The sequence below is a fragment of the Pasteurella atlantica genome (assembly GCF_963693435.1).
GTDB lineage: Bacteria > Pseudomonadota > Gammaproteobacteria > Enterobacterales > Pasteurellaceae > Phocoenobacter > Phocoenobacter atlanticus.
Genome location: NZ_OY856306.1, coordinates 1,613,895 through 1,671,565, shown reverse-complemented (window position 1 = coordinate 1,671,565; position 57,671 = coordinate 1,613,895). Strand labels below are relative to the sequence as shown.

Below are 57,671 nucleotides of genomic sequence, written 5' to 3'. Positions count from 1 at the left end.
AGTGACAGTAAATAGAATAGAAGATGTTATCAATAATACACCTTTTATTTTGTTAACGAGTAATGACCCAAATAATTGGAAACAGTATGATATTAAACAAAATTCAGATACATTTGTATTAAAGCCGAAATCTAAAAAGAGTACGATCCAGCAGTTTGATATCAGAATTGATCCTTATGGATTATTAAAAGGATTTAGTACTATTGAAAAAAATGGTCAAAGCAATCTTTATATGTTAAAAAATATTTCGACCAATAATATTAAAGTGGATCAATTTAAATTTAAAGTGCCAAAGGGCGTGGAAGTTGATGATCAACGCACAAAATAGGAAGTATTTTTTAGCGGTAAGATGTTGTAAATTTTTTGCAAAATCTTACCGCTATCAATAATGATAGGTAATAGTATGAAATCGCTTCAAAATCCACGAGATAAAAAGGAATGGCAACAATTTATTTCACTATTAGAACAAGCTGCTTTAGAAAATAAAGCAGAAGAATTACTCTCAATGTTACTTACTGCAGATGAGCGAAGTTCGTTAGGATTACGCGTACAAATAGTACGCCTTTTGCTCGATCAAGATAGATCTCAACGTGAAATACAACAAATATTAAATACAAGCATTGCAACAGTCACTAGAGGATCAAATATGTTAAAAACAATTGAGCCAGAAATGTTAGAATGGATAAATAAAAAACTTAATGATAGTCGGTAAAATTGAAAAAATATTGTGTGCATTATTGCGTTTTTTTCTTCCGAACAACGTTCGTTCAATAAAAAGTGCGTTATGGTTTTTGATTAGCCGATTTAGCGTATTCTTTCTTACATTAATAATATTTTTTTCCATTGTTCCAGTGCCTTATTCTGCTTATATGATTGAGAAAAAAGTAACTTCGTTATGGGATAATAAAACATATAATATTCAGTATCAGTGGGTCAATCTTGAGAATATTGCTTGGCAAATGCAAATGGCTGCCATTGCTTCAGAAGATCAGCGGTTTAAAGAACATTATGGTATTGATTTTAATGCTATTCAATCAGCATTAAATCATAATCAACAATCTCAAAAAATACGAGGAGCTTCAACAATATCCCAACAAATGGTTAAAAATTTATTTCTGTGGTCTGATCGTTCTTGGATTAGAAAAGCGATGGAAATCCCTTTAACTTTTGGGGTTGAAGCAATATGGGATAAAAGACGAATTTTAGAAGTGTATTTAAATATTGCAGAGTTTGGTAACGGTATTTTTGGCGTAGAAGCTGCATCATTACGTTTTTTTAAGAAGCACGCTAATCAATTAAATATAAAGGAAGCAACATTACTTGCCGCATCATTACCCAATCCGCATATATTTAAAGTAAACAAACCAGGGAAAATAATGCGTAAAAAACAACGCTGGATTATACAACAAATTCGTAATTTAGGTGCAACAGAGTATTTAAATCAGTTAAAATAACTATATGATATTAAATATAAAGGTTATAATACTTTCGGAAATGTATTAAGAGAAAAAAGATGATAAAGAAAATATTACAAGCAATAGGATTTGGTCTCTTTTGTGCCACTTTAATTGTATTTGTAGCACCTTACGTTAATAATCAATTGGCTTTAAATAAAGCTTCCTCTATTGTGAGTTATCACAATGCCGTCAAGATAGCCGCACCAGCAGTGGTGAATGTGTATAATCAATCTTTTGATCTTGCTTCTGGAAATAATGGATTACAAATAAGTAATTTAGGATCTGGTGTAATAATGACTGCATCAGGATATATTTTAACCAATAAGCATGTTATAGAAGATGCCGATCAAATTTTAGTAGCATTACAATCTCGCGAAGTATTTAGTGCCCAATTAGTAGGTTCTGATGCTTTAACGGATCTTGCTGTACTTAAGATTGAAGCGAAAAATCTCCCATTTATTCCTCAAAATGCTAAACGACCTATTCGTGTTGGTGATGTTGTTTTAGCGATTGGTAATCCTTTTAATTTGGGACAGAGTATTACTCAAGGTATTGTGAGTGGTATTGAGCGAAATGCGTTATCAGAAGGACGAAGACAGAATTTTATTCAAATTGATGCGTCAATTAATAAAGGAAATTCAGGAGGAGCATTAATTAATACAGCAGGAGAGTTGATAGGTATTAATACACTAAGTTTAGGTAAAAATACTATTGATATAGCAGAAGGATTAAATTTTGCTATTCCTATTACTTTAGCCAACAAAATAATGACAAAAATTATTCGTGATGGACGTGTAATTCGAGGCTATTTTGGTGTAGGGACAGAATTATTTTACTCCGCAAAACAACTTGGTGTTGCAGAACGGGGTGTTGTTGTAACATCGGTATTTGAAAATGGTCCCGCCGCAAGAGGTGGGGTTGAGCCAAATGATATAATTTTACGTATTGGTCACATTGAAGCAGAATTTCCCCGTCAAATGATGGAAGAAATTGCTGAAATAAAACCAGGAACCAAAGTTGATGTATTAGTATTAAGACAAGGAAAAGAAAAATTATTACAGGTCACTATTGGTGAGTTTCCAGAATCTTAATAGCGGTTACATTTCGATAAAAATTTACAAAATTAGGATAAATGATGAAAAATATAGTAATTACTGTTGATGGACCAAGTGGAGCAGGTAAAGGTACGCTTTGTTATGCACTGGCTAATCAATTAAAGTTTGATTTATTAGATTCTGGTGCAGTGTATCGTATATTAGCGTTGGCTGCAGTGAAAAAAAATATTATGTTTGATAATGAAGATATACTGGCTGAATTAGCTACGGGATTAGATATTCAATTTATACCTCGCAATGGAGAAGTTGTTGTTATTTTAAATGGAGAAGATGTGGGTGATCAAATTCGTAGTGCAGAAGCGGGTCAAAATGCGTCAAAAGTAGCTGCATACCCAAAAGTTCGCCAAGCATTATTACAACGTCAGCGTGATTTTAGTACTGAAAAAGGCTTAATTGCCGATGGACGAGATATGGGAACAGTCGTTTTTCCCAATGCACAAGTGAAGCTATTTTTAGATGCGAGTGCCGAAGAACGAGCAAAAAGACGTGTTAATCAGTTGCAAAGTAAAGGATTTAATGCTAATTTTGACAAAATTTTAGCTGAAATTAAAGAACGGGATGATCGTGATCGCAATAGAGCGGTTGCTCCTCTTGTTCCTGCTACTGATGCCTTATTATTAGACTCTACAAATTTATCTATTGAAGAAGTTATTAAACAAGCATTGGATTATATTCAAAAAGCAGTTAAAATATAATGTCTTTTCTATAAAATATATAGATTTGATTTAAACTTTATTCGTTTGACAATGGATTGTCGAACTTTTGTTATTAACCCCATTAAGCAGGATGCAAAATGGATGTTTTATTTAAGAAGATTTTATTATGACTCAATCTTTCGCTCAATTATTTGAAGAATCACTACAAGCTGGAACAGAACCTAAATTAGGTGATGTGGTAAAAGGAACAGTTGTTGCTATCCAAAAAGGCTTTATTTTAGTAGATGCTGGTTTAAAATCAGAATCTGCCGTCCCTGCTGAAGAATTTATTAACGCTCAAGGTGAATTAGAAGTTCAAGTTGGTGATGAAGTTGATGTAGTACTTAAAGCGGTAGAAGATGGCAACGGTGAAACTATCGTTTCTCGTGGCGATGCTAAACGCAATGAAGCATGGACTGCATTAGAAAAAGCTTTTGAAGCACAAGAATCTGTGACTGGCTTAGTTAACGGTAAAGTTAAAGGTGGTTTCACTGTTGAGCTAGACGGTGTTCGTGCATTCTTACCGGGTTCATTAGTTGATGTTCGTCCAGTACGTGACATTAACCTTGAAGGTCAAGAATTAGAATTAAAAGTAATTAAACTCGATCAAAAACGTAATAACGTTGTTGTATCTCGTCGTGCTGTACTTGAATCTGTAAGCAGTGCTGACCGTGAAGCGGTATTAGCAAGCTTAGAAGAAGGTGCTGAAGTTAAAGGTACTATCAAAAACTTAACTGATTACGGTGCATTCGTTGACTTAGGTGGCGTTGATGGTTTATTACATATCACAGATATGGCATGGAAACGTGTTAAACATCCAAGTGAAGTAGTAAACGTTGGTGATGAAGTTACTGTTAAAGTATTAAAATTTGAGAAAGAGCGTACTCGTGTATCTTTAGGCTTAAAACAATTAGGTCAAGATCCTTGGGTTGCTATTGCTGAAAATCACCCAGTAAACAGCAGATTAACAGGTAAAGTAACTAACTTAACTGATTATGGCTGTTTCGTTGAAATTTTAGATGGTGTTGAAGGTTTAGTTCACGTTTCAGAAATGGATTGGACAAACAAAAACATCCACCCTTCTAAAGTCGTAAGCGTTGGCGATACTGTTGAAGTAATGGTACTTGAAGTTGATGAAGAACGTCGTCGTATTTCATTAGGTTTAAAACAATGTAAAGCTAATCCTTGGGATCATTTTGCTGAAACTCACGCTAAAAATGATAAAGTTTCAGGAAAAATCAAATCTATCACAGATTTCGGTATCTTTATCGGTCTTGAAGGTGGTATTGATGGACTTGTTCATTTATCTGATATTTCTTGGAATGTTTCAGGTGAAGAAGCGGTTCGTAACTACAAGAAAGGTGATGAAGTTGAAGCCGTTGTATTACAAGTAGATGCAATTAAAGAACGTATCTCTTTAGGTATTAAACAGCTAGAATCTGATCCGTTTACAAACTTCCTTGATACTAACAAGCGTGGTGCTATCGTTAAAGGTACTGTGGTTGAGGTTGATGTAAAAGGTGTTAAAGTTGAATTAGCAGGTGGTGTTGAAGCCTATATTCGTGCAGCAGAAGCAACAAATGAAAAAGTGGAAGACATTACAACAGTAATTAGTGTTGGTGATGAACTTGAAGCTAAATTTACAGGTGTTGATCGTAAAGCTCGTATTATTAATCTTTCTGTTCGTGCTAAAAATGAAGCTGAAGAATCAGCAGCATTAGCAAAAGTAAACAAACAAGAAACTGTTGAAGTTCCTAATGCGTTTGCAGAAGCATTTGCCGCGGCAAAAAGTGAATAATTAATTCATATAAACGGATACATAATTGTATGTATCCGTTATTCCTTGTGAGGAGATAAATTATGACTAAATCAGAGCTTATTGAAATATTAAGCTATAAATTACCTCAACTTCAAGTGAAGTGTGTGGAGCAAAGTGTTAAATTAATTCTAGAGCAGATGAGTGAATCTTTGGAACAAAGACAGCGTGTTGAAGTAAGAGGATTTGGCAGTTTTTCTTTACATTATCGTCAACCACGAGTAGGTAGAAATCCTAAAACTGGAGAATCTGTAAAGTTAAATGCAAAATATGTGCCACATTTTAAAGCAGGAAAAGATCTTAAAGAACGCGTTGATTTTAGTTAATAAGATTGCCATAACACTTAAATAAAATAAGTAGGAGAAAAAAATGAAATACATTATAGGCTTAGTTATTGTTTTTGCCATTGTGTTAGTCGCCGTTACTATTGGTGCAAATAATGATCAAATTATCTCATTTAATTATATTTTGGCAAAAAATGAGTTACGTTTATCTAGCTTAGTTGCCATTCTGTTTGGTTTTGGTTTAATTTTAGGTTGGCTAATCACTGGGTTATTTTATCTTAAATTAAGAGTAAAAAATATTGCCTTAAATCACAGAGTAAAACGTCAAGCTAAACAAATTGATGAATTGACTTTATCGAAAGGTTAAGTAAATAATGCTTGAATTATTGTTCCTATTGTTACCAATTGCAGCATTATATGGTTGGTATATGGGACAACGAAGTGTGAAAAAAACACTAGATTTACAGAATAATAAATTTTCTCGTGATTATATGACAGGATTGAATTTTCTGTTATCAAATCAACAGGAAAAAGCGGTTGACCTTTTCCTATCTATGCTGGAAGAACAGAGTGATGAACAAATTAATTCTGAATCTCAATTTGAAGCAGAGTTAACCTTGGGAAATTTATTTCGTTCTAGAGGGGAAGTTGATCGAGCATTAATTACACACCAGAAACTTGATAATAATTTAAATTATTCAGTAGAACAAAAGCTTTTAGTTAAACAGCAACTTGCCAAAGATTTTATGAAAGCAGGTTTTTATGATAGAGCTGAAAATCATTATATCAAATTAATCGATGAACCAGAGTTTGCAATCCATTCGTTAACCCAATTAATGAATATTTATCAACGTACTCAGGAATGGGAAAAGGGGATTAATGTTGGTAAAAAATTAATCAAACTCAACCCTAAAGCAGATCGAGTTCCACTTTCACATTATTATTGTGAATATGCCCACATTCTTCAAAAACAAGAGAAACCATTTGTCAATGGTTTAAATAAAGCGTTAGAAATTAATCAAAACTGTACTAGAGCTTCCATTTTGTTGGGGGATTATTATGTTTCAAGACAAAATTATGAAAAGGCGTTACAATATTTTGAGTACATATTAATACAAGATGCAGATTATATTAGTGAAGTATTAACTAAAATAAAACACTGCTATTTATCTTTAAATATGCCAGAAAAGTTTGAACGATTTTTACTCAAAGCAAATCAACAAAAACATAATAGTGCAATTGATATTGCACTTACTGAATGTATAGAAAAGAAAGATGGGAAAGAGTCTGCGAAAGCTAAATTGCACGAGCAAATTAAACTCTACCCAAATATGGTGACCTTTCATCGTTTTATTAAATATCAAATTGATGAGGCAGAAGGAAGTGGTCGAGAGAGCTTAATATTATTATATAAAATGGTTGGAGATAGCATTCAGCAACGACATAAGTATCTTTGTATAAACTGTGGTTATCAAGGCGCATTATTACATTGGCTTTGCCCTTCCTGCCGTAATTGGGAAACAATGAAGCCAGTACAAAGTTTAGATAATATCATTTAATAATGATTTCAAATATAAGTAAATAACGGCACTAGGATAAAGCAAATTTGATCGCTTTTTTTGCTAATTCAAGGGTTGCATCAATAATATAATGTTCACCTTTTAAATTAGGAATAAATAAAGGAATTTCAGTACAAGCAGCAACATAAGCATCTGCCTCTATATTATCAATAAGCTTCTGAAAATCGTTCTGATAGTTTTCAACCTTACCAGCTTTTGCTCCTAAATAGATACAATCCATTAATGTATCTTGTTGTGGTTGACTAATATTGATTACCTCAAACCCACTCAATTCCAATTTTGTCTGATATAGCTTACTTTTTATCGTACCATTTGTTGCTAATATAGCTATCTTCTTCAGTTCTTGTTCTGCTGTAGTATTATGATCTTTTAGTTTTTCGACAACAGCATCAATAATACTGATAATTGGAATGTCAATTTTTTGTTGAATTGGTTCGGCAAAATAATGAGCGGTATTACAAGCGATTAAAAGAGCCTCAGCCCCCGCCTTTTCAAGGCGAGTAGCTGATTCGATCATTTTATCTAAAGGACTTTCATTTTGAGTTAAAATGTAAGCTGTACGATCTTCGATTTGAGGGAAACTGTCAATTACAATTGGAATATGCTCTTGATCACAATTGGCAGGGGTCAATGCCGTAATTTTACTATATAAATCTACAGTTGCCATTGGCCCCATTCCACCCATAATACCTAATCTTTTAGGTGTAGTTAGTCTTCCCATTTAGACATATCCATTTCATTTTCACTTTTAGCCACAACTGTTGTGCCAAGCATATCACCTACAACATTCATTGATGTACGTCCCATATCTAGCAGTGCGTCAATACCAAAAATCATTGCATAAGCAGCTGCTACAGCAGAGCCTTCTTCTATTTTTAAACCAACGCTTTCTAAAACCATAATAAGCATAATTGCACCAGCTCCTGGAACACCAGCTGTTCCTATAGAGGCTAGAACTGCAGTTACAATAATAGTTGCTTGAGCGGTGAAATCTAGAGGGATTCCAACTGCATTAGCGATAAACATCGCACAAACACCTAAATAAATAGTTGTTCCGTCCATATTGATGGTTGCTCCAATAGGAAGAGTGAAGCCATAAACATTACGATGAATACCCATTTGATGTTCAGCGGTTTCCATTGAAACGGCAAGTGTTCCACCAGAACTACGTGTTACAAACGCAGTAACCATTGGCTGAATAACACGTTTAAAGAATTTGAAAGGATTAAGTTTAAATAATATAGCTAATACACCATAAACAACAAGACCTTGAGTAATTAGGGCAGCATAAACGGTACCTGTCACATCTAATAGAGGACCAAATGCAGCACTGCCATTTTTTGCGAATACAGTAAATATTAGAGCAAAAACACCAATTGGAGCATACTGCATAATCCAAGCAACCACTTTAAAGATGATTTCATTTACACCTTCAAAAAAGTTATAAACAACTTCTGCAGATTTTTTAATATTTTGTTGTTCGCTTTCACGACAATGTGCTAAAGATAAACCAAAGAATAGACAGAAAATAATGGTCGGTAATACTTTACCATTTGAAATCGCACCAAATGGATTTTTAGGGATCATATTAGTAAAAACTTCCACTAGGGTTGGAGCCGTAGTTGTTTTTGCGACAGCATCTGCAGAACCAACAAGATTTAACCCTTCTCCCGGTGAAAAAATCTGCCCAAAAAAGAGTCCTACGATAATAGCAAAAAATGACGTTAAAATATAAAAAGCTAAAATTTTAATCCCAATTTTACCTAATCGAGATGGTTCAATACTGGCTGCACCTACTACTAAGCTTGCAACAATAACAGGAAGTACAATCATCTTTAATAGACGAATAAATACATCACCAAAAGGAGAAATGTAAGGGATAATATCTTTATTATCACTAAATAAAATCCCAACAATTCCACCAAGAATTAAACCACATAGTATTCTAATAAGTAGATTACTATTAAAGTACCACGAAAATATTGATTTTTTTTGCATTTAGATTTACTCCTGTTGCTTATTAAGAATAGATAAATTAATTTTATTTCATAAATTAATAATTATAATGGTTGAATTATAAGGGGTATTTATCTTGATCACAAGGTAATTTTCTTATGATAATCATAAGCTTCTTGTTTGAAGACTATTCTTGCTTTAGAATACAGGGGTTTGTAGTTCTTATAAATACGTTTTGTAATTAAACATTATTTCATTAGGAATGGTAGATGACATTAGTATATTCGACAGAATTAGGGCGAATTAAACCTCAAAAAGAACAGGTGCAATCCCCGAAGGGTGACGGTATTGTTCGTATTCAGCGACAAACCTCAGGACGAAAAGGGAAAGGTGTTTGTGTAATTAGTGGTTTAGATCTTGAAGATAAAGTCTTAACGCATTTAGCAAAAGAGTTAAAAAAACGTTGTGGTTCTGGTGGTTCTATAAAAAATGGGACAATTGAAATTCAGGGTGATAAAAGAGACATTATCAAACAGTTTTTAGAGCAAAAAAATTTTAAAGTAAAACTTTCAGGTGGTTAATAAATGAAAAAATATCATATTGAGACGTTGTTATCAACATCACAAATAGATAATAGAATTAGAGATTTAGCACAACAAATCAATGAATATTATCAAAAAAATCAATGTAATAAATTAGTGGTTATTGGATTATTACGTGGTTCTTTTATGTTTATGTCAGATTTAGTTCGTTTATTAGATTTGCCTGTTGAGGTCGATTTTATGACAGCATCAAGTTATGGTTCTAGTATGGAGTCTAATCGAGATGTGAAAATTTTAAAAGATCTTGATGGTGAAATAAATAGTAAAGATGTATTGATTGTAGAAGATATTATTGATACAGGCTTTACTCTTGATAAAATAAAAAAAATGTTATTGCTACGTTCACCGCATTCCGTAAAAATTTGTACATTATTGGATAAACCTTCTCGTCGAGAAGTAAATGTTGACGTTGATTGGGTTGGATTTGAAATACCCGATGAATTTGTGGTTGGCTATGGTATTGATTATGCTCAACAGCATCGCCATTTAGATTATATTGGTAAAGTAGTAATGGATAAATAGAGTATTTTGCAAAAAAGTACTAAAAAGAGACCGCTTGTTATGATAATAAGCGGTTTGTTAGTTGTATAATGTTTTAACCTTGAAAATAAAGTGATTTACTGATGCAGGAAATTGAAGTGATTGAGAATGTGAAAGGAAAAGATAGATTAATCCAATTTTTATTAATTGTGGTTGGAGGATTGGGGCTTTATCTTATGGTTGCTCTGTTAAGCTATAGCCCATTAGATAATAGCTGGTCAGTTTCAACTAATATCACTACAGAAGTCTTAAATAAAGCAGGTGTTATTGGGGCTTGGAGTATTGATTTATTGTTTTCAAGTTTTGGACAGGTTTCCATTATTGTTTTATTTACTTTAGTTTTAGCACCATTATATTGGCTTCTATTTGGCGTAGAATCTAAATTTGGCTGGTTGTATTTATTTTTAAAATTGATGAGCTTTATATTATTTATTGTAGGTTTATCAGGTCTATTGAATATATTATTTGTTCATTTTGGTTATTATATCTCTGGTGGATTTATCGGTGGTATATTTAAGCAAACTATTTCATCACAAATTGGTGAGGTTGGTGCTTTACTTATTGCTACTTTATTTCTTATAGTTGGTTTCTATTTCTGTTTAGGAAAAGCACTTACATCATTAGTAATCCATTTTTATCGTTGGTTAACTGTTGCTGAAGACGAAGACGAAATACAAGCGGTTACTTTAGATCAAGAATTTGCAAAAAATTCAGAAAAATCACTAAAAACTGAAGATGTGATAATAGATGATAATATGGTTGAAAAAGAGAATGAGAAAGACGAATTTATTACAAATCAATTAACGGATGTCACACAATTTGCACGCCCAACACCTAATATTATAGGGTTAAATAAAGCAGATTATGAAGAGCAAGTAGAACAGGTAGAAAAAGTCATACAACAAGAAGATGATGACTATTTTGATTTTAAGTCGACAACTACTCCTGTTAATCTAAAAGTAGATGATATTCCTAAAGTAAATATAAAACAACAAATTATAGATAATGCTATTGCAGATAGAGTACTTCAACAGAATGATCCAAAGGTTGGATTTGAAGAAGAAGTTATTAAAGATATTTTGCCACAAGTACATCTTGATATTGAAAATACAGAAACAGAAGCTACATTAGAAATACAAAATGATGATATAGAAGATCCAATAAAAAATACGCTATCTATTGAAAAACAGCAAGTCGCTGTAGAAGAAAAAATGGTTAAGGTAAAAGAAAATAAACCACAATACCCAAAAGGATATGGTAATACTTTAGTTCATCCGTTATTACAGCAACATACTAAAATACCAAAACCTACCACCCCCTTACCTACTATCCGTTTAATGGATAAACCGCCTGTTGAAAAGCAAAAAATAACTGAGCAAGAGATTTATGAAATTTCTACTAGAATTGAAAAAGCATTGGCGGATTTTGGAATAAAAGCGACCGTTGAAGATGTTTTAATTGGTCCTGTTGTCACTCGTTATGAAATTCAATTAGCACCAGGAGTGAAATCCTCAAAAGTAATTAATATAGGTAGCGATTTGGCTAGAGCATTAATGTTTAAAGCTATTCGGATTACAGATGTTGTGCCAGGTAAACCTTATATGGGTATTGAAACACCAAATTCATATCGTGAAACAGTTTGGTTAAGAGATATTTTTGAAAGTCCTCAATTTTGTCAATCTGATGCGAAATTACCAATGGCTCTTGGTAAAGATATTAGCGGTCAAGCTGTTGTGGTGGATATGGCGAAAATGCCACACTTATTGGTTGCAGGACAAACAGGCGGAGGTAAATCGGTTGGGGTAAATACAATGATTTTGAGCTTACTTTATAAACTGACACCTGAACAAGTTCGTTTTATTATGATTGATCCAAAAGTGGTCGAATTGAGTATTTATGACAACATTCCTCATCTATTGACACCTGTAGTCACAGATATGAAAAAAGCAGTAAACTCATTGCGTTGGGTAGTCGATGAAATGGAGCGACGTTACCTACTGTTAAAACATCTTAGTGTCCGTAATATAGAAGGATATAATGATAAGATAGAACAAGCGGAAGCAATGAAATTTCCTATACCTGATCCAACGTGGAAGCCTGGTGATTCTATGGATCAACTTCCTCCCGCTTTAGAAAAATTAAGTTATATTGTTGTTATTATAGATGAATTCTCAGATCTTATTATGACACAAGGAAAGCAAGTTGAAGAATATATCATCCGTATTGGACAAAAAGCACGAGCAGCTGGAATACATCTAATTTTAGCGACACAACGCCCTTCTGCAGATGTTATTACAGGATTAATAAAATCCAATGTACCAAGTAGAATAGCCTTTACAGTCGCAAGCCAAATCGACTCAAGAACTATCTTAGATAAAGGCGGTGCAGAGAGCTTATTAGGACGTGGTGATATGCTTTATTCAGCGGCAGGAACCCCTGATATTATACGTGTTCATGGTGCATTTATGACAGATAAAGATGTCGAAAGAATCACCGATGATTGGCGAGCAAGAGGAACGCCTAACTATATTAATGCTATTGTTGAATCAACCAGTAGCGATGAGCAATCAGGAAATTCTGGAGAGGGGGGCGAGTTGGATCCACTATTTGATGAGGTCGTTGCTTTTGTCATTGATTCAGGTGTGACTTCTGCTAGTGGCGTTCAGCGTAGATTTTCAATCGGATTTCCAAGAGCGGCAAGAATATTAGATCAATTGCAAGAGCAGGGTATTCTTTCTACGCCAGATAATAGAGGAAAAAGAGAGGTATTAGCTCAGTAAGTATTTTATTCAACTGGTATTATTTTAAACAGGGCAACTGTAAATTTTATTTGTTTATTTTTAAAAATTAATGATAATTATTATGTAAACATTGTAGAGAATAGTTTATATTACTTTGTCCCTACGTGAGGAATTAAATTTGTAAATTCTTTATGTGATCTACCCGCTATATTTATATCTAATAATGTTTGTAAGAATTCTTATTAAATTTTAAATACTATCCTGTTCTAATTAAAGAATGGTCTTGCTCTGCCATTTTACAAAAAATTGTTTTTATTAAGACATATATCCTTCAGTATTGTGCTTGATTTTTTAAGTTTTTAAGAGGTATACTACCTATTGTCACTTAATTATTGTACAGGATAGATCAAATGTATAGCATTTCTTTAACACAACATCATACCTCCACCATTTTTAAATATTCAGCATTATTTAGCCTCCCAGGGCAAGATCATTTTAAATTGAACTAAATACTATTTTTACGATCAGATCAGTAACAAATGTAAAAAAGGTTTACTGATATGACAAATAATTTTATTACTCACTTTTCAATTATCAAAGATCCTAGAATTGAACGATGTAAAAAGCATGCACTTATAGATATTTTATTTCTATCTATCTGTGCAGTCCTATCTGGTGCAGAAGGTTGGGAAGATATAGAAGACTTCGGTCACGTAAAACTAGACTGGTTGAGACGTTATTTACCTTTTCATAATGGAATTCCTAAACATGATACTATAGCAAGGGTAATGAGTCGCTTAGAACCTGAAGCTATTCAAACTTGTTTTATCAATTGGGTTAAAGAACTCATAACAGAAGTAGATGGAGAAATTATTGCCATTGATGGAAAAAGTGCAAGAGGCAGTTTTTCTACAAAAAATAGAAAAGATAGTCTACATATGGTTAGTGCTTGGAGTTGTGAAAATGGCTTAGTGTTAGGACAACAAAAAGTAGAGGGTAAATCAAATGAAATTACAGCAATCCCTAAACTATTAGATTTACTTGATGTAAAAGGAGCCACTATTACACTTGATGCAATGGGATGTCAGCATGCTATTATCAATAAGATTCATTCTAAAGGTGCGGATTATGTGGTGTCATTAAAAGGTAATCAAGGACAGTTAAATAAAGAAGTTAAGGCTTGGTTTCACAAATGTCATAGAGAACAGTTTGCAAATGTTGGTCATTCTATTTATGAGCATATTACTAGTGGTCATGGACGAATAGAAGAGCGAAGATGTATTCAATTAGAAATTGATAAAAATTGGCTTACAGAACATAAAAAATGGGCGAATATCCAAACCGTAATTTGTATAGAAGCTAAATGCCATATTGGTGAAAAAGTGACAATAGAAAACCGTTATTATATAAGTTCTCTTAGCCTTAATGCAGAAAGATTAAATAGTATTATTCGTAATCATTGGGCGATAGAAAATAGCTTACACTGGACTTTAGATATGACTTTCCATGAAGATAATTCAAGGATTAGGCGAGGGAATGCAGCTGAGGTAATGAATGCTTTTAGAAAACTAGCATTAAATATTGTTAAAACTGATACAACTCGTAAAGCAAGTATGAAACGTAAGCTAAAAATGGCTGCATTGGATGATAATTTTAGAGCTCAATTACTTCTAAATATAAATTAAAATGCTCTTGCCCTGTTTAGCCTCCTTTTTTTATCACAATATAGTTATGCAGATACAGTAATATGTGATACACAAAATGGCAGTAATCTAAATGGTTGCACAACTAGAACGATAGGTGTAGACAAAGCTACTTTTACAAAGGTGGTAACTGGGGAAATGATTGGACGCTTTAGCAAAAGTCCGAAAAATAATTCCGTCGAAGTTATTGATACTAAGGGGGTAAGTATAAACAATGTTATTGGTTCATTTCCTATTTCCTATCCTTTTTCTTTACCTTTTATATCTAATAATGATACAACATATAATACAGTAACAATAAAAGGTGGACATATAGGACAGCATACCATTACATCATCTTCAGGATTTTCAGGTTCTTCTGTTTATGGTGGGATTTCTGCATTTAAAAACTCTAATAATAATAAAGTTATAGTAAATGATGGCATTATAGATGGAGATATTTATGGAGGAACAAGTAAATCAGGCAATGCCGAGAATAACATTATAGAAATTAATGGTGGTACTGTAGGTTATGATGTGTCTGGTGGTGATGGAGATTTAACAGGAGGTTATTCATTAGAAGGCAATGCAAATAATAATACAGTAAAAATTACTGGTGGAAAAATGGCAGAAGATGTCTATGGTGGTTATGCTGGAGCACCTGGATATAGTCATACAGGAAATGCTAATAGTAATTCTATTATGATTACTGGTGGACAAGTTGATCAACAAGTCGTAGGTGGAAAATCTATTTTAGGTAATGCTATTAATAATACTCTCACTATTAAGGGTGGGCAGTTCGGAAAAGAAACAATCTTTTATGGTGGTTATACAGGAGTTGGAAAAGGTGATGTAAGAACAGGGAATAAGCTGAATTTACATAAATCAGGGTTTAATATTAAGAATATTGCAAATTTTGAAGATATTAATTTTTACGTTCAAAGTGATACTAAGAAAGATGAAACATTTTTAACATTATCAGATACAAATGGTACAGATATTAGTGATACTAGAGTAGGGGTAGCTGTTGAAGGAAGTAGCTTGCTAAATAAAGGTGATGAGGTTATTTTAATAAAACAAACAGGTGGCGATATTACATTCCCAAGTAATATGGATAATCATATTGAAGGTATGCAAGGAACTGCTGTTGAATATACTTTCAAATTACATAAAGATGATAATAAAACATTTATTGCTTGTGCGTTAGGTCAGAATGTTTCTAAGTGTGATCCAAAAATCACTAAATGGTTAGATCTTAGTGGTACGGTATTAAAAAACGCTGAGAAAGCAGATACTTTTTTAAGTAAAGGGATTGATCCTGTAGGTTATAGTTATGATGGTATGGATGAAACAAGCGATGCCCGTATATATAAATATTATAAACCTAAAACCACAAAATGGATAGATTTTGATGGCAAAGAAATTCAAACAACGGTAACAGGGAAAGACTTTGCTGAAGCGGGTAAATTTGATGGCTATCATATTAGCAAAACAAAAGTTTCTGATGATGGGTTAACTAAAACTTATATTTTAGGCAAAGTAATTAATGCAGGTTTGATAGATCCTATTGCTTATAAAGTAAAAACAACTAAATGGGTAGATTTTGATGGCAAAGAAATTCAAACAACGGTAACAGGGAAAGACTTTGCTGAAGCGGGTAAATTTGATGGCTATCATATTAGCAAAACAAAAGTTTCTGATGATGGGTTAACTAAAACTTATATTTTAGGCAAAGTAATTAATGCAGGTTTGATAGATCCTAACCTTGCTTATAAAGTGAAAACCACAAAATGGGTAGATTTTGATGGCAAAGAAATTCAAACAATGGTAACAGGGAAAGACTTTGCTGAAGCGGGTAAATTTGATGGCTATCATATTAGCAAAACAAAAGTTTCTGATGATGGGTTAACTAAAACTTATATTTTAGGCAAAGTAATTAATGCAGGCTTGATAGATCCTAACCTTGCTTATAAAGTGAAAACAACTAAATGGGTAGATTTTGATGGCAAAGAAATTCAAACAACGGTAACAGGGAAAGACTTTGCTGAAGCGGGTAAATTTGATGGCTATCATATTAGCAAAACAAAAGTTTCTGATGATGGATTAACTAAAACTTATATTTTAGGCAAAGTAATTAATGCAGGCTTGATAGATCCGAGTCTTGCTTATAAAGTGAAAACGACTAAATGGGTAGATTTTGATGGCAAAGAAATTCAAACAACGGTAACAGGAAAAGACTTTGCGGAAGCAGGTAAATTTGATGGCTATCATATTAGCAAAACAACAGTCTCTGATGATGGATTAACTAAAACTTATATTTTAGGAAAAGTAATTAATGCAGGCTTGATAGATCCAAATCTAGCTTATAAAGTGAAAACAACTAAATGGGTAGATTTTGAGGGTAAAGAAGTTCAAACAACGGTAACAGGAAAAGACTTTGCGGAAGCAGGTAAATTTGATGGCTATCATATTAGCAAAACAAAAGTCTCTGATGATGGGTTAACTAAAACTTATATTTTAGGAAAAGTAATTAAAGCTGGTTTGATAGATCCTAACCTTGCTTATAAAGTGAAAACCACAAAATGGATAGATTTTGAGGGTAAAGAAGTTCAAACAACGGTAACAGGAAAAGACTTTGCGGAAGCGGGTAAATTTGATGGCTATCATATTAGCAAAACAAAAGTCTCTGATGATGGGTTAACTAAAACTTATATTTTAGGCAAAGTAATTAATGCAGGCTTGATAGATCCTAACCTTGCTTATAAAGTGAAAACAACTAAATGGGTAGATTTTGATGGCAAAGAAATTCAAACAACGGTAACAGGGAAAGACTTTGCTGAAGCGGGTAAATTTGATGGCTATCATATTAGCAAAACAAAAGTTTCTGATGATGGATTAACTAAAACTTATATTTTAGGCAAAGTAATTAATGCAGGCTTGATAGATCCTAACCTTGCTTATAAAGTGAAAACAACTAAATGGATAGATTTTGAGGGTAAAGAAGTTCAAACAACGGTAACAGGAAAAGACTTTGCGGAAGCAGGTAAATTTGATGGTTATCATATTAGCAAAACAACAATCTCTGATGATGGATTAACTAAAACTTATATTTTAGGAAAAGTAATCAATGCAGGTTTGATAGATCCTAACCTTGCTTATAAAGTGAAAACCACAAAATGGATAGATTTTGAGGGCAAAGAAATTCAAACAACGGTAACAGGAAAAGACTTTGCGGAAGCAGGTAAATTTGATGGCTATCATATTAGCAAAACAAAAGTCTCTGATGATGGATTAACTAAAACTTATATTTTAGGAAAAGTAATTAAAGCTGGTTTGATAGATCCTAACCTTGCTTACAAGGTGAAAACCACAAAATGGCTTGATAATGAAGGAAATGAAATTCAAACAGCAGTGAAAGGTAAAGATTTTGAAGAGCAAGGTGTATTTATTGGTTATGATTTTAATGAAGTAAGTGTCTCAGATGATGGTTTAACCAAGACCTATATATTTGGAAAATTAATTGATACAACACCACTTAATCCAGATCTTTCTTATAAAGTGAAAACCACAAAATGGCTTGATAGTGAAGGAAAAGAAATTCAAACAGCAGTAACAGGTAAAGATTTTGAAGAGCAAGGTGTATTTATTGGTTATGATTTTAATGAAGTAAAAGTATCTGATGATGGTTTAACCAAAACCTATATATTTGGAAAATTAATTGATACAACACCACTTAATCCAGATCTTGCTTATAAAGTGAAAACTACAAAATGGCTTGATGATGAAGGAAATGAAATTCAAGCAACAGTGGTAGGCAAAGATTTTGAAGAGCAGGGAATATTTGTTGGTTACGATTTTAATGAAGTGAAAGTATCTGCTGATGGTTTAACCAAAACGTATATATTCAAAAAACAAAATGTAATTAACAACGTTGCAGGACGTGTTGCTAAGCAAACAGAATCTTATCTAAATACAGGTATTGTAGGAATAGAATTTGTTAATCATGGATTTGATTTGACTAATTCTTTGATGGATAACGGTTTAAATTTAAACAATAACCTACATGGATTTAAAGCATTTGGCACTATAGATAGTAGTAAATGGACAGTTAATTATACAGATTTAGATAGCTTTAATATGGTGACGGGGGTTGGAGCAATTAAAAATAATAATATATTTGGTGCCTTTATTGAAGCAGGGAGTGGTCAATATCATAGCAAAACAATGACTAAAGATAATATTGTATTTTCTAATGGAAATTCTAGATATTATGGTATAGGAATGTTATTTCAAACTAAACTTAATGCTATTTATTTAACATCTAGTGCTAAATTAGGTAAGAGTATTACAAGTTATAAGTCTTCTAATATTAAAGGTGCAAAAAATAATAAGGTTAATTTTACTAGTAAACGAAATTATGCTGGAATGACCTTAAAAGGCGCTTATACAGCATTTCCGAATTATAGTATTAATGTTACGCCCTATATAGAAGGATCTTATTTATATTTTGGTAAAGACAATGTTATGATTGAAAATCAGAATTTCACATTCAATAAAATTGAATCATTAGAAACAGGTGTTGGGATAAAGCTAAAAGGTTATATAAATAATCATATCAATATTTATACTGATGCTAAATGGATCAGAGAATATAGAGGAATTGCACAAGGAAAAGTTCTAGGATTGGATATGCCTAGTGTTAATGTTAGAGGTGATACTCAATCTCTCAAGGTAGGACTTGATGTTAACTTTAATAATAATTTTTATATGGATATTAATATGAATAAATCATTTGGTATACACCGTGGAATGAATACAGGTCTTCTGTTTATGTACAATTATTAAGAAACATGGGCTGTGAATATTACATTAATTAACTTAGGGGTGAGATAGCACACATAATTTGTATGTATCTTCCCATTGCTCGATATAAGAATCCTCACAAAATATTATAAGGCATAATATATCGAGTAGATTAAATCGAAAATTAACAAATTTAATTTCTTACGTAGATACAAGAGATAGGATATGCCCTGTCTCTTGTATCTTGCCAGCTTATTCAGTTAAACTAGTAAACTGGATAGGCAATGAGTTATGTGAAAAACTGATACACAGTTATTTTTATAGTCTCTATATCCAGTCCACAATTTATAATAATTATTGATTTCTAAAAATACATAGACAATAGTTTACGGCTATTCTGACCGCTATAATCATCCTCATTATTTTAAATTTACTGTTTTATCCTTAAATTGTAGTTTTTCAATACCTGATAATGTATTTGAGCCATCTCTACCTGAAACTTTATCCTCAACAATAATTTTACTTTTATTTTTAATAATTTTATATTCTGCAGATTTTCCTGAAAAAATGACTACATTATTTCCAGCATTGCCAGTAATATCATTATCTAATTCATTTACAGTAACACTATTATCATTCTTACCTAATAAAGTAACATCTTTTAAGTATCTTGAATGGTGTGTATAAGGTTTTGAAGGATCAAATTTTAATGAAAAATTTCCCTTTAAATTTGCATCTATACGAGCATTATAAGTTAAATAAGAGTGGAAAAATTGCTTATTCATTAACGCATAGCCCATTGGATCTTTTGATTTAATATCTTCTCGTGTTTTTGCAGTATAAATTCCCCACATTCCACCTTTCCCCTCTTTCCAAGCACCCCATAAACCATAATAACTATCCACAACTGAAGCTAAATATTCCTGAGTTAAACTATTTTCATTCGCTAATTCTTTCACCCAATTTTTATTTTCTGATCCTCTTCCCCATAAGTTTTTCGCTAATCCATTTTTTTGTGCTGTTCTAATGTTAGCTTGATATTTTGGTAACACCCCTAAAAAGTCATCATTGCCATCAACACCGATACCATTATCGTGTATAAAATGTAAAATTTCTTCAAAGGTGGCATCTCTATGATCATAATTTTGGTTCATATACCAATCGCTACCTTCAACTTGTATTTCATTTTGATATAAAGGTTGCCCTGTTACTTCTTTACCAACAGGATTACTACCATCATCTTGCCCATTTAACAGTACTAAAATCGCATTATTTTCTGCCATTTTATTTGCCACAGCAGACTTATCTGAACCATATTTTGAGCCTTTATAATCTGTTAAATAATGCTGTAATACATTTCGACAGCGAATAATCTGCTCATCAGTTAAATGAGACTGTGCAACAATATGAATGCTTCCACCATTTGGAGTGGTGACTTTTGTATAACGATTAAAGTTTTTTGAGTTATAAATATTGCCCAAATTATCAGGAATAGTTGTTATTATTCCATTATTGGCAAAAATGCTGGTTGATATCATTAATACAAATAAACTAAGTGATAATGTAAATTTATTCATCGTTTCTCCAATTTAGTTTTATAAAAAAACCACAGATCATATTGTTACAATCTGTGGTCTTATTCATTACTTAATAAGGTTAAATATCGATATTCGCATTTAACGCATTATCTTCAATAAACTTACGACGTGGCTCTACATCATCACCCATTAAGGTCGTAAAGAGCTTATCAGCAGCAATGGCATCTGTTACTGAAACTTGTAACATTTTACGTGCCACAGGATCCATGGTAGTTTCCCATAATTGATCTGGATTCATCTCTCCTAACCCTTTGTAACGCTGAACTGTTAAGCCTTTGCGAGATTCTTTTACTAACCAATCAATGGCTTGTTCAAAGGTTTCAACTGGCATTTTACGCTCACCACGTTGTACATAAGCCGTCGGCTCTAATAAATCTCTTAACTGACGACCTAATTTCATAATACGGTTATATTCTGTACCTGATATAAAATTGAAATCGAGAGTATAGGTTGTATCCATTCCGTGTGTTGTTACAATGATTTGCGGTTCATAAATTTTACGCTCAGGATTATAAACCACTGTTGCACTGTAACTACTGCCATCCGTTCCTTTTTCAAAAATGACTTCAATTAATTTATTCACCCAAGCGGTCACATTTGCTTCATTTTTTGCAAATTCTTCCGTTAAATCTGGTTGATAAATTAACTCATCTAAAATAGCTTTTGGATAACGTCTTGCTAAACGCCCAATCATTCCTTGAACATTATTAAATTCTTTAATTAAACTTTCTAATGCAACTCCATTAATAGCTGGCGCATTTTCACTTACATAAACAGCGGCACCACTTAATGCAAGCTCTAATTCATATTGTGTCATTTCACCATCATCTTGAATATAGGTTTCTTGTTTACCTTTTTTCACTTTATATAAGGGTGGTTGAGCAATATAGATATAACCATTTTCAATTAAATCTGGCATTTGACGATAGAAAAAGGTTAATAATAAGGTACGAATATGTGCACCATCGACGTCCGCATCGGTCATTATAATAATTTTATGATAACGTAATTTTTCAAGATTATAATCATCACGACCAATCCCTGTCCCTAATGCTGTAATCAGGGTTGCCACTTCTTGTGAAGATAACATTTTGTCAAAACGTGCTTTTTCTACGTTTAAGATCTTACCTTTAAGGGGTAAGATCGCTTGATTTTTACGATCACGCCCCTGTTTTGCAGATCCACCCGCAGAGTCTCCCTCCACAAGGTATAATTCAGATAATGCAGGATCTTTTTCTTGGCAATCGGCTAATTTACCCGGTAATCCACCTAAATCCATTGCCCCTTTACGACGTGTCATTTCACGAGCTTTACGAGCCGCATCTCTTGCACGTGCAGCATCAACAATTTTAGTGACAATGCTTTGAGCATCTTGGGGATTTTCTAATAAATATTCGGCTAAACGTTCATTCATTGAACTTTCAACTGCACTTCTTACTTCTGATGAAACTAATTTATCTTTAGTTTGTGATGAAAATTTAGGGTCTGGCACCTTAACAGAAATAACCGCAACTAATCCTTCACGAGCATCATCGCCCGACGCATCAACATTGGCATTTTTCTTATTCTTAACATTTTTTTCCATATAGTTTTTCAAGGCACGAGTTAAAGCACCACGAAAACCAGCTAAGTGAGTACCACCATCACGTTGCGGAATATTATTGGTAAAACAGAACACATTCTCACTATAACTGTCATTCCACTGCATTGAGACTTCTACACCAATACCATCTTTCTCAGTGGTTAAATAGAAAGGGGTTGAGTGAATAGGATTTTTAGCTTCACTTAAATATTCCACATAGGCTTGAATACCGCCTTCATATTTAAAGTGATCTTCCTTACCATCACGCTCATCAATCAATTTAATTGAAACACCTGAATTTAAGAAAGAAAGTTCACGTAAACGTTTTGATAGGATCGCATATTCAAAATCAGTTTTATTTTTAAATACTTCATAACTTGGCCAAAAACGAACCGTTGTCCCTGTTTTTTCTGTATCACCAATTACAGCTAAAGGTGCTTGTGGCACACCCATTGAGTAAAATTGTTCGTGAACGTGACCGTCACGGCGAATCGTTAATTGTAATTTTTCTGATAATGCATTTACAACCGACACACCCACACCGTGTAAACCACCTGATACTTTATAAGAGTTATCATCAAATTTACCTCCAGCGTGCAATACCGTCATAATGACTTCTGCGGCTGAAACGCCTTCTTCATCGTGAATACCCACAGGGATACCACGACCATCATCTTGCACCGACACAGAGTTATCAGAATGGATTGTCACAATAATATCATTACAGTAATTTGCTAATGCTTCATCGATCGCATTATCCACAACTTCAAACACCATATGATGCAACCCTGTACCATCATCCGTATCACCAATATACATACCTGGGCGTTTACGCACCGCATCTAATCCACGTAACACTCGGATACTGGAAGAATCATAACTGTTTGTTTGACTTTGTTCAGACATTGTTATTCCTTTGTTTCTCTCATATAAAAACGGCTTATTAAAAGCCGATAAAATTAGTATAATTATATCAGAAAAAGTTAAAAAAGTATTATAAAATAAAGTCAGATTTAACACATTGAGGAATAAAAAATGACAAATATTAAACAACTTATTGAGATCACCGCTCAACTCCGCCACCCTGAAACAGGTTGTCCTTGGGATATTAAACAAAATTTTGAGACAATGCTCCCTTGCTTACTTGAAGAAACCTATGAAGTAGCAGAGGCAATTCATACCAAAGATAAAATTTCTCTACGAGAAGAATTGGGGGACTTGCTCCTTCAAGTGGTTTTTTTAAGTCGTTTAGCGGAAGAAGAAGGCTCATTTGATTTTAATGATGTGTTAAATGATTTGATTGAAAAACTCGTTTTTCGTCACCCTCACGTTTTTGGTGATAAACTGGCTCAAAGTAGTGATGATGCTTTAAAACATTGGGATGAAATGAAAGCTCAACAAAAACAAGTCAAACAACATACCTCAATTTTAGACGATCTTCCTTTTGCTCTCCCTGCCCTTACTCGAGCCAATAAGATCCAAAAACGTTGTGCCAAAGTGGGTTTTGACTGGGATAATCCAACTGATGTATTTAATAAAGTGAAAGAAGAAGTACTAGAAGTAGAACAAGAGCTTAATCACCAACCACAAAATTACGATAAAATCGCAGAAGAACTAGGAGATTTATTATTTGCGACTGTCAATATTTGTCGCCATCAAAAACTCGATCCTGAAGCAGTCTTACGCAATGCCAACCTAAAATTTGAAAATCGATTTAGACAAGTAGAAAAAATCGTACTAAAACAGGGTAAAAAACTAGAAGAGTGTACACTTAAAGAGTTAGATACAATTTGGGATAATATAAAAGAAAAAGAGTAGTTTTATAGAAAACTACTGGCAATTTTTATACTCAAAAATGGCTTTTTGGCGTCTTTTATTTAATTCTTCTCTAATGGCTTGTTTTTCAAAACCATCGGTAATGACTTGCTGAACATTCACTTGGTTTGCTATTAAATAAAGCTGTTTGGCATAGTCTCGTTGAGGATATATCCTATTTTCAAAGCCTAGACGTCCTTTGCTGTCAGCTTCACAAACCAGTAAAAAATCAAAAAAGCGTTCTGGCTTTCGCCATACATCAAATTTATTAAAGACTTTCATTACTGTTTTAGGCTTTAATTCCATAATTTTATGGCAATGAGTGTGGTATTCGGCAGTTAATTTAGCAAAATCTTTTAAATGGGTTGGGACTTTTAGACGATTAGCGAGAGTTGCTGAAAGTCCTACTCCACGTTTTTCGTGTCCATAATGGTGAGGTAAAATCGCCTTATCTGTGGTGCCTTTGCCGAGATCATGACATAACGCACCAAATAACATCATTTCGGGATCATTGGCTTGTGAGCTTAATTTTTTAGCTTGTTCTAACACCATTAAAGCGTGAATACCGCAGTCGATTTCAGGGTGATGTTTCTCAGGTTGAATAATGCCAAAGAGTTGATTAATTTCAGGAAATAATACTTTTAATGCACCCACCTCTTTTAATACGTTAAAATAGATATGTGGTGATGGGGTATTAAATGCTTTGCGGGTTTCTAACCAAACTCGTTCAGGAGTGAGATGATCTAATTCACCACAAGCGGTAAGATCTTTCATTAAATTTACCGTTTCTTCTGCAATACTAAAACCTAAATGATGAAATCGAGCAGTAAAACGAGCCACTCGAAGTACTCTCAAAGGATCTTCTGCAAAAGCAGGGGAGATATGACGGAGAATTTTGTTGTTTAAATCTGCGATACCATTAAACGGGTCAAATAATTTGCCATTGAGATCTTGTGCAATCGCATTAATGGTTAAATCTCGACGGATTAAATCTTGTTCTAATGTGATTTCAGGAGAGAAGTCACAAATAAACCCATTATAGCCCTTACCACTTTTGCGTTCTGTACGAGCTAATGCGTATTCTTCATTAGTTTTGGGGTGTAAAAAAACAGGAAAATCATTTCCTACTTGTTGAAAACCTTGCTCTAATAGGCGTTCAGGTGTTTCACCCACCACAAGCCAATCACGATCTTTAACAGAGAGGTTTAATAATTGATCACGGACTGCACCGCCGACAAGGTAAATTTGCATAGATAATATACGTAGAAACAAGGTATACCTTGTTTATTAAAATAAAAATAACATAAGACAGGGCATACCCTGTCTCTACGGTATTCGAATGATTATTCAACAGTGACTGATGTAATCACCACTTCTTCTTTTGGTACATCTTGGTGGAAACCACGATTACCTGTTTTCACACCCTTGATTTTATCCACAACATCCATACCTTCAACCACTTCAGCAAATACGGCATAGCCCCAGCCTTGCATTGTTTCCGACTTATGATCTAAGAAAGTGTTATCTGCGACGTTGATAAAAAATTGTGCAGAAGCAGAGTGTGGTTCTGAAGTACGAGCCATTGCTAGCGTACCACGTTTATTACTTAAACCATTATTTGCTTCATTTTTGATGGTTGCTTTGGTTTGCTTCTCAATAAAACCACTTTCCATTCCACCACCTTGAATCATAAAGCCATCAATAACACGGTGAAAGATGGTGTTATCGTAAAATCCTTCTTTGCAATAATCTTCAAAGTTTTTAGCTGAGATAGGTGCTTTGTCAAAATTTAATTCAACTTTGATATCGCCAAAGTTTGTATGTAATATAATCATTTTGTATCCTTTTATTAAAATATATAAGCGGTATTATTCTCTCATTTTTTTGCAAAAAGTGAAAGTAATGTTACCGCTTGTGATTATCTTATCTACTTTTTAATAACTCTTCTTCTGTTTTTTCAATGGCATCTAAACATTTTTGTTTGCGAAAATCGGTTTCTTGTAATTTAATCTGCCAGTAAGTTTTATCATCCATTGTTTGAGCATCATAGCCTTGTTCAATAATCCAACTGATTTTATCATTAAGTAAACGCAATGCTTTTTTATATTCTTCTAAACGTTTTGACGGTCGCATTGCGTGAATATTTTTAGGGAAGCGGTACGATGATTGAAACTTTTTACGCATTTTTTCATTTTGATGAGTTTTATTTTTTAATCGTTCAATCCCTTTCTGTAAGGTACGATATTGTAAAATAAGCCTATCTGAATAAAATTCAGCCATATCATTTTGAGTGAGTTTAGAGAGTATTTGAGCCGTTTGTTCAATCTCGTTTACAAATTGTTGGACAGTTTGAGTTTGTTGTGAAAAACAACGAGTATAGATCGTTATAGATTGTGCCAAGTAAGGCTCAAATATTGCTAACTCGTGATGAATTGAATTGTTGAATGTCATAGTTTTAATATATCGCTAAAAAATGGTAAATTTTAAGCAAAATCTTACTGCTTATACTCTTAATTTACAATTGTTACTTTAATAAAAGCGATTTACAATAAATGTCTTATTTATACCAGATTTTTAATATTCTCTGAGTAGCCAACCACTAATAAATGCAAAATATTCCCGAAACCACGCATTAAAACGAATAGATAAAGGGGTAGTGCTTGCTACTGTAATAACATTATTATAGCCTTGTTTTTGGGCAATAGCTTTTGCTCGAATAGTATGGAAATCATTAGTTACAATAGCAATTTTATCTGTATTTGGACTAATCCCTTTGTTTATTAAAATCGGCTGGCTAAATAATAAATTTTCCTCAGTACTTTGGCTTTTGTTTTCTTGATTAATCACTTTTATGGGAATACGATGCTGTTCCTGTAGGTATTTTGCCATAACGTATGCTTCACTCACATCACGTCCAAAATCAACACCTCCTGCTGTAATAATTGTAGGCAAAGTAGGTTGTTGATGAATAATTTGCACAGCCTTATCTAATCGACTAGCAAGGGTTGGAGTTGGTTTATCACCGTTTACACCTGCACCTAAAATGATCACTGCTTGTATCTTTGTTGCAGGAGGTTGTGAGTTAATTTGTTTCACAAGGGCGAGTACAAAAATCACGAAACTAATCAACCAAATAATAAACAAGCTCCACAGTAGATCCCACACTCTTTTTTGCCATTTATTTTGAGCAATAAAATCCTGAATTCTTTTCCAAAAAATAGCATGAGCAACAAAAATCACGCCAATTAAAAAAGGAACAACTGTGCCAAAATTGAATTTTAGAAATAAAAATAATATAGAGCAGTCAATTATCAGTATCATACCGATAATGAGTAAAATGATACGTCCAGTTTTAAGAAATAAACTCATTATATTTTATAAATTTGTGGGATTATTTTAATGAGTATTCAGTATAACAAACAAATAAATAGGTAGGAAGGGATATTATTAACCCTTTTTAAACTCAAAAACAGGGTAATGCCCCCTCCCTAGCCCTCCCCCGCAAGCGGAGGAGGGAAATTTGTTGGTAAAAGTCCCACCCTCGCAAGTGAAGGAGGTTCGCTGGTAAAAATCCCACCCTCGCAAGTGAAGGAGGTTCGCTGGTAAAAATCCCACCCTCGCAAGTGAAGGAGGTTCGCTGATAAAAGTCCCACCCTCGCAAGTGAAGGAGGTTCGCTGGTAAAAATCCCACCCTCGCAAGTGAAGGAGGTTCGCTGGTAAAAATCCCACCCTCGCAAGTGAAGGAGGTTCCGCTGGTAAAAATCCCTCCCTCCGCTTGCGGGGGGAGGTTAGGAGGGGGGTAAAAAACTAACCTTGTGTCGCTTGAATTGCAGTTAATGCGATTGTATAAACAATATCATCAACTAATGCACCACGAGATAAGTCGTTCACTGGTTTACGCATACCTTGTAACATTGGACCGATCGAAACAAGATCTGCAGAGCGTTGTACCGCTTTGTAAGTTGTATTACCTGTATTTAAGTCAGGGAATACAAATACCGTAGCTTTACCTGCAACTGGAGAGTTTGGTGCTTTAGAGCGAGCCACATCTTCCATAACGGCAGCATCATATTGTAAAGGTCCATCAATAATTAAATCAGGACGTTTTTCTTGTGCGATACGTGTTGCTTCTTTTACTTTTTCAACATCTGCACCAGACCCTGATGTCCCTGTTGAGTAAGAGATCATCGCAACACGGGGTTCAACACCGAATGCTTTTGCTGATTCCGCAGATTGAATAGCAATTTCGGCTAATTGTTCTGCATTTGGATCTGGGTTTACTGCACAGTCACCATAAACCAGTACTTGATCTGGCAATAGCATAAAGAAGATTGAAGAAACAATTGAGCTACCTGGTGCAGTTTTGATAATTTGCATAGGTGGACGGATTGTATTTGCTGTGGTGTGTACAGCACCGGATACTAAGCCATCTACTTCTTCTGCTTCTAACATCATTGTACCAAGAACAACATTATCTAATAATTGCTCACGAGCAACAACTTCAGTCATTCCTTTGTTTTTACGCAGTTCAACTAAACGATCAACATAGTTGTCACGGATAGTCGCAGGATCAATAATCGTTACACCTTTACCAAGTTGAACCCCTTGAGCTTCAGCGACTCGTTGTACATCTGCAGCTGGTGCTAATAAAATACAGTCTGCAATACCACGTTCAGCACATAGTGCTGCTGCTTTTACAGTACGAGGTTCATCACCTTCTGGTAGTACAATACGTTTTTTAGCTGCACGAGCAAATTCAGTTAATTGATAACGGAATGCGGCAGGGGAAAGATGTCTAGTACGTGCTGTATCGTTAGTAATCTGAGTAATAAACTCACTAGAAAGTTGTTCTGATACATATTGTTTGATGTTTTCAATACGCACTTTATCATCAATAGGAACTTCTAAACTGAAACTTTGTAAACTAAGGGCTGTTTGCCACGTATTTCCTTCGATACGGAAAATAGGCACACCTTTTTCAAAAGCTTGTTGACACAGATTTCTTACACCTAAATCTAATTTGTATCCACCTGTAAGTAGAATTGCACCAATTTCGATACCGTTCATAATAGAAAGTGCGGCGGCAATAATCACATCAGGACGATCGGCAGAAGTCACTAATAATGACCCCGCTTTCATATGTTCGATCATATTTGGTAAGCTTCTTGCACAGAAAGTAACACCACGAATACGACGAGTATGTAATTCACCCTCTTGAATAATGGTTGCACTTAAGTGTTTTGCAATATCAATAGCACGTGTTTCAATTAATTTAGGTTTCCACTCTACACAAGCGAGTAGTTTCACTTGGCTTTTTGTAAATAAACGATGTAATTCTTTTACATTTATATTACGATTTAAATGTTGGAATGAATCAAAAATTTCTGTTAAATCAGGACGAGTTCGACCCGTTTCATCAACAGGGGCATTAAACTTATTAATAATTACCCCTAATAAATTAGGATTATTACGTCCACCAAACTCAGAGGCAGCGACATCAATACGTTCTTTTAATTGTTCTGGTGTATCTGTTCCTGGAGCAGCAACCAAAATAATTTCAGCATCTAAAGTTTGTGCAATCTCATAATTGATATGATTTGCATAAGCACTTCTACGTGTAGGAATGACCCCTTCAACCACAATAATTTCGTTATCTTTAGCAATTTTTTGATGATGTTCAACAATTTTTTCTAATAACACATCGGTTTGGTTTTCACCAATTAATGTTTCTGCATCACTTAACATTATTGAAGCACCCACCTCAACGGTTTGTGATGTTCTGATGATGCTTGTTGAACGATCTAATTCGTCATTTCCATTTGATGGTTGAGAAATAGGTTTTAAAAAACCCACTTTAGCCCCTTTTTGTTCAAGAGAATGAACAAATCCTAAACTCACACTGGTTAAACCCACTCCAGCAGTCGTTGGAATAAGGATAATAGTTCTAGACATTGTATAGTTCCTATGGTCAATAAAAAGAAAAAACCTACTTCTAGGTAGGTTTTAATAATTAAATTATGCGGTTAGTTTAGCCGTATCTCTTGCAATCACAAGTTCTTCATTTGTTGGAAGAACAATAGATACTGGAGTACCTTCTTTTGTGATGATACCAGCTTTACCAAAACGTGCTGCTAGGTTTTTCTCTTCATCTATTTGATAACCAAATAGTTTCAAATGATTTAAGGTTAATTCACGAACTAATGAAGAGTTTTCACCAATTCCACCTGTAAAGACAATTGCATCTAAACGATCACCAATTACCGCCATATAAGAACCAATATATTTCGCTAGTTTATAACAAAATACATCTAATGCACGTTTGGCTGGTGCTTCTTTATCATAATTATCTTCTGCGTAACGACAATCACTAGTAACTTCAGTTAAACCTAATAATCCAGATTTTTTGGTTAATGTTTCATCAATCTCTGCCATACTCATACCTAAAGTATTGTACATATAGAAAAGAATAGCAGGATCTAAATCACCACTACGGGTACCCATCACTAAACCTTCTAAAGGTGTTAAGCCCATTGATGTGTCAATACATTTACCATCACGAACAACGGCAACAGATGCCCCATTACCTAAATGGCAAGTAATTACATTAATTTTGTCTTCAGCAATATTTAATGTTTTTGCTGCTTCACGGCTCACAAAATAGTGGCTTGTACCGTGAGCACCGTAACGACGAACACCATTTTCTTTATACATTGCATAAGGAATAGCATATAAATAAGCTTCTTCTGGCATTGTTTGGTGGAATGCTGTATCAAAAACAGCAACGTTACGTTCTTTTAATTCAGGGAAAATTCTAAATGCTTCTTTAATTCCAATTAAATGAGCAGGGTTGTGAAGAGGCGCAAATTCAACCGCATCTTCAATACCTTTGATAACTTCATCGGTGATAACGGCAGACTCAGTGAATTTTTCTCCACCGTGAACAATACGATGACCGATCGCTGCAATACTCTGTTTTAATTCATCGGTTAAAATATTTTTTGCAAGGAAATCCAACGCTTGTGTGTGTGCAGCACCTGCACCTAAATCAGCACTTCCTTTTTCACCATTTAACTTCCATTTAATGCGAGCATCTTCAAGATGAAACGCTTCAGCAAGACCTGATAAGGTTTCATCACCCGTAACAGGATCAAGTACTGCAAATTTTAAAGATGAACTACCGCAGTTAAGGATAAGAATTAAATTTTTATTAGACATAAAATAGACCTATTTTAATTATTTATAAGTGGATAAAATTACACAATAAAATGTGCATTAGAAATTCTTGCATAGGATACACTTTTTAGCAGTTAAAATAAATTGTTATATCTTGATTATTATCAAAATTTTCAAAAAAAGTTTATTTTTTAAAATAAAGTTGAGTGTTACTATTTTAATGATGAATAGATCATAGCGGTAACTTGTATTAAAAAATTTGCAAATTTTTCGTATAATGTCACCGCTTGTTTTTATAATATATTGTTTTATAAGAATTAATTTAACATTATTCCTTTCAGATATTGGTAGATTTCACGAAAATTCTTTGGTGGTTTATTATTTTCTCTTTCTTTTAGAACTCCACGAATCAAGCTACGTAATTTTTGACGATCTAGCGTAGGGTAGTCCGTCATTAAATGATTAATTGCGGCATCACCCTGTTCGATTAATTGTTCACGGATAATTTCAATTTTGTGTAATATTGCTTGCTGTTGTTTATGGGTATTATTCAGTTTGTCTAGGGCGTCTTGAATGGGTTCAATATCACATTGACGCAACAGTTTTCCAATATATTGAATTTGACGGCGACGAGCCTCCATTTTTAAACGTTGTGCTAATGTAATCGCCTCTTTTAATTTTTCACTAAGAGGTACAGTATCTAGTTTAGGGATTGATAATTCAACTAGTTCAGCGCCCAATTTTTTTAAATCTTCCGCATCTCGTTTTATCTCACTTTTACTGACCCAGATGATCTCTTCTTCATCATCTGTCCAATCTATTTCATTATGCTTTTTCTTAGCCATATTCATTCTCTATATCTGTTAAATAGAGATAGTGTAACAAAATTTGCAAAAAATAGGGAAAATTGTACTACTTATTTTTATAATACCACTTCACTTTTATAGTAATTATGTAACTAAAGGGAGTTTTATTGCTTGGTTAATAAGACTTCGAATAATTGTGTCTAACTTTTTAAAGAATACGCCATAAAATAAAACTTGTTTTTGTGTTACTTAAGGGTTACACTTTTATCAAATCTACCAAAACAAACTTTAGAAATGAAAAAAATCAGTGTTAGAACCACTCCTATTTTTGATAAGTGGCTAGATAGCTTAAAAGATTTTAGAGCAGTAGCAAGAATATCAGCACGAATTGATCGTTTAAAAATAGGTAATTTAGGTGATCATAAATCAGTTGGTAGTGGTATATTTGAATTACGTATTCCTGAAGGAAAAGGCTACAGGGTATATTTTAAAAATTATAATGGTGTATTAGTTATCTTACTATGTGGTGGAGATAAAACAACGCAATCTAAAGACATTAAACAGGCAAATAAAATAGCGAAAGAATTAGGAGTTTAAAGATGAAGCTTGATGATTTAAAAGAATTTGATGCATCTAAATATTTAGTGGATGAAGAATCTATTGCAATTTATGTAAATGAAATGCTTGAAAGTGGTGATTTAAAAGCGTTACCACTTGCATTAGGGACTGTTTCAAAAGCACGTAATATGAGTGAACTCGCTCGTAAAACAGGGATTAGTCGTAAAGGGTTATATCAAGCATTATCAGAAGATGGCAACCCTAGTTTTGATACCGTTTTAAAAGTAATGCAAGCGTTAAATTTGACTTTTGAAATTAAACAAAAACAAGTTATATAAAGATTAGGAAAAATAATGGCACTAAATAAAAAAGAAGAATTACAACAACAAAAAGAAACATTACAACAAGCGGTTAGTTTTGCATTAAATATTGTAAAAAAAGCAGGGGCAGAGGCAGAAGTTGCCGTTACTAAAGTTACAGGATTATCAATTTCTACTCGTTTAGAACAAACAGAAAATATCGAATTTAACAACGATGGGTCACTTGGAATTTCGGTTTATCTGGGCAAACGAAAAGGCAATGCATCCACCTCAGATCTACAACCAAAATCCATTCAACAAGCGGTGGAATCTGCGTTGGCTATTGCAAAATATACCTCAGAAGATGAATGTGCAGGTTTAGCAGATAAAGAATTATTAGCCTTTGATCCCCCTGATTTAGATTTATATCATCAAGCAGATATCAATGTCGATCAAGCTATTGAAATGGCAATTCAAGCTGAACATAGTGCGTTAAATTTTGATAAACGAATTGTAAACAGTGAAGGAGCCAGCTTTAATTCACACAGTGGTGTGAGAATGTATGGTAATACACACGGAATGTTGCAAGGTTATCTTTCAAGCCGCTATTCACTTTCTACCAGTGTGATTGCAGCTTATAATGATCAATTAGAGCGTGATTATGCTTATACGATTTCACGTGAATTTAATCAGTTACAATCACCAAAATGGGTAGGTGAACAGTCAGCAATGAGAGCGGTAAAACGTTTAAATCCTCAAAAATTAAGCACCAGAGAAGTCCCTGTGATTTTTGCCAATGAAGTGGCAACGGGTTTAATTAGTCATTTAGCAACGGCGATCAGTGGCGGTACGTTATATCGTAAAGCGAGCTTTATGCAAGATAAACTCGGTGAACAAATCTTACCGAATTGGTTTGAAATTTCAGAACACCCACATTTATTACGCCAATTAGCTTCATCACCATTTGATAGCGAAGGGGTACGCACCCAAGATCGAGAAATTATTAAAGCAGGTATTTTAGAAACCTACCTTGTTACCAGTTATAGTGGACGTAAATTAGGGCTAAAATCCACAGGACACGCAGGTGGCATTCATAACTGGATCGTGAAATCAAATCGAACAGGCGGATTAAAAACTTTACTCAAAGAAATGGGAACGGGTTTACTTGTAACGGAAATGATGGGCAGTGCCATTAACGGGGTAACAGGGGAATATTCTCGTGGTGCATCAGGTTTTTGGGTAGAAAATGGCGAAATTCAATATCCAGTTGCAGAAATTACCATTGCGGGTAGATTACAAGATATGTATCAAAATTTAGTTGCTGTGAGTGATGATGTGGAGTTGCGATCAAATATTCAAACAGGGGCAATTTTATTGGAGAGTTTGAAAATTTCAGGGGAGTAGGCGGTAAGATCTTTATCACTTTTTACAAAAATATTACTCCCTTAAATAAAAAATTACTTGGTAAATTATAATGAATATAAGAGAAAAAATAAGAGATTATATAGACAAATATGCTGACCTAAAAATACAAAAACGAGCTGAAAATATTTTATTGCACTTTTCAGGTAAGAAAAATGGGAGCTATATTTTTACTTATAAAGGAACTAAGCGAGAACCTTATCATATTGATATTGAGTTTATAAAAAGGGCAATTTTTACAAATTGTACTTGCCCTTATAACTTTGGTGGCTTATGTAAGCACGAGGTTGCAGCACTTAATTATATTAGTGATTTTTTAATTGATGAGAACAATAATTTAATGGAGGAAGATGATAAAGTCGAGTGTGATCTTCCTGATGACGTGATAAAAAAATTTCAGCAAGGAGAAATTCAACTTGTTGATCATCTTCTCTCAGAAGATATGCTATTGAAGTTACGAGACATCTATCCGAGTTATTTTTCTTTTGATGATGTGAGATTAAAAAAAGTAACAGAAAGCGAGGTTGAAGGGATTGTTTGTAATAATATTCATATATTATGTCAATATGATATCAATACGCAAATATTACGTTTTGAAATGAAAAATACAGAGAAAGAATACTTTGATTTCGTTATTCTGACTTTATTAAAAATCATTTGTAATTTAGGTAAAGATTTTTTTGATCCAGATTACAAACAGAAACTTATTCAGGGGTATTTTCAAGAAAATAGTATTGATTATAAATATGAAAGTTATTTTGATATTAAAGTTATAAATGAAAAAGCCACTTTAGTGAGTAAAATTCCTAATTTTTATGTAAAAACTGATGCATTACAAAAAGGGTTATTATTAAGTGAAAATGATGAAATCGCCCTTGATCTTTTACCTGAAAAAATGCATAGCCCTGAAACTTCGGGCTTTGGATTTTGTATTAAACAAAGTTGGCACAGTGCTTCAAAATTTGATTTTGTATTATTTCACGGTAAATTTAAGAAAAACACGCGTGAGATTTCAAGTGCATTAAAACCTATTTATGACCATAATTTTCTTGATTATTTCAATGCTCGTGAAGAACAAGAGCAGCAGATGTTGGTGCAGGCTTTTGCATTAGTGAGTGAATTAGAAGAGTTTAGGATTAGAGCTGATCAACTTAGTTCATTATCAGAAATTTATGTGAAATTTAAGCATTTTATTGATAATCATAAAGACAGTTATCCATTTTTTATAAAACCTGATCGTGATACTAATTTTGCTCGTAAAAATATTGAATCTGTAATATTTTCTGATAGTTCAGCGAAACTTTTCTTTAAGGTTAAAAAAACAAAACAGCGTATTAGTGTCATTCCTAAAATCTGTATAGATGATAAAGAGTATAAAATTAATGATAGTGAACTCTTCATTACGTCTTTTTTCTGTATTAAAAATGGGAAAACCCTTCATTTCTTTGATTCTCCGAAAGATTTTGTCTATTTAAAAAAATTTAATTTTAAATCAGAAATTAACTTTCCAAGTTTAGAGCAAGAGGCTATTTTAACGAATGTAATACACCCATTAAGCAAGCACTTTGATGTAGTACATAATCTTGTTACGCCTAAACCTTTACCTTCTGATCTGATATTACATAAAGAAATTTATATTTCTGATTTTCAAGAATTGTATATTGTCTTTAAGTTAGGGGTTCGTTATGGGGATTGTTTTGTAACAGTTGATAGTAATGAAGCTATTTTTGATGAGAAAACACAACAGTGGCTTCAAAGAGATAAAGTGTTTGAAGAAGCGTTTAGTGATTATTTTCAAAGTCTGCACCCTGATTTTGCTCATCAACAAGGGAAGTTTTACTTATCACCTTATAAATTACTTGAAGATGAATGGCTAATTAAAATATCTCAAAAACTACAACAGCATAATATTGAATTATTTGGTGTTAAGGATCTTAAATCTTTTAATTATAGTTTGCATACTCCGACAATTAAGTTGGCAGTAGATTCAGAAATAGACTGGTTCGATCTTAAAATTCAAGTCTCATTTGGTAAAGAAAAAGTTGCATTAAAAGACATTAAACAAGCGGTATTAAATAAACAAAAATTTGTTCGTTTAAAAGACGGTAGTATGGGAATTTTACCTGAAAAATGGCTTAGAAAAATTGCAAATTATTTTAAAGTAGGAAAAGTTGGGGAGAATGGTATTCAAATTTCTCATTACCAGTTTAATCTGTTAGATGAATTGTATGAGCAATTAGAAAAGAAACCTGAATTTTTAAAAGAGCTGTATCGTAAAAAACAGAGTTTGGAACAGTTGCATAATAAAGCTGTTGAGAATATTGCGATACCAAAAGGCTTGCAAGCACAGTTACGCCCTTATCAACAAGAAGGTTTTAATTGGCTTGTATTTTTACATAATAATCATTTAGGCGGTTGCTTAGCAGATGATATGGGACTTGGAAAAACATTGCAAACCATTGCTTTACTCCTATATCTTAAAGAAAATAGTAAGATTTCAATTAGCTCACCACATTTAATTGTTGCACCAACTTCACTTATTTTTAACTGGCAAAAAGAGATAGAAAAATTTGCACCTAATCTGAAAGTGCTTATTTATACAGGTATGTCACGTCACGATAAATATTCTTTGATGAATGAAGTAGATGTTGTGATTACGACTTATGGCACGGTTGTTAATGATATTGAAAATTTACAACAACAGAAATTTAGTTATATTATTGCTGATGAAAGTCAAGCGATGAAAAATCCAAATTCTAAGCGATACAAAGCAATGCGATTACTTGAAGCGAATAATCGTCTAGCTTTAACGGGAACACCGATAGAAAATAATACTTTTGATCTTTATGCTCAAATGAATTTTATCAACTCAGGTATGCTCGGTAGTATGAAGCATTTTAAAACAACATTTTCTGATGCAATAGACAAAGAGAAAGATGTTGAAGCTGCAACATTGTTGCACAAAATGGTTTATCCGTTTTTATTAAGACGTACAAAATCACAGGTTGCTCAGGATTTACCGCCAAAAACAGAAAATATTATATTTTGCGAAATGGAGCGAGAGCAACGTCAAGTTTATGATGCTTTCAAAGAGAAATATCGTACTGAACTTTTAAATAAAATGGAGCAAGAAGGGGAGCAAAGTACGCAATTACACATATTGCAAGGCTTAACTAAATTACGCCAAATTTGTAATGCCCCACAATTATTAGATGATGGAGAGGGCTCCTATACCAAAGCATCAATTAAGTTAGACATATTATTAGAATATGTGTTAGAAATTATGACACAAGGAAGTAAGATCTTAATTTTTTCACAATTTACATCAATGCTCTCATTAGTAAAAGCACGTTTAGAAAGTGAAGGGATTGTTTTTGAATATTTAGATGGACAAACAATGGATCGTCAAAAACGCGTCTCAAACTTCCAAGAGAATGATGAAGTAAAAGTCTTTTTAATTAGCTTAAAAGCAGGTGGAACAGGGCTAAATTTAACCAAAGCAGAATATGTATTTTTACTTGATCCTTGGTGGAATCCTGCCGTAGAAAATCAAGCGATAGATCGCTGTTATCGTATCGGTCAAGATAAACACGTTATTGCATACCGAATGATTTGTAAGGATACGATAGAAGAAAAAATTATGGCATTACAATCTGATAAGAAGCGGGTATCAGAGAGTATTATTCAGGTTGATAAAGATACCAAATCATTTGATAAGGCACAGGTAAAAGCCTTGTTTAGTTAATATATTTTACTAGCGGTAATATTTTTATCACTTTTTGCAAAAAAGGAAATAATTTGAAATACAAAGGTTTTTTGTTAGATATTGATGACACCATTTACGATTATACTTCTGCGAATAAAATTGCCTTAGATAATGTGGTGCAGTTTTGTAAAACTGAGTTCAACCTTGATGAAAATGTGGTGAGAAATGCGTATATGCAAGCTCGCAACAAAACGCATTTTATTTTGCAAGGCACAGGATCTTCTCATAATCGCTTGCTTTATATTCAAAAAATGCTGGAAGATTTGGGTATCAATCCACTGCGTTATGGATTACAAATCTATAATATTTACTGGGATACATTCCTAGTAAATATGCAGATTTTTCCTTTTGTAGACGAATTTTTTGATAAATTTGGGGAGCAGGTTTGCTTTGTTACCGATTTAACCAGCCATATTCAGTTTAGAAAAATTCAGCAATTAGGTTTGGCGGATAAGGTGAAACATATTGTAACCAGTGAAGCAACAGGACACGAAAAGCCACACCCTTTTATGTTTTTACAGGGATTACAAAAACTCAGTTTACCGATAGAGCAAGTTTGTATGATAGGGGATAGCGTTGAGAAAGACATTTTAGGGGCGAGAAATATCGGGCTTGACGCTTTTTGGTTAAACTTAGCAAATAAAAAAAGCGAGTATAACGATAAAGGAATTATCGAAATACACACTTTTTCAGATCTTAAAAATTATCTTTAAATACATAGGTGTGGAAACGTATTTTTGTTAAAATTTAATATGATTTAACTGCTTCAAACACTATCATACTTGGTTCAATTAACCGCTCTTGATTTGTTCTATGGCGATAGTTTGATAATGTTTTGTAGATTTCAATTCTTGCTCGGTTTAGTCCGCCTAATGGCTTATGTGCTTTGACGGCATTTGCTGGTGAAAAAGAAAGTTGTTCAGCAAGTGCAAAGCGTTCAGGTGTATTCATTGTTTGCTGTGGAATAGTTAAGATTGCCACTTTAATAAAAGGACTTTTCCATTGCACGCTAGCATCTTCTATCGGAGTTTGCTTTTCATCAATAAATTTTTGCACATAAAAATCAAAGGTTGTACTCCAATAAGAAATATCCAGTGGGCTAGTGTGATTCTTCACGCCATTTGCTATTACAGATAGCTGATTTTCATTGTACCGTATTTACCGATTACTTAAAAATCGATAAACCACCCACGCCCAACCAATAAACACAAACTGAATAGGTACACGGATTAGTGCTAGTTTATGCGTACCGATAGCAGGATCTTCCATAAATACATCACTGATATGTATCGGTAAAAACACCCAAAACATCATAAATATTGCCAATGCTGACCAAGTGGCAATGGTTTTACCATAAGGGCGAATATGATTAAACCTAGCCGCCAATAATACGCCTAAAATTATTTCAATTACCGCTGAAAAATAGACAAAAAATTCTGTAAATGGTAAAAATCGTGGTACAAAGGGCATATAAAAATCCACTTTGAGAAAGTGCTGAATACCTGCGTTTATCATAAAGATAACAAGTAAGTAGTGGAGGAAAATTAGGGCATATTGTTTTAGTTTTTGCATTTTTTTATTTACCTTGTTAGTGTTATTGTATGAATGTTTTTAAAGTAACGTAAATATTCATAATGTTCAATATAATTTCCATTATTTTTAACTATTATAGTAATAGAGATATTTATCAATCTTAAATAAAGGAATAATTGTTCTCATCCTTAATGATTAATTATTCAAACGAAAGTAGGCAATATTAGAACATATAGCTCATTTTTTTAAGAAAAACACGATCTTATCCTGATATTTTTATTGTATTTTTTAAAAAGCCTTGCTATCTTAAAATAATAATTATAGACCATAGGAAGAAAAATGCTTTTTTCCTATGGTTTTTCAGATATTTTAACTTTAGGTATATTTAATGGCAAAATCATTAGTAATTGTGGAGTCTCCAGCAAAAGCCAAAACAATCAATAAATATTTAGGCAAGGACTATGTGGTGAAATCAAGTGTAGGACATATTCGTGATTTACCCACCACTGGCAGTAGCTCTGGTGAAAAAGTAAAAGCGATTTCAACGAAAGGAATGACCGCCGAGCAGAAAGCAAAAATTAAAGCAGAAAAAGACCGTAAAGCATTAGTCAAACGAATGGGGATTGACCCTTATCACGATTGGGAACCGAATTATCAGGTTTTACCCGGTAAAGAAAAGGTCGTTTCAGATTTACAAGCCCAAGCCAAAAAAGCCGATCATATCTATCTCGCAACCGATTTGGATAGAGAGGGAGAAGCGATAGCGTGGCATCTACGTGAAGTGATCGGAGGAGATGATAGTCGCTTTAGTCGAGTGGTGTTTAATGAAATTACACGTAATGCTATTCAGAAAGCCTTTGAGACCCCTAAACATTTAAATATGGATCGTGTCTATGCACAACAAACAAGACGTTTCTTAGACCGTGTGGTGGGCTTTATGGTATCTCCATTACTATGGAAAAAAGTTGCTAGAGGTTTATCGGCTGGACGAGTGCAATCTGTTGCCGTGAAACTGTTAGTTGAGCGTGAACGTGAAATCAAAGCTTTTTTACCCGAAGAATTTTGGGAAGTGGCTACACAAAACACCGCAAAAAATGGGGCAATCACTTTAGATTTAACCCATTTTAAAGGTAAAAAATGGTCAGCGAAGAATAAACAAGAAGCAGAGCAAACGGTTAAAGCATTACAATCTAGTGCTTTTGTAGTCAGTAAAGTGGATAAAAAGCCGACTTCATCAAAAGCAAAACCGCCTTTTATTACTTCAACCTTACAACAAAGTGCCAGCACACGTTTAGGTTTTGGGGTAAAGAAAACAATGATGTTAGCTCAGCGTTTATATGAAGCAGGGTATATCACCTATATGCGTACCGACTCTACGAGTTTAAGTCAAGATGCGTTAACGATGGCTCGTGGTTATATTGAAAGTAAATTTGGTGCGGATTATTTGCCTGAAAAACCAAATATTTATTCCAGTAAAGGCAATGCTCAAGAGGCTCACGAAGCGATACGTCCGTCAAATGTGGCAACAAAATCCAGTGACTTAGTAGCAATAGATAAAGATGCAGTACGTTTATATGAGTTAATTTGGCGACAATTTTTAGCCTGTCAAATGACAGCAGCAAAATATGACTCTACAAGCTTAACCATTACTGCAGGGGAGTATGAACTAAAAGCCAAAGGACGAGTATTACGTTTTGATGGTTGGACAAAAGTACAACCTTTATTAGGGAAATCAGCGGAAGATCAAGTTTTACCCGAATTAACCCTAAATGAAGTATTAACTTTAAACAAAATCATACCAACACAACATTTTACCAAACCGCCTGCACGTTTTAGTGAAGCAGCGTTAGTAAAAGAATTAGAGAAAAAAGAGATTGGTCGTCCTTCAACTTACGCAGCGATTATTTCAACCATTCAAGATCGTGGTTATGTTAGATTAGAAAACCGCCGTTTTTATGCAGAGAAAATGGGCGAAATCGTGATTGATCGTCTTGATGAATCCTTTAGTGAACTGATGAGTTATGATTTTACGGCAAATATGGAAGATGCCCTTGATCAAATTGCCTCAGGAAATAGCAATTGGAAGCAGGAATTAGACCGTTTCTTTAAAGATTTTTCAGAAAAACTCACTAAAGCAGAACTAGATGAATTAGAAGGCGGAATGCGTCCGAATAATATCGTCGAAATTGATGTGGCTTGCCCTGATTGTCAGCGTAATATGTCTATTCGTACCGCAAGTACAGGGGTTTTCTTAGGTTGTACAGGTTATGCATTGCCACCAAAAGAGCGTTGTAAAAAAACAATCAATTTAATTCCAGAAGCGGAATTATTGAACGTATTAGATGAAGATTCAGAAACTAACGCATTATTACATCGTAAACGTTGCCCAAAATGTGATACAGCAATGGATAGCTACTTAGTGGATCCTGAACGTAAATTACATATTTGTGGTAATAATCCAAATTGTGATGGTTATCTGATTGAGCAGGGTAGTTTTAAAATTAAGGGTTATGACGGTCCTATTGTTGAGTGTGATAAGTGTGAAGCTGAAATGCACCTAAAATTAGGGCGTTTTGGTAAATATATGGCGTGTACCAAATGTGAAAATACCCGTAAAATTCTTAAAAATGGTGAAGTGGCGCCTCCTCGTGAAGAACCAACCCATTTCCCAGAATTAAAATGTGAAAAATCGGATGCGTATTTTGTACTGCGTGATGGGGCGAGTGGTGTATTTATGTCGGCACATAATTTCCCTAAATCTCGTGAAAGTCGCTCACCAAAGGTGGCAGAATTAGCACAGTTTAAAGATCGATTACCTGAAAAATTACGTTATCTAGCAGACGCACCTCAAAAAGATCCTGAGGGTAACGAAGCCATTATTCGTTTTAGCCGTAAAGAAAAACGTCAATATGTCACTTCTGAAAAAGAGGGCAAAGCCACTAAATGGCTGGTAGACTATATTGATGGTAAGTGGGTGGAAAGAACAACTAAAGTCAAAACTACCACAAAGAGAAAGAAATAATTTACTTAATATACAAAAAGTTTCCTATATAATATTGCCTAACAATGACAGATTATTTTGAAGAGGTAACTTTACAGTCAATCAAAGTGAAAAAATAGTAGGACCTACAAATGACAAAAATTGAGAGATATAATAAGGCTGCTTCAGCACCTAAAAATAAATCAAAAGAAATTATTAATATTATGAATATTAAACAAGGAGACAAGATCCTTGAAATCGGAGTTGGTGGTGGTTATTACGCAAAGATATTTTCAGAAATAGTTGGTGAAAAAGGGAATTATTATGGTATTGACACAGACAAAACATTTATTGAAAATTTAAATGTGATTGGAAAATCATATTTGAATATTGTAGGAATAAAAATACAACCAAATGAAATACCTGATTTACAGGAAAAGATAGACTTTGTTTTTACACGAAATGTTTATCATCATTTAGAAAATAGAACTGATTATTTTAGAAAAATATCTAATATGATGACAACTAAAGGTAAGATTATAATAATTGATTATGATGAAAGTTTTTCTCTTTTTAGATTTTCGGGACATTACACTAAAAAAGCCTTGATAATTAAAGAGCTTAAAGAAGCTGGTTTTTCAGTTATACGAGATTTAAAATTATTAAATAAACAATCATTTTTGATATTTGAAAAAAATGAAAATGGGGTATAACATTTTGGTTGAGGATTATAATTTAGAAAAATATGGAGATCTTAAATGGATATTAAACAATTAGAAGCAATTCTTGGTGATGAAGAAGATATTATTTCCAGAATGGCAAATATTAGTGCATTTTTATATGAAACTGTTCCTAATATTAATTGGGTAGGATTTTATATTGTACGTGGTGATGTATTAAAAGTAGGACCTTTTCAAGGGAAAGTCGCTTGTTCTAATATTCCAAAAGGGAAAGGTGTTTGTGGTACGGCGTGGGAGCGTTTAGAAACTATCGTTGTACCTGACACTCATCAATTTGAAGGGCATATTGCTTGTGATGTAGCCTCTCGTTCTGAAGTAGTTATTCCTATCCTAGATGAAAAGGGTGAAATGGTTGCAGAGCTTGATGTTGATAGCCCATTGTTAGATCGTTTTTCGGATAAAGATGTGGAATTTTTAACCGCTTGTGTAGATCTTGTATTAAAGCGGTAAGATTTGCATAAAAATTTGCAAGTTTTTGAATAATTAGAGAAAAGTGAAATCTACTCGAAAAAATTTGTAAACAACCAATAAAATAGCGGTACGATCTTAATTAAAATTTGCAAATTCTAATTAAAATCATACCGCTTATTTATAATAAATTAGAGAACTTTTACAATCGCTTCACACAAATCATCAATATTCGCAGCCGTGATACCCGCCACATTGATACGTCCTGAACGTACAGCATAAACCGCAAATTCATCTTTAAGGCGATCAACTTGTTCTGCTGTTAAGCCACTAAAAGAGAACATACCATTTTGTTCAAGGATAAAATCAAAGTTTTGAGTGACCCCTTTTTGCTTTAATCGAGCAACAAATTGATGACGCATTTCTTTAATACGTTCACGCATTTCTGTGAGTTCAGTAATCCAACTCGCTTTTAATTCACTGTCGGCTAATACCGTTGAAACAGTGCTTGCTCCGTGTGAAGCTGGGTTAGAGTAGAGCACTCGAATAATCTGTTTGATCTGACTAAGTGCATTGTTTGCAATGGTTTCATTTTCCGCAACTAAAGTGAATGCCCCTACACGCTCTTTATATAAACCAAAGTTTTTAGAATATGAACTGGCAACCAGTAATTCATTATGGTTTTTCGCAAAAGTACGTAACGCATAGGCATCTTCTTCTAAGCCATTTGCAAAACCTTGATAAGCAAAGTCAAAGAGTGGTAGCCATTTTTTCTCTTGTGACATTTTGGCTAAAGCATCCCATTGTTCGGGGGTTGGGTCAATACCTGTTGGGTTATGACAACAACCGTGAAATAACACCACATCACCAGCATTTGCTTGGTCTAAATCAGCAATTAAATTATCCCAGTCTAGTCCTTTAGTCTCTTCATTGTAATAACGATAATGTTTAATATTAAGCCCAACATTACTAAAAATGGCATTGTGATTTGGCCAAGTTGGGGCAGAGATCCAAATATTTTGTGCAGAAGTTTGTGATTTAATAAACTCACCCGCAACACGTAATGCACCTGTACCCCCCAACGTTTGAGCTGTTTTTGCTCGTTTTTGCGTAATCACTTCTGCATTTTCACCAAAGAGCAATTGTTGAGTATAAGCGTTATATTCTGCTACTCCGTCGATAGGTAAATAATTTTTATTGTTTTCAGTTTCAAATAAACGACGCTCAGCCTCTTTTACCGCTTTAATAATCGGCGTTTTTCCTTCAGCATTGGCATAAACGCCAATACCTAAATTAATTTTATTAGTACGAGTTTCTGTTTTAAAAGCTTCGCCCAACCCTAAAATAGGATCAGCAGGTGCGACTTGGATATGTTTAAACATAGTTTTTCCTTTTAATATTGTGTTGCAAAACCACGATTATACGAGGATTTTTTTAAATTGATAAGAGCAAGCGGGTAGATTTGTGAAGTTTTTTGCAAAAATGCAGAATAACCACACAAGTTTAACTATTGATTTTGAGAAATTAATAATGGTTATGTGGATACTATTAAGAAAAGCAAACATAAAAATGGTAAATTTTAAACTGAATGTCACCGCTATATTTTATCAATTTAATCTATAACTCATTGATATATAAAATATACCGTAGAGACAGGAATGCCCTGTTTATCTATATAAAATATTAAATTTGCAAATTTTAATTCGCATCATACCTCTATTTACCCATCACACTTTTGTTTATTTTTTAAACAAACCGCCGCCATTACTACGATTTCACTTGCGTTTTTTTTTTTTTTTTTTACAATCGGAAGGTTTACACATATTTTTTAACAAAATATTTACGGGCAGTAAAAGGATTTTACATCCCCTCAAAAAATCCTAAGGAAAGGTTATCAACTTAAAAGAAGGTATCTTTTTATGAACAACATCTACAAAATCGTGTTTAATCAAACAACACAAACATACACCGCCGTCAGCGAATTAGCCAAAGGCGCTAAAAAATCACAAACACAGTCTTCTGTCTTCCGTCCTCTGTCTTCAGAACAGCAAGCGGGTACATTCTTACCCAAATTTGCAAAAATTGCCTTAGCAATCTCAATGATATTAGGTTTTAGCTCTTCAGCAATGGCAGTGGTTTCTGATGCAGAATTTAATGCATTAAAAGCAAGACTTGATAAGTTGGAAACCGCTAATGGTACAGTAGCTTCTAATGGTGTTACCATAGGCGGACGTAATGGTCACGTATTAGGTCAAGATTCAATCATTGTAGGTGGTGGTGATGGCAGTGGAATTGATGCATCTGGCAGAAACAAAGTCACATCAACAAACTCAGCTATATTAGGTGGAGCAGGAAATACGGTTGAAGGTTACAACTCAGCAGTAGTAGCTGGTTATGACAATATAGTCAAAGGTGCAAGAGCAGTGGCTATGGGTCATAGGTCAGTGGTATCAGGCGATGAAGCTTTTGCAATAGGAGATAGAGTAATTGCTTCAGGTATGCATTCAATGGCAACAGGATATAGAACAGAAGCAACAACTGCTTCTGCAAGAGCAATGGGGGTGAGAACCGAAGCAAAAGGTTATGGTTCTACCGCAATGGGATTAAAGTCATTAGCAGTAGGTACGGGTTCATTAGCCATAGGTGGAAAAGGAGCACCACTAAGCTCAAAAGGAGAAGGCGTATATCATTACATAAATGCTAAAGATTATGATGGAATGCTAGCAGATTATAGTGATGCATTTACCGCAGAAGATAGAGCCAAAATTGCCGCAATAACAGATGATTTTGAAAAAGCTAAATTTATGGAAACCAAAATCTATGAACACGCAGGGGCTTTAGGAGGAAGAGCTTATGCAGATGGTTCAATGGCATTAGGAACAATGACGGTTGCAGGTAAAGAAGTTAAATCTTATCAGGAAGTTGAAAATGAATTTGTAAGAGCAGAAGCGAAAAAGTTAGGATTAAGTGCAGAAGAGACTGAAAAATTATTTGACCGTGGTATGTCGATAAATGCCATTGCACAAGCACAATTAAACGCTGAAGGGAAAGAAGTTTCCTCTGAAAATGTAGAAGAAAGAATTCTGCAACTTGTTGCGAAAGTAAAACAAAACGACAAACCAAATAAAGCGCTTAGAGAGATAGAAGCGGTTGCAATGGGTTATCGTTCAAAAGCAACAGAAGATAAATCAATTGCATTAGGGTTTGATACTAATGCAGGAGGAAGACGCTCCATTGCAATAGGTACAGGAGCAATTGCTGCAGAAGATGGTTCAATAAATATATCTACCGCAGGTACTAGCACAGTGGGAGATGGAGGAACCGTCATAGGCGGACGTAATGGTCACGCATTAGGGCACGATTCAATCATTGTAGGTGGTGGTAATGGCAGTGGAATTGATGGAACTGGCAGAAACAAAGTCACAGCAGAAAACTCAGCTATATTAGGTGGAGCAGAAAATACGGTTGAAGGTTACAACTCAGCAGTAGTAGCTGGTTATGGCAATATAGTCAAAGGTGCAGGAGCAGTGGCTATGGGTAATAAGTCAGTGGTGTCAGGTGATGAAGCCTTTGCAATAGGAGATCGAGTAATTGCTTCAGGTATGCATTCAATGGCAACAGGATATAGAACAGAAGCAACAGCTGATTCTGCAAGATCAATGGGGGTGAGAACCGAAGCAAAAGGTTATGGTTCTACCACAATGGGATTTAAGTCATTAGCAGTAGGTAGGGGTTCATTAGCGACGGGGGGGGAAGAATCACCACTAAGCTCAAAAGGAGAAGGCGTATATCAGTACATAAATGCTAAAGATTATGATGGAATGCTAGCAGATTATAGTGATGCATTTACCGCAGAAGATAGAGCCAAAATTGCCGCAATAACAGATGATTTTGAAAAAGCTAAATTTATGGAAACCAAAATCTATGAACACGCAGGGGCTTTAGGAGGAAGAGCTTATGCAGATGGTTCAATGGCATTAGGAACAATGACGGTTGCAGGTAAAGAAGTTAAATCTTATCAGGAAGTTGAAAATGAATTTGTAAGAGCAGAAGCGAAAAAGTTAGGATTAAGTGCAGAAGAGACTGAAAAATTATTTGACCGTGGTATGTCGATAAATGCCATTGCACAAGCACAATTAAACGCTGAAGGGAAAGAAGTTTCCTCTGAAAATGTAGAAGAAAGAGTTCTGCAACTTGTTGCTAAAGTAAGAGAAATGGACAAACCAAATGAAGCGCTTAGAGAGATAGAAGCGGTTGCAATGGGCTATCGTGCCAAAGCAACAGAAAACAATTCTTTAGCACTAGGCTTTGACGCTGTTGCCAATAATGAAAACTCCGTCGCCTTAGGTTCAAAAGCAGAAACACGTGCCTTTACACAAGAAGATAGTGCAACAGTAAACGGACTTAAATATAAAGACTTCACTGGTTTTGCGGATGGTGTGGTGTCTGTCGGTAAAGATCATTACGAAAAACAAATCATCAATGTTGCACCGGGTAAAATCGCTCAAACCTCAACCGATGCGATCAATGGTTCACAACTTTTTGCTACCAATAAAGCCATTGGTAATGTTGCAAAATCGGTTAAAAATAACTTCGGTGGTAATGCTGCATTAAATGAAAATGGGAACATTACATTTACCAATATTGGGGGGACAGGCAAAGGCACGATTCACGAAGCGATTGGGGATATAAAAACCACTGCCGATGCAGCCAAACGTAAAACCCTTGCAAATAGCACTACACTGAATAACAAAGCAGATAAAAATGCAGGTAATTTAAGTACGGCAGATGTTGCTGCGTGGAAGAGAAAAATCGATACAGATACTAACTCTGTTGAAAGAGTCACTAAAGGTGACGGTATTGAAGTAACAGGTGGGACAACAGCGAAAAATAAAAACTGGACGGTCGCCCTATCGCAAGATACCAAAACAAAACTTGCAAAAATTGCTCAAAATGAGACCGCTTTAGGCAATAAAGCAGACAAAAATGCAGGTAATTTAGGGGCAGCAGAAGTAAATGCTTGGACAACCAAGTTAAATACAGGTGCAAATATCACCGCACCAACAGGCAAGTTAGTGACTGATTCGCAAGTAAAAACTGCACTTGATACAAAACTGGGTACCAGTGATATCAGAAATATCACCAGCTCAGATAAATCTATTGTTATTGGCACAAATAAAAATGTTGCCACTGGTGAGGTAGATTTAAAAATCAATGTTGATGGCTCAACCATTAAAGTGAATGACGAAGGTCAATTACAAGCCGTTGCCTCTGCACCAGAAGTGGATGGTACCAGCGTGGCATTAAACTCAGCAGGTAAAGTCTCTGTCAAAGATAAAGGCATTTCAGCTGCAAAACTAGCCGATAATGCGGTAACGGAAGACAAAATTGCAGATGCATTATTAACCGAGTTAAAAGCAAAATCTCGTGAAAAAGTTAAAGCAGGTGCAGGTATTAAAGTCAGCCCAACTACCGTGGCTGCGGATAAAGATAACCAAGAGTTTACGGTATCATTAAGTGATGCAGTAAAAACCAAATTGGATAACTTAGCCGCTAACCCAAATGCGACTTACTTAAACAAAACAGGCTCAAACATCGGTAACGACACCGCAAAAGCGACCTTCGGTCAAAATGTCGGTAAAGCAAGTATTACGGGTAATGGCACTCAGCTTGTTCAAGAAAAAGCCGTGAAAAGCTATGTGGATGGTAAAGCGGTTCAGTTAGGTGCTCAAGTTAAAACTGTACTCGACACAAAACTGGATGCGGATGATATCACCAGCAAGGATAAAACAGTCACTATCGACACCACAACCACTGCAGGTAAAGTGGATTTAAAAATCAATGTTGATGGCTCAACCATTAAAGTGAATGACGAAGGTCAATTACAAGCCGTTGCCTCTGCACCAGAAGTGGATGGTACCAGCGTGGCATTAAACTCAGCGGGTAAAGTCTCTGTCAAAGATAAAGGCATTTCAGCTGCAAAACTAGCCGATAATGCGGTAACGGAAGACAAAATTGCAGATGCATTATTAACCGAGTTAAAAGCAAAATCACGTGAAAAAGTCAAAGCGGGTGCGGGTATTAAAGTCAGCCCAACCACCGTGGCTGCGGATAAAGATAACCAAGAGTTTACGGTATCATTAAGTGATGCAGTAAAAACCAAATTGGATAACTTAGCTGCTAACCCAAATGCGACTTACTTAAACAAAACAGGCTCAAACATCGGTAATGACACCGCAAAAGCGACCTTCGGTCAAAATGTCGGTAAAGCAAGTATTACGGGTAATGGTACACAGCTTGTTCAAGAAAAAGCCGTGAAAAGCTATGTGGATAACAAAGCGGTTCAGTTAGGTAATCAAATCACGAATGTGAGCAAAACCTTAAAAGAAGAAGTGGCGATTGTTGAAAACAGTGGCTTAACACTAGATACCACCGCCGCAACCACAACCAAAGGGGCGATTTATACCTTAGGTTTAGATGCAGCGAAAGTAAAAGAAGTCGCAGGCACCACAACCCTTCCAGCAGATTTAGCGGCAAAAGCCAACAAAGATGCGTCTAACTTAACCGACCCTGCAGATGTGGGTAAATGGAAGAAAAAACTGGGTATTGATGGGTTACCAACTAACGCAAATATTGCAAGTAAATTGGAAGCCGATGACATCACCAGCAAGGATAAATCGGTGACTATTGATACCAAAACCACCGCAGGTAAAGTGGATTTAAAAATCAATGTTGATGGCTCAACCATTAAAGTGAATGACGAAGGTCAATTACAAGCTGTTGCCTCTGCACCAGAAGTGGATGGTACCAGCGTGGCATTAAACTCAGCGGGTAAAGTCTCTGTCAAAGATAAAGGCATTTCAGCTGCAAAACTAGCCGATAATGCGGTAACGGAAGACAAAATTGCAGATGCATTATTAACCGAGTTAAAAGCAAAATCACGTGAAAAAGTGAAAGCAGGTGCAGGTATTAAAGTCAGCCCAACTACCGTGGCTGCGGATAAAGATAACCAAGAGTTTACGGTATCATTAAGTGATGCAGTAAAAACCAAATTGGATAACTTAGCCGCTAACCCAAATGCGACTTACTTAAATAAAACAGGTGCTAATATCGGTAATGACACCGCAAAAGCGACCTTCGGTCAAAATGTTGGTAAAGCAAGTATTACGGGTAATGGTACACAGCTAGTTCAAGAAAAAGCCGTGAAAAGCTATGTGGATGGTAAAGCGGTTCAGTTAGGTAACCAAATCACGAATGTGAGCAAAACCTTAAAAGAAGAAGTGGCGATTGTTGAAAACAGTGGCTTAACACTAGATACCACCGCCGCAACCACAACCAAAGGGGCGATTTATACCTTAGGTTTAGATGCAGCGAAAGTAAAAGAAGTCGCAGGTACTACTACCCTTCCTGCTGATTTAGCGGCAAAAGCCAACAAAGATGCGTCTAACTTAACCGACCCTGCAGATGTGGGTAAATGGAAAGAAAAACTGGGTATTGATGGGTTAGCCACTAACAGCAATATTGCCAGCAAACTGGAAGCCAATGACATTATCAGTACAGATAAGACTATAGGTATTGATACCAAAACTACCGCAGGCAAAGTGGACTTAAAAGTCAATCTTGATGGCACAACACTGGCGAAAAATAGCAAGGGTGCAATCGGTCTTGTCGATAATGCGGTGACGACGGCGAAAATTTTAAATGCGGCGGTAACCAAAGAGAAACTAGGCACAGATGTCACTACTGTTCTTAATAAAGTCGGTGTGGGTAAAGTGGAAGCGGGTAATCAAAACACCGTAACAGGTGGTGCTGTGAAAACGTATGTTGATGGTAAAGCAACAGAGTTAACGACACAGATTACCAATGTAGGCAAAACCTCGAAAGAAGAAGTGGCGATTGTTGAAAACAGTGGGTTAACACTGACAAAAACAAACGCAACAACAGAGAAAGGGGCAAAATATACCTTAGGTTTAGATGCAGCGAAAGTAAAAGAAGTCGCAGGAACAACTCACCTTGCGACAGACTACTTAAAAGCAGATGGCTCAAATATTGCTAACAATAAAGCAACACTGGGTCAAAATGTCGGTAAAGACACCATTGACGGTAAAACCACGGAGCTAGTTCAAGAAAAAGCAGTAAAAACTTATGTTGATACAGCACTTGAAAAAGTGGGTAAAGCCAAAGACGGTAAAGACGGTTACATCGGCGTTGATGGTAAAGACGGTAAAAATGGCGTCGGCATTGATGGAAAAGACGGTATTACGGTGAAAGGCAAAGACGGTAAAAACGGCGTCACTATCAAAGGTGAAGATGGTGTGAATGGAACCAACGGGGTCATCGGACTAAATGGACACGATGGCATCGACGGAAAACCAGCGAAAGATGTTTCCGCAGACATCAAAGTGGTCAATGGAAAAGCAGGCGTGAATGGAAAAGATGGTGAAAGCTTAACCCGTGTGATTTACCAAGATGAAACTGGTACCACGCATACGGTTGCCACACTGGATGATGGGTTAGTCTTTGCTGGCAATACGCCGAATAAAGTGATGAAAGCCCTTAATGACACCTTAGTGATTGAAGGACAAAAAGGCACTGATCCAGCTAAACACTTAACGAAAGACGCTGAGTTTGCTGCAGACAATATCTTTGTTGATACCACAGATGGTAAGTTAGAAATCAAACTGGCGAAGAAACTGCAAGGTGTTGAGGGTATTGGCATTGCAGGTAAAGACGGTTTAAGTATTGCAGGGAAAGATGGAGCAAATGGCTTAAACGGTAAAGACGGTGAAAATGCAGTTGCGATTAATGGAAAAGACGGTATTTCAATCAAAGGAAAAGATGGAAAAGATGGCATTTCCATTAAAGGTGCAGATGGCATTGCCGTTAATGGTAAAGACGGTAAAAATGGCGTGACTATCAAAGGTGAAGATGGTGTGAATGGAACCAACGGGGTCATCGGACTAAATGGACACGATGGCATCGACGGAAAACCAGCGAAAGACGTTTCAGCAGACATCAAAGTGGTCAATGGAAAAGCAGGCGTGAATGGAAAAGACGGCGAAAGCTTAACCCGTGTGATTTACCAAGATGAAACTGGCACAACGCATACGGTTGCGACGTTAGATGATGGTTTTATCCTTGCAACGGATAATGGCAAACAAGCAGTAAAACTGAATGACACCTTAAATATCAAAGGGGGCGTAACAGAAACCGCAAAACTCAGTGATAACAACATTGGTGTCGTGAACAATGGTACAGATGGGTTAGCCGTTAAACTGGCAAAAGACCTCACTGGTTTAGATTCAATCGTATTTGGAGCAGCGAAAGGAAATGATGTTGTTTCTATCTCGAATGAAGGCATTAACGCAGGGGGTAAACGCATTACCAATATCGGTGACGCAACACAAGATACCGATGCGGTGAACTACAAACAGTTAAAAGCCCTGAATAATGGTAAAGGTATTGATGTTGCTGCTTGGCAGAAACAGATATTACCGACTATCTCATTCTTAAGTGATGGCAAAGCGGCGGGTGACTTTGAGTTAGGCGAACTTGCATTTGACTTTGGAGATGGCTTAAAAGTTGAAAAACAAACCAAAGATGGAAAACAAGTGGCTCACATTACGTTAGACAAGGAGACCTTGAAAAATGACCCTAACTTTAAAGGGAAAGACGGTGTCAACGGTAAAGATGGAAAAGACGGTAAATCTGCCTATGAAATCTGGAAAGGACAAGCGGGCAATCAAAGTAAGTCAGAACAAGACTTTATTCTTGCTCAAAAAGGTCCTAAAGGTGACAAAGGTGAACCAGGGACTGGAACAGGCTCAGGTTCAGTGGTTAATCCAGAGAAGATTGAAATCCAAAATACGACCATCAACAACAAAGGGGTGACGGTCAATAAAGGTGCGAATATTAATGTAAATAATGGTTCAGAAATTAGCATTAATAAAGGCGGAAACCTCCACTTACAAGAAGGATCTAAAGTAACGGTTGAGAAGAATGTTGACATCAATATGGGTGGAAACCAAATCCATAATATTGCTGCGGGAACCAAAGCGGGTGATGCTGTTAATCTTGCTCAGTTAAATAAAGGATTAGAGGACGTGAGAAAAGGTGCAAGCAGTGGCACATCAAGTGCGATGGCAGCAGCAAGCTTACCACAAGCTTATAAACCAGGACATAGTATGGTCTCTTTAGCGGGGGCAAGTTATGACAAAGCGGCTTCTTTTGCAGTGGGTGTTTCATCGATTTCTGATAATGGTAAATGGATTATCAAAGGAAATCTGAATGCAAATACGGAAGGAAAAGTTGGTGTTGGCATAGGTGCAGGCTATCAGTGGTAGGATTAAGATTTAAGAATAGAAATTAAAGATTAATCTAAAATAAAATGCCCGCTTCATTCGAAGGGGGCATTTTTATTGCAGTAACAGAGCAAAATTACACTTTTATTTTTAAATAAAATCAATGCGTTATTTTGTGTAATACAACGATAGGATTATGTATATCAACCCATATTCTGAGACGTAGCATACAGCGTCTCCATATTAGATATTTAATTTACAAATTTAACCATTAATGTAACCGCTATATTTAGATTTTATTATTAATTTATAAAAATCAATAGGTAAAAATTTGCGGTTGCCCTGTGTTCTTTCCTTTAAACTCATTAATTCTAATTGTTATGATTTTTATTTATGTATATAATTCTCAAATGTGCAAGATATTTTTTTGTATAAATTTCAATCAATTCCAAAAGGATTTTAGTCAGTTTGTACACCTAAGGAAAGGCATAAAATAATATAAGGTATTTCATTATGAACAAAATATTCAAAGTCGTGTTTAATCAAATAACACAAACCTATACTGTAACTTCAGAGCTTGTCAAAAATGGAAGTAAGTCTCATACTACAGGAAATTTTCAATCTTCAAATAAACAAACGATATTTTCATTTAAATTTACAAAAATAGCTATTATGCTTTCTAGTTTATTTGTAACAACAGTTGCAATGGCTGAAGCAGGAGTTGATGGAGAAGCAGGAACAACGACAACAACAATAACACTAGGACCAGATAAGTTATATGTTGATGGTTCAAATGTTGGTAAAGATAGTAATAAATCAACCTTTGGTAAAAATGTAGGTAAAACAACTATTACAGGTGATGGAACTCAACTTGTTCAAGAGCAAGCAGTAAAAACTTATGTTGATGCTGTTGATGAAAAAGTGACTAATATAGAAAAGGTATTAAATACTAAACTTAACGCAAGTAATATCAAAAATATCACTAGTTTAAATAAATCTGTTGTTATTGGTTCAAATAAAAATGTATTGGCAGGAGATGTTGATTTAAGAATAAATGTAGATGGTTCAACGATTAAAGTAAATAAAGATGGGCAATTACAAGCCGTTGCATCAGCACCAGAAGTGGATGGCACAAGTATTGAAGTTGCAAAAGGTAAAGTATCAGTCAAAGATAAAGGCATTTCAGCTGCAAAACTAGCCGATAATGCGGTAACGGAAGACAAAATTGCAGATGCATTATTAACCGAGTTAAAAGCAAAATCACGTGAAAAAGTGAAAGCGGGTGCGGGTATTAAAGTCAGCCCAACCACCGTGGCTGCGGATAAAGATAACCAAGAGTTTACGGTGTCCTTAAGTGATAGTGTTGCCACAAAATTAGGAAATTTAGCCAATAATGCCAATGCGACTTATTTAAATACTTCTGGTTCAAATATCGGTGATGATGCAGTGAAATCAGAATTTGGTAAAAATACAGGAAAAACTGATATTACAGGTAATGGCACACAACTGGTTCAAGAAAATGCAGTGAAAACCTATGTTGATAACAAAGCTATTGAGTTAGGTGCTCAAATCGTTAATGTGAGTAAAACATTAAAAGAGGAAGTAGCAGTCAAACCAAATAGCGGTTTAACATTAGCTACTGTTCCTGCAACAACAAAAAAAGGAACCAAATATACTCTAGGCTTGAATTCAGAAAAAATTAAAGAAATTGCAGGTACTATGAATAAAGCAGATAAAAATGCTGAAAACTTAAGTGATGAAAATATAAAAGCTTGGATAACTAAGTTAAATACTGGTGCAAATTTAACGGTATCAAATGGTAAATTAGTGACAGATACGCAAGTTAAAACAGCATTAAATACTAAACTTAATGCAGATGCTATTCAAAATATTACCAGTTCAGATCAGTCTGTTCGCATTGGTACCAATAAAAATGTTGCAACAGGTGAAGTTGATCTAAAAATAAATGTTGATGGTACAAGTGTTGAGATTAAAAAAGGTCAAGTGTCTTTAAAAGATAGTGGAGTTTCAACCGTTAAACTTGTGGATAATGCCGTAACGAAAGATAAAATAGCAGATGAATTACTAAAAGAATTAAAAACAAAATCGCGTGAAAAAGTAAAAGCAGGCACAGGTATTAAGGTAAGCTTAACCAAAATAGCTGCTAATACAGATAACCAAGAGTTTATTGTTTCATTAAGTAATGATATTACCTCAAAATTAGAAAATTTAGCAGATAACGCAAATATAACCTATCTAAATAAAACGGGTTCAAACATCGGTAATGATAAATTAATTTTAGGTCAAAATGTGGGCAAAAATGCTATTAATGGTTCAAGCACACAACTAGTTCAAGAAAAAGCTGTTAAAACCTATGTTGATACTGAAATTAATAATATTGGAAAAGGTAAGAATGGTAAAGATGGTTATATTGGTGTTGAGGATAAAAATGGTAAAAATCGTATAAGCATTGATGGTAAAGATGGTATTACAGTTAAAGGAAAAAATGGTAAAAGTAGTATTTCTATTAATGGTGATAACGGAATTGGTATCAAAGATAGTGATGGTAAGACTTTAGTTACTATAGGAAAAGAAGGAAATCAAGGCATTATTGGACTTCAAGGTGCAAGTGATAAAAATAATAAATTCTACAATATTAGTATCCAAAATGGTAAAAATGATGTAGATGGAATAATGACTGACAGAATTGTCTATGTTGATAAAACAACTAAAGTGAAAAAAGAAGTTGCTACAGTGGATGATGGTTTAGCCTTTACTGGTGACACTGGAGCTAAAAATGTTAAATTAAATAAAACATTAACTATTAAAGGTGGAGTCAAAGATAAAATCAAACTTAGTGATAACAATGTTGGTGTAGTCGCAAATACAAATGGTTTAGAAGTTAAACTTGCAAAAAATTTAACAGGTATTTCTTCTATTGCTAGTACGACAGGAGGCAGTAAACTTACATTAAGTGATAAAGAAAGAAGTATCTCAGTTAATGGCGGAAGAGTCACTAATTTAGGTGATGCAATAGCGAATGGAGATGCGGTTAATTATAGACAGCTAAAAGAATTTAAAACGGAAGTTAAAAAAGATATGGCAGCTATAACGAATGACTTGAAAGAGGTAAAAGCAGGTGTTTCAAGTGCAATGGCTTCAGCACTCTTACCACAAGCCTATAAACCTGGTCAAAGTATGTTATCCTTAGCAGGCGCAACTTATAAGCAGTCAAACTCTATTGCTATAGGACTTTCAACAATTTCTAATAATGGAAAATGGCTCCTTAAAGGGGCACTTAATACAGATACTACTGGTCAAGTCGGTGGAGGTGTTGGAGTGGGCTATGCTTGGTAATTAATATTTTATTGTAGTGGATTAAATATTAGATTTGATAAAATGCTTTCTTCAATTGATGA

The 57,671-nt window shown here is 34.7% G+C and carries 39 protein-coding genes (1 of these 39 only partly in view); 25 read left to right on the top strand and 14 right to left on the bottom strand.

Annotated elements, in window-relative coordinates:
• The 9 genes from lolA to lapB all read left to right on the top strand — a co-directional run.
• Positions 1-328, top strand: the 3' portion of a protein-coding gene (gene lolA, locus U9966_RS07850) for an outer membrane lipoprotein periplasmic chaperone LolA (RefSeq protein ID WP_306347632.1). The gene continues 299 nt to the left of window position 1, outside the view; the window shows 328 of its 627 coding nt (coding positions 300-627); its start codon lies beyond the left edge, outside the window; the stop codon is at positions 326-328.
• Between the two features lie 75 nt (positions 329-403).
• Positions 404-712, top strand: a complete 309-nt coding sequence (trpR, locus tag U9966_RS07845; RefSeq protein WP_211597473.1) for a trp operon repressor — start codon at positions 404-406, stop codon at positions 710-712.
• Positions 702-1,454 (top strand): monofunctional biosynthetic peptidoglycan transglycosylase, encoded by a 753-nt coding sequence (gene mtgA / locus U9966_RS07840; protein ID WP_407675208.1) that lies wholly within the window; start codon positions 702-704, stop codon positions 1,452-1,454. The genes trpR and mtgA overlap by 11 nt, the downstream gene beginning before the upstream one ends.
• 59 nt (positions 1,455-1,513) lie before the next feature.
• Positions 1,514-2,548, top strand: coding sequence for an outer membrane-stress sensor serine endopeptidase DegS (degS, locus tag U9966_RS07835; protein ID WP_306347634.1), 1,035 nt, complete (start codon positions 1,514-1,516; stop codon positions 2,546-2,548).
• A 44-nt stretch (positions 2,549-2,592) separates the two neighbouring features.
• Complete coding sequence (cmk, locus tag U9966_RS07830; protein ID WP_306347635.1) at positions 2,593-3,267, top strand: (d)CMP kinase; 675 nt, start codon at positions 2,593-2,595, stop codon at positions 3,265-3,267.
• Between the two features lie 127 nt (positions 3,268-3,394).
• Positions 3,395-5,065 (top strand): 30S ribosomal protein S1, encoded by a 1,671-nt coding sequence (gene rpsA / locus U9966_RS07825; protein ID WP_211597476.1) that lies wholly within the window; start codon positions 3,395-3,397, stop codon positions 5,063-5,065.
• A 62-nt stretch (positions 5,066-5,127) separates the two neighbouring features.
• Positions 5,128-5,409: an integration host factor subunit beta gene (locus U9966_RS07820; RefSeq protein WP_211597477.1), complete on the top strand. Its 282-nt coding sequence runs from the start codon at positions 5,128-5,130 to the stop codon at positions 5,407-5,409.
• Positions 5,410-5,452: 43 nt separating this feature from the next.
• Complete coding sequence (locus tag U9966_RS07815) at positions 5,453-5,734, top strand: LapA family protein (RefSeq protein ID WP_306347636.1); 282 nt, start codon at positions 5,453-5,455, stop codon at positions 5,732-5,734.
• Between the two features lie 7 nt (positions 5,735-5,741).
• Positions 5,742-6,926 carry a lipopolysaccharide assembly protein LapB gene (lapB, locus tag U9966_RS07810; RefSeq protein ID WP_306347637.1) on the top strand — a complete coding sequence of 395 codons (1,185 nt, stop codon included), beginning with the start codon at positions 5,742-5,744 and terminating at the stop codon, positions 6,924-6,926.
• A 31-nt stretch (positions 6,927-6,957) separates the two neighbouring features.
• Here lapB and cuyB read toward each other — a convergent pair whose 3' ends face one another.
• Entirely contained in the window at positions 6,958-7,668 is a 711-nt protein-coding gene (cuyB, locus tag U9966_RS07805) for a cysteate racemase (protein ID WP_306347638.1), read from the bottom strand.
• Entirely contained in the window at positions 7,656-8,945 is a 1,290-nt protein-coding gene (locus U9966_RS07800; RefSeq protein ID WP_306347639.1) for a dicarboxylate/amino acid:cation symporter, read from the bottom strand. The genes cuyB and U9966_RS07800 overlap by 13 nt, the downstream gene beginning before the upstream one ends.
• Positions 8,946-9,172: 227 nt before the next feature.
• Between U9966_RS07800 and yciH the strand changes: the two genes are divergently transcribed.
• From yciH to U9966_RS07775, 5 genes are all read left to right on the top strand, one after another.
• Positions 9,173-9,484, top strand: a complete 312-nt coding sequence (gene yciH, locus U9966_RS07795; protein WP_306347640.1) for a stress response translation initiation inhibitor YciH — start codon at positions 9,173-9,175, stop codon at positions 9,482-9,484.
• A 3-nt stretch (positions 9,485-9,487) separates the two neighbouring features.
• Complete coding sequence (hpt, locus tag U9966_RS07790) at positions 9,488-10,027, top strand: hypoxanthine phosphoribosyltransferase (RefSeq protein WP_306347641.1); 540 nt, start codon at positions 9,488-9,490, stop codon at positions 10,025-10,027.
• A gap of 101 nt (positions 10,028-10,128) precedes the next feature.
• On the top strand, positions 10,129-12,825 hold the full coding sequence (locus U9966_RS07785) for a DNA translocase FtsK (protein WP_306347642.1): 2,697 nt from the start codon (positions 10,129-10,131) through the stop codon (positions 12,823-12,825).
• Positions 12,826-13,346: 521 nt separating this feature from the next.
• A complete protein-coding gene (locus U9966_RS07780) occupies positions 13,347-14,471 on the top strand; it encodes an ISAs1 family transposase (protein ID WP_306347859.1) in 1,125 nt (374 codons plus the stop codon).
• Between the two features lie 156 nt (positions 14,472-14,627).
• Positions 14,628-19,313: an autotransporter outer membrane beta-barrel domain-containing protein gene (locus U9966_RS07775; protein WP_306347677.1), complete on the top strand. Its 4,686-nt coding sequence runs from the start codon at positions 14,628-14,630 to the stop codon at positions 19,311-19,313.
• A 377-nt stretch (positions 19,314-19,690) separates the two neighbouring features.
• Here U9966_RS07775 and U9966_RS07770 read toward each other — a convergent pair whose 3' ends face one another.
• Together U9966_RS07770 and gyrB are read right to left on the bottom strand one after the other, a co-directional pair.
• Entirely contained in the window at positions 19,691-20,848 is a 1,158-nt protein-coding gene (locus U9966_RS07770; RefSeq protein ID WP_306347678.1) for a hypothetical protein, read from the bottom strand.
• Between the two features lie 79 nt (positions 20,849-20,927).
• Positions 20,928-23,357, bottom strand: a complete 2,430-nt coding sequence (gyrB, locus tag U9966_RS07765; protein WP_306347679.1) for a DNA topoisomerase (ATP-hydrolyzing) subunit B — start codon at positions 23,355-23,357, stop codon at positions 20,928-20,930.
• A gap of 129 nt (positions 23,358-23,486) precedes the next feature.
• Here gyrB and mazG point away from each other — a divergent pair, with 129 nt between their 5' ends.
• Entirely contained in the window at positions 23,487-24,269 is a 783-nt protein-coding gene (mazG, locus tag U9966_RS07760; RefSeq protein ID WP_306347680.1) for a nucleoside triphosphate pyrophosphohydrolase, read from the top strand.
• Positions 24,270-24,281: 12 nt separating this feature from the next.
• Here the strand turns inward: mazG and U9966_RS07755 are convergent, their stop codons facing one another.
• The 7 genes from U9966_RS07755 to yjgA form a co-directional block, all read right to left on the bottom strand.
• Positions 24,282-25,517, bottom strand: coding sequence for a multifunctional CCA addition/repair protein (locus U9966_RS07755; protein WP_306347681.1), 1,236 nt, complete (start codon positions 25,515-25,517; stop codon positions 24,282-24,284).
• 92 nt (positions 25,518-25,609) lie between these two features.
• Positions 25,610-26,101, bottom strand: coding sequence for a peptidylprolyl isomerase (locus U9966_RS07750; RefSeq protein WP_090921019.1), 492 nt, complete (start codon positions 26,099-26,101; stop codon positions 25,610-25,612).
• Positions 26,102-26,189: 88 nt separating this feature from the next.
• Positions 26,190-26,717, bottom strand: coding sequence for a primosomal replication protein PriC (gene priC, locus U9966_RS07745; RefSeq protein ID WP_306347682.1), 528 nt, complete (start codon positions 26,715-26,717; stop codon positions 26,190-26,192).
• Between the two features lie 123 nt (positions 26,718-26,840).
• Positions 26,841-27,635 (bottom strand): YdcF family protein, encoded by a 795-nt coding sequence (locus tag U9966_RS07740; RefSeq protein ID WP_306347683.1) that lies wholly within the window; start codon positions 27,633-27,635, stop codon positions 26,841-26,843.
• A 438-nt stretch (positions 27,636-28,073) separates the two neighbouring features.
• Complete coding sequence (gene pta / locus U9966_RS07735) at positions 28,074-30,218, bottom strand: phosphate acetyltransferase (RefSeq protein ID WP_306347684.1); 2,145 nt, start codon at positions 30,216-30,218, stop codon at positions 28,074-28,076.
• 63 nt (positions 30,219-30,281) lie between these two features.
• Positions 30,282-31,481, bottom strand: coding sequence for an acetate kinase (locus U9966_RS07730; protein WP_306347685.1), 1,200 nt, complete (start codon positions 31,479-31,481; stop codon positions 30,282-30,284).
• Between the two features lie 275 nt (positions 31,482-31,756).
• Positions 31,757-32,284, bottom strand: coding sequence for a ribosome biogenesis factor YjgA (gene yjgA, locus U9966_RS07725; protein ID WP_306347686.1), 528 nt, complete (start codon positions 32,282-32,284; stop codon positions 31,757-31,759).
• 255 nt (positions 32,285-32,539) lie between these two features.
• Between yjgA and U9966_RS07720 the strand changes: the two genes are divergently transcribed.
• The 5 genes from U9966_RS07720 (at position 32,540) to U9966_RS07700 (ending at position 39,003) form a co-directional block, all read left to right on the top strand.
• Positions 32,540-32,842: a type II toxin-antitoxin system RelE/ParE family toxin gene (locus tag U9966_RS07720; RefSeq protein ID WP_306347687.1), complete on the top strand. Its 303-nt coding sequence runs from the start codon at positions 32,540-32,542 to the stop codon at positions 32,840-32,842.
• A gap of 2 nt (positions 32,843-32,844) precedes the next feature.
• A complete protein-coding gene (locus U9966_RS07715) occupies positions 32,845-33,141 on the top strand; it encodes an addiction module antidote protein (protein WP_306347688.1) in 297 nt (98 codons plus the stop codon).
• Between the two features lie 15 nt (positions 33,142-33,156).
• A complete protein-coding gene (gene pmbA, locus U9966_RS07710) occupies positions 33,157-34,506 on the top strand; it encodes a metalloprotease PmbA (protein WP_306347689.1) in 1,350 nt (449 codons plus the stop codon).
• Between the two features lie 70 nt (positions 34,507-34,576).
• Positions 34,577-38,269 (top strand): DEAD/DEAH box helicase, encoded by a 3,693-nt coding sequence (locus U9966_RS07705; protein ID WP_306347690.1) that lies wholly within the window; start codon positions 34,577-34,579, stop codon positions 38,267-38,269.
• A 53-nt stretch (positions 38,270-38,322) separates the two neighbouring features.
• Complete coding sequence (locus U9966_RS07700) at positions 38,323-39,003, top strand: HAD family hydrolase (protein WP_306347691.1); 681 nt, start codon at positions 38,323-38,325, stop codon at positions 39,001-39,003.
• A gap of 34 nt (positions 39,004-39,037) precedes the next feature.
• Here U9966_RS07700 and U9966_RS07695 read toward each other — a convergent pair whose 3' ends face one another.
• A complete protein-coding gene (locus U9966_RS07695) occupies positions 39,038-39,406 on the bottom strand; it encodes a catalase family protein (protein WP_306347692.1) in 369 nt (122 codons plus the stop codon).
• Between the two features lie 42 nt (positions 39,407-39,448).
• Positions 39,449-39,862, bottom strand: coding sequence for a DoxX family protein (locus U9966_RS07690; RefSeq protein WP_306347693.1), 414 nt, complete (start codon positions 39,860-39,862; stop codon positions 39,449-39,451).
• A 349-nt stretch (positions 39,863-40,211) separates the two neighbouring features.
• Between U9966_RS07690 and topA the strand changes: the two genes are divergently transcribed.
• The 3 genes from topA to U9966_RS07675 all read left to right on the top strand — a co-directional run bounded on the left by topA (position 40,212) and on the right by U9966_RS07675 (position 43,993).
• Positions 40,212-42,845 carry a type I DNA topoisomerase gene (gene topA, locus U9966_RS07685; protein ID WP_306347694.1) on the top strand — a complete coding sequence of 878 codons (2,634 nt, stop codon included), beginning with the start codon at positions 40,212-40,214 and terminating at the stop codon, positions 42,843-42,845.
• A 110-nt stretch (positions 42,846-42,955) separates the two neighbouring features.
• The gene (locus U9966_RS07680) at positions 42,956-43,516 is read left to right on the top strand and encodes a methyltransferase domain-containing protein (protein ID WP_306347695.1); all 561 of its coding nucleotides are present in this window, start codon (positions 42,956-42,958) and stop codon (positions 43,514-43,516) included.
• A 45-nt stretch (positions 43,517-43,561) separates the two neighbouring features.
• Positions 43,562-43,993 (top strand): GAF domain-containing protein, encoded by a 432-nt coding sequence (locus U9966_RS07675; protein ID WP_306347696.1) that lies wholly within the window; start codon positions 43,562-43,564, stop codon positions 43,991-43,993.
• 149 nt (positions 43,994-44,142) lie between these two features.
• Here U9966_RS07675 and U9966_RS07670 read toward each other — a convergent pair whose 3' ends face one another.
• Positions 44,143-45,333, bottom strand: coding sequence for an amino acid aminotransferase (locus U9966_RS07670; protein WP_306347697.1), 1,191 nt, complete (start codon positions 45,331-45,333; stop codon positions 44,143-44,145).
• Positions 45,334-45,870: 537 nt separating this feature from the next.
• Between U9966_RS07670 and U9966_RS07665 the strand changes: the two genes are divergently transcribed.
• Both U9966_RS07665 and U9966_RS07660 read left to right on the top strand, forming a co-directional pair.
• On the top strand, positions 45,871-54,294 hold the full coding sequence (locus tag U9966_RS07665) for a YadA-like family protein (protein WP_322631694.1): 8,424 nt from the start codon (positions 45,871-45,873) through the stop codon (positions 54,292-54,294).
• A gap of 471 nt (positions 54,295-54,765) precedes the next feature.
• Positions 54,766-57,609, top strand: a complete 2,844-nt coding sequence (locus tag U9966_RS07660) for a YadA-like family protein (protein WP_306347674.1) — start codon at positions 54,766-54,768, stop codon at positions 57,607-57,609.
• The last annotated feature ends 62 nt before the right edge of the window (positions 57,610-57,671 follow it).

Bases quoted from the DNA above. Each gene is read 5' to 3' on its own strand.
- trpR (WP_211597473.1), top strand. From the start codon at position 404: ATGAAATCGCTTCAAAATCCACGAGATAAAAAGGAATGGCAACAATTT.
- degS (WP_306347634.1), top strand. From the start codon at position 1,514: ATGATAAAGAAAATATTACAAGCAATAGGATTTGGTCTCTTTTGTGCC.
- cmk (WP_306347635.1), top strand. From the start codon at position 2,593: ATGAAAAATATAGTAATTACTGTTGATGGACCAAGTGGAGCAGGTAAA.
- rpsA (WP_211597476.1), top strand. From the start codon at position 3,395: ATGACTCAATCTTTCGCTCAATTATTTGAAGAATCACTACAAGCTGGA.
- U9966_RS07820 (WP_211597477.1), top strand. From the start codon at position 5,128: ATGACTAAATCAGAGCTTATTGAAATATTAAGCTATAAATTACCTCAA.
- U9966_RS07815 (WP_306347636.1), top strand. From the start codon at position 5,453: ATGAAATACATTATAGGCTTAGTTATTGTTTTTGCCATTGTGTTAGTC.
- lapB (WP_306347637.1), top strand. From the start codon at position 5,742: ATGCTTGAATTATTGTTCCTATTGTTACCAATTGCAGCATTATATGGT.
- cuyB (WP_306347638.1), bottom strand. From the start codon at position 7,668: ATGGGAAGACTAACTACACCTAAAAGATTAGGTATTATGGGTGGAATG.
- U9966_RS07800 (WP_306347639.1), bottom strand. From the start codon at position 8,945: ATGCAAAAAAAATCAATATTTTCGTGGTACTTTAATAGTAATCTACTT.
- yciH (WP_306347640.1), top strand. From the start codon at position 9,173: ATGACATTAGTATATTCGACAGAATTAGGGCGAATTAAACCTCAAAAA.
- hpt (WP_306347641.1), top strand. From the start codon at position 9,488: ATGAAAAAATATCATATTGAGACGTTGTTATCAACATCACAAATAGAT.
- U9966_RS07785 (WP_306347642.1), top strand. From the start codon at position 10,129: ATGCAGGAAATTGAAGTGATTGAGAATGTGAAAGGAAAAGATAGATTA.
- U9966_RS07780 (WP_306347859.1), top strand. From the start codon at position 13,347: ATGACAAATAATTTTATTACTCACTTTTCAATTATCAAAGATCCTAGA.
- U9966_RS07775 (WP_306347677.1), top strand. From the start codon at position 14,628: ATGATTGGACGCTTTAGCAAAAGTCCGAAAAATAATTCCGTCGAAGTT.
- U9966_RS07770 (WP_306347678.1), bottom strand. From the start codon at position 20,848: ATGAATAAATTTACATTATCACTTAGTTTATTTGTATTAATGATATCA.
- gyrB (WP_306347679.1), bottom strand. From the start codon at position 23,357: ATGTCTGAACAAAGTCAAACAAACAGTTATGATTCTTCCAGTATCCGA.
- mazG (WP_306347680.1), top strand. From the start codon at position 23,487: ATGACAAATATTAAACAACTTATTGAGATCACCGCTCAACTCCGCCAC.
- U9966_RS07755 (WP_306347681.1), bottom strand. From the start codon at position 25,517: ATGCAAATTTACCTTGTCGGCGGTGCAGTCCGTGATCAATTATTAAAC.
- U9966_RS07750 (WP_090921019.1), bottom strand. From the start codon at position 26,101: ATGATTATATTACATACAAACTTTGGCGATATCAAAGTTGAATTAAAT.
- priC (WP_306347682.1), bottom strand. From the start codon at position 26,717: ATGACATTCAACAATTCAATTCATCACGAGTTAGCAATATTTGAGCCT.
- U9966_RS07740 (WP_306347683.1), bottom strand. From the start codon at position 27,635: ATGAGTTTATTTCTTAAAACTGGACGTATCATTTTACTCATTATCGGT.
- pta (WP_306347684.1), bottom strand. From the start codon at position 30,218: ATGTCTAGAACTATTATCCTTATTCCAACGACTGCTGGAGTGGGTTTA.
- U9966_RS07730 (WP_306347685.1), bottom strand. From the start codon at position 31,481: ATGTCTAATAAAAATTTAATTCTTATCCTTAACTGCGGTAGTTCATCT.
- yjgA (WP_306347686.1), bottom strand. From the start codon at position 32,284: ATGGCTAAGAAAAAGCATAATGAAATAGATTGGACAGATGATGAAGAA.
- U9966_RS07720 (WP_306347687.1), top strand. From the start codon at position 32,540: ATGAAAAAAATCAGTGTTAGAACCACTCCTATTTTTGATAAGTGGCTA.
- U9966_RS07715 (WP_306347688.1), top strand. From the start codon at position 32,845: ATGAAGCTTGATGATTTAAAAGAATTTGATGCATCTAAATATTTAGTG.
- pmbA (WP_306347689.1), top strand. From the start codon at position 33,157: ATGGCACTAAATAAAAAAGAAGAATTACAACAACAAAAAGAAACATTA.
- U9966_RS07705 (WP_306347690.1), top strand. From the start codon at position 34,577: ATGAATATAAGAGAAAAAATAAGAGATTATATAGACAAATATGCTGAC.
- U9966_RS07690 (WP_306347693.1), bottom strand. From the start codon at position 39,862: ATGCAAAAACTAAAACAATATGCCCTAATTTTCCTCCACTACTTACTT.
- topA (WP_306347694.1), top strand. From the start codon at position 40,212: ATGGCAAAATCATTAGTAATTGTGGAGTCTCCAGCAAAAGCCAAAACA.
- U9966_RS07680 (WP_306347695.1), top strand. From the start codon at position 42,956: ATGACAAAAATTGAGAGATATAATAAGGCTGCTTCAGCACCTAAAAAT.
- U9966_RS07675 (WP_306347696.1), top strand. From the start codon at position 43,562: ATGGATATTAAACAATTAGAAGCAATTCTTGGTGATGAAGAAGATATT.
- U9966_RS07670 (WP_306347697.1), bottom strand. From the start codon at position 45,333: ATGTTTAAACATATCCAAGTCGCACCTGCTGATCCTATTTTAGGGTTG.
- U9966_RS07665 (WP_322631694.1), top strand. From the start codon at position 45,871: ATGAACAACATCTACAAAATCGTGTTTAATCAAACAACACAAACATAC.
- U9966_RS07660 (WP_306347674.1), top strand. From the start codon at position 54,766: ATGAACAAAATATTCAAAGTCGTGTTTAATCAAATAACACAAACCTAT.